Here is a 57671-nt window from a genome sequence, read left to right on the forward strand (position 1 = left end):
TACGGAAATGCTCTGTATTATATCTTCATTTTTGCAGAAATTCACTTAATGCCAAAGCAGAGTGACATGGAACGAAGGATGAGCCTACAAAATACTTGCTTCAACGTGTTTTCCCCGTAGCGTAGCAGAACGGACTTAATTAGAAAATATTATTTTTCAATTTTGTCATCCCCAACTTATGGTGATGAACCTATTTTTAATTTATTTGCGAAATAACGGAAATTCATTCCTCTATTTATCTCAGATGATGAACCAAGTCTCCCTACTTACAAATGATACCATTTATTTTTGCAACTTTTAGCTTTTAGTCTGAAATTATCATAAGACCAAAAAGAGCAATTGCACGGTGCAACTGCTCTTTGCGTAAAATTATAATTCCTGGTCTGAGTATGCCTGGATTACTCTTGCTACTAATGGGTGCCTCACTACGTCACCCTGCTCTAAAATTTGGAAATGGATGTCTTTTACGTATTTTAATGTCCGTTCTGCGATTATGAGACCTGATTCGGTGTTTTTCGGTAAATCAATTTGCGTTTTATCTCCGGTAATTACCATTTTAGATCCAAAACCTAAACGTGTTAAGAACATTTTCATTTGCTGGTGTGTTGTATTTTGGGCTTCATCCAAAATTACAAATGCATCATCTAATGTACGACCGCGCATATAGGCTAATGGCGCAATTTCGATGGTTCCGCGTTCAATTAGACGCTGAGTCTGTTCCTGCCCGTAAATGTCATGTAGAGCATCATATAGAGGGCGTAAATAAGGATCGACCTTTTCCTTTAAGTCACCCGGTAAAAAACCTAATGATTCTCCCGCTTCAACTGCAGGTCGGGTTAAAATAATGCGTTTTACATGTCCATTCTTTAAAGCCTGTGTGGCCATAACGACAGCCAAATAAGTTTTACCTGTACCGGCTGGACCAATACCGAAAATTAAGTCTTTATGGCGGATTGCCCGAATGTATTCACGCTGCCCAATTGTTTTGGCACGAATCGGCTTTCCTTTTGTATTGCGTGCTATTTCTTCATCATATAGTTCTGCATAATATTCAATCGTGCCTTTACTTTCCATTTCAATCGCTGTTGTCACATCACGCTGATCGATATTAATATTTTTCCGTATTACTTTAAGCAATGCTTCTAATACTGAATATGCTTGTTTTTTCTTTGCTGTATCATCTCCAGCAATCTGAATTACCTCGCCACGCGTAATAATTTGGACATTATAAGTTTCTTCAATCAATGTTATATTTGCATCAGACATTCCCAAAAGCATGACTGCTTCATTTGGATTGTCGATTTGGAGCTCAACATATTTTTCTGACATACTCATTCTCCTTGGTGAATTAGATGTGGTTTTGCGATATTTTCATTTACTAAATACAAGACTTTCCCTTTAACTGTATCATCATCAGCGGACACGTGCAAAAGTTTTTCTGCCTTAATTGCCGATTCAAGCGGTAATGAATAAATCATCTTTTCATGCAATAACGGTAAAATTACTGATTCAATATCCTTCTCACTTATCTTCTCCGTTTTTTTATGGAACATTCTATACGATTCATATGTCACAATGGACTTTAAAGGTTTAAATGATTTCTGCTCAATTGAAGCCCCAATTTGGTTCCAATTTATTTGATAGTTCCAACCGTAATCATCCAATACTTCCATTTCAATTGTTTTAGGAATGGTAAAAGAAGTTTCAAGCCAATAGTCGACAAACACTTTACCTTCCGCTCCGATTAAAATTGATTTTTCTCCGTATTCCATAATTCCTGACACGAGAACATCCCCACGATAAACCGTCGTATTTGGTTCTACTTTGCGAATCCCTTTTTCGATTTGAAAATGTGTAACGACTCCATTGTTTCCGGCAACTAAATATTGATTCGTACTTGAGTTTTGGGGCGGTTCTATTTTTGGTGCTAACTGTGGGCTAATTGTCACTTTACTGCCGTTTTTCATAATATGTACCCAAGAAAACTCCCTGAACTGCCTCATCATCGTTTGACGAATTTCATTATCGGAAATAAATGCATTTTTTCGTACAGGAAATTCTATTCCAACTTCCTTCTGTAAATAATCCATTACTTCATCCTCAATTTCGACCGTTTGCGCTTCTACATCCACTTGCCAAATAAACCGTGATAATAATAATGGGACAATGAGCAGCAAAATTAAACCTATCCCCGTCTTCAAATCCTTTTGTAAAATAATTTCCGGTTCACTATAGCGAATCTCTATTCTAACTTTTGCCTGTTTTCTCAGCTTTCGAATTAAAGACATATCCTTGTGTGCTAGTTGGAAAGTGATTTCCTTTCCGGGGAAACGCAATTGGGTAATGCGAATATTATTTTTTTTCAGGAGCGTAATAAATGTATTGGCCTCTGTTGATTGCTTCATTTTAATGGTGATAAGCTTTTTATAAGGTTTTTTCATTTTTTTATTCGCTCAATCGTTAATTTTTCAAGCTTGCTGCAATGAATTAAAAAACCCTCCTCAAACAGATGCATAACTTCCAGCTCACCGGCACGAATATGCATAGTAAAATCCTTCGTACGACAGTTATATTCAGTTGGAGATACATCTCCTACCGTATAGTACCCGTCATACCGGATATCCATAAAAGAGGTGATTTGTAATTTATTATTTACAGGAAATAATTTTCTCAATAAAAAGCCTCCTTTTTACGTCACTATATGCTACGGAAAAAGAAGGCATGTGTAGTTATTTAATTGGAATTTCCCAATTTGATGAGTCTCCAAGTGCATCACCGGAGCTTTCACTGTCCGGCTCTTTAAACACTGCCGGAGCTTGTAAATTTAAAGATTCATTTTTATTGTATTGTTCCTCAGGAATTAAATAAACAACGGTAAAATTCGTTTTCATTTGCGGATTCACTAAAATCTGTCCATCGCCAACAGTAGATGAAATCTGCTCAATTTTCACATTTTCCGGAGTTTCTATATCGAAATGAGGTGTATAATAAACCATTTGCTCAAAGTCGTTGTGGATCTCCCCGCTTACTTCAAGAAGATAATCACCAGATTGCAAATTGGTAGATTGTTCTAGCATTTCACTATTAGTTACCTTTTGAATTTGATAGTCTAATGAAACTGTTACCCCTTCCAGATTATGCGAAATTATCTCATCATTTTCGTAAACAACATTTGTTTCGTCTGCATCTGTAAGGCTCTCATCACTAGTATTCCCGCAAGCTGCTAAAAATAACACACTCATTATCATGACGTTAAACCATACACTTTTCATTTATATTCCCCCTCTCATCATCTATATACCCACTTCTTATGACATTCAATAGTAATTATATTCCGCCCGTTACTTGTTTAACTCAAAAAAGACTACCTATTTCTACGTAATTTCCGCAGTAATAGGTAGTCTTATAATTATCTTCTTCTTGACTTCGGTGGACCCAAAACTTCTGTCATAATGACCGCTTGCATTAAGTCACGCTGACTAGTCGGCACTACCTGGAATGCTTCAGCCTCTTTTTTTGCCAATGCAACGATTGGACGTTCCTTTAATGAACGCGCACTATTTGGATTGTCTATACGTGCATCAGTTATAACTCGCTTAGCCTCTATAACAGGCTTTTCTATTTGAGGAAGCTCTTGAGTCACTTTTTGTGCAACTGGCTTTGCCTTTTCATTAAGCTGACCAAATACCTCATTTGCAAAGTCCTCTAAAGATTTCGGACGTCTTTGCTCGGTTCTTTGTTCTACTTCCTGTTTTCGAGGAGCAGGTTGACTGCTAAATGGCGGCATCTGATTTGATTCTTTCTTTTGCTGTTCTTTTCCTTTACCTAACAAGGAACTGACAACAAATATAATAATCATTATGATAAGTCCTTCCATCTAGTGCTCACTCCCTTCCTCGATTATTTATTCTTTGGATCCTGGTTTTCGTTATTTGAAACTTTTGAAATAGAATCACGCATAGATGTGTCTGCCTGAACATTTTTATAGTTCATATAATCCATGATACCAAAGTTACCCGAACGAAGCGCTTCTGCTAGAGCCATAGGAACTTCTGCCTCTGCTTCTACTACTTTCGCTTTCATCTCTTGAACTTTTGCAATCATTTCCTGCTCACTTGCAACGGCCATCGCACGACGTTCTTCCGCTTTTGCTTGTGCAATGTTTTTATCTGCTTGTGCTTGCTCAATTTGAAGCTCGGCACCGATGTTTTTACCGATATCAACGTCTGCAATATCAATCGATAGAATTTCGAAAGCTGTACCAGAGTCTAAACCTTTAGAAAGAACTGTTTGAGAGATTAAATCTGGATTTTCAAGTACTTTTGAATGCGATTCACTAGAACCTAATGTCGATACGATACCTTCACCTACACGGGCAACGATCGTCTCTTCACCAGCACCACCGACTAAGCGGTCTAAGTTAGCACGCACTGTAATACGCGCTTTTGCTTTTACTTCAATACCGTTCATTGCAACACCTGCGATGAATGGTGTTTCAATAACTTTAGGGTTTACCGACATTTGTACTGCTTCTAAAACGTCACGTCCAGCTAAATCAATCGCTGCTGCACGTTCGAAAGTTAACTCAATATTTGCACGGTGTGCCGCGATTAATGCATTTACTACGCGGTCAACATTACCACCTGCTAAATAGTGGGATTCCAGTTGGTTAATTGTTACGTCCAAACCTGCTTTATGTGCTTTAATTAACGGATTCACGATACGTGAAGGGATTACCCGACGTAAACGCATCCCGATTAATGTGAAAATACTTACTCTTACACCTGCTGCAAGTGCACTAATCCATAGTGCGACTGGAACAAATGTGAAAAATACTGCTAGGATGACAAATGCAATAATTAATCCAATAATTAATGTAATGGTTCCTGCATCTTCAAACATACTCATACTTCTTCTCCACCTTTTCCAATAAATTCTCTCACGACAATACGCGAGCCTTCTACTTTGACTATTTCCACTGTTTTACCAGCATCAATATAGCCACCTTGTGTCACGACATCAAGACGATCTTGACCAACCAAAACTGTACCTGATGGACGCAACGGTGTAATAGATTGACCTACCTTGCCTATCAATTCAATTCGGTTCGTATTTGAAACATAGCCTTCTTCCGTCGACGTAGCATCTCTCAGTACGAGACGATTAAACATATGCAACTTTTTCCCGAAGAATTTCATAAGTATCACCATTCCTATACCTGCAATTATCATTGCAATTAAAATCGAATATGCCATATGGGCGAAGCTTTCCCCTGCAAAAAGTAAACTTCCAATAATTAGTGCGCCCCCGATGATACCTAAAATGCCACCTGGTACAAACAGCTCGGCAATGACTAAAATCAGTCCGATGACGAAAATGATCAGTGTTTCATATCCTGCAAATCCTGCAATGAGATGACCAAAGAAAAACATACCTAATGAAGCAAGCCCCATTGACCCGGCAAGACCAAAGCCAGGCGAGTACAACTCTACTACTAATCCAATACTGGCAATCGACAACAGTATAGGAACGATTATCGGATTGGTAATAAAGCGTGCAAGTTTTTCTGCAAATGTTTGCTCAACCTTTACAACTTCACTATCCTGAAGCTGCAGTGTTTTAAGCAGTGCATCAATGGAAGCAACTGTTCCTTCAGAGTAATTCACCTTTTCGGCATCTTCAGCAGTCAATGTAAGAAGCTTTCCTTTCGGGGCTCTCAACTCTGGTAAATCAAAGTCATTTCTGACCATTGCCTGGGCAAATTTCGGATCCCGTCCGGAGTTTTCAGCAGCTGACGTCATTTTTGCAAGCCAATCGCTTTCTGCTTTTTCACCAGCTGTATTTCCAGCAGAATCAATAACCGCCGCTGCTCCCATTGTCGCATTAGGCGTCATATAAATTTTATCCGCATGTAATGCGATGAACGCACCTGCAGACAGCGCATCAGAATTGACAAAGGCAATAATCGGTATATCCATACTATCCATTAGCTTACCGATATCAGAAGCCGCAGTGACAAATCCACCAGGTGTATTCATATTGAGGATAATTGCTTCCGCATTATTGCTTTTCGCCTCATCAAATCCGCGCTTTAAATGCTCGACTAACCCTTTTTCAATTTCATTGTTAACCGATATTTCATATACTTTACCATTCGCAAATGCTGTTAAAGAAGGAAATACTAATACGAATGACATGACCATTAGAAAAATCCAACTAAAGATCTTAGTTCGTTTCATTATTCTCACCTCTCTTTGCTAAATTGTATGTATAGTAGGTATACGGATGAAAAGATAAAAGGTTTCAAAAAAGTTAACTTTTATCTGCGCCTTTTTCAAAATGGCTCCTCACCGATTTATTATACGCTAAATCGAACACAAAATTAATAATTTTCTATAAATTGCAATAAAAACCCTCATTTACGGTTAAAATATTCTCATTCGTAAATAAAAAAAGAACCCGTTTAATTAGATTCTACTAAACAGGCTCATCTTATTCATACATATACTCTTTTTGTTGAATTCGGGATTGTTGGGCTTTCTCTATATTTTGTAATAGTTCTACGCGATATTTTTATTTTTTCGGCGCATCACCATAACATGGGGAAGATTTTCTAATAAAATTTCACTTGAATGATTGGTGGGTTACGGCAAGACAGCGCTAAAGCCACGTGATACGCGTCTTTATCACTGTCTTTATTGCCGTTTGCGAGGCCCACCAATCCCAAAATTTTACCCTCGTTATAAAGTTAAATATAAATATCCAACCAAGCCGCTTGCGCTATCGCGAGGCGGCGGAGAGCGGAAATGCTATGTTTTATATCTTCATTTTTGCGGAAATGTGTTTATGCCAAAGCAGAACGGACTTTATTAAAAAATCTTTTTTTGTAATAAAATAAATAACCCCCAAGCCACATAAGTAGCTTGGGGGTTATATCATTTGTCTGCTCAGTTAAATCTGAAAATTGCGTGTTATGAACGTAGGGTTTTTACAGGGAAAATTACCACTTACGTTTACGTGCAGCTTCTGATTTCTTTTTACGCTTAACGCTAGGTTTTTCGTAGAACTCGCGCTTTCTAACTTCCTGAATTGTACCTGATTTTGATACAGTACGTTTGAAGCGACGAAGAGCATCTTCAAGCGATTCGTTTTTGCGAACGACAGTTTTTGACATCTCTCTTTCCCTCCCTCCGAACACACGTCAATACAATCATCAACATTTAGATAATGTGTACTAAAGTAGTATAGCTTATCATTGAAAAAGAGTCAACAAAAACTATCTATTTAGTAATTTGAATCTGATTTTAAACCATTCATGATAGCAACACCAGATGACGCGCCGATTCGAGTAGCTCCATTATCAATCATATTTTGCATATCTTCAAGGCTGCGAACTCCGCCTGATGCTTTTACACCAAGGTCCGGACCAACTGTTTTACGCATTAAAGCGATATCTTCCGCCGTAGCTCCACCTGTTGAAAAACCAGTAGAAGTTTTCACGAAATCAGCACCTGCTTCAACTGCCAATTCACATGCTTTTACTTTTTCCTCATCTGTTAAAAGACAAGTTTCAATGATAACTTTTACTAACGTACCATTTGCAGCGTCTACTACTGCTTTAATATCGTTACGAACTAAATCGAAGTCTCCATCTTTTAATGCACCGATGTTGATGACCATGTCGATTTCACCGGCACCATTAGCAATCGCGTCTTTTGTTTCAAAAGCTTTTACTGCTGAAGTTGTAGCACCTAATGGGAAACCAATTACTGTACATACTTTAACTTCTGTACCAGCTAATTGATCTGCACTGAACTTCACCCATGTAGGGTTTACACATACTGAAGCAAAACCGTATTCCTTCGCTTCTGCACAAATTTGTTGTACCTGTTTTTTTGTAGATTCAGCTTTTAATAAAGTATGATCGATCATTACCGCATAATTTTGAGTCATTGTATCATTACTCCTTTTAATGTTTCATTAGTTGTCCGTACATCTTCTAGTTTAGCATTTTTTTTATCCGAGTTAAATTGTCAGACAAATCGAATTATTCATCGGAATAGGCAAATTCTGTTCGTATAATCTTCTCTTCCAGTTGTTCGCCTGTGCTCAGTACATATCGTATTTTCAATTCAGGTTGATGACGATTTGCCAATTGATAAGTTAAAATATTTTTTATTAAATGTTCCTGCGCTAATTCAAATGATTCTTGCTTCATAAGGGAATCGTCCGATAATATAATCTCCCAATCTGAATACGTGTCATTTGATGTAATACTAGTTACTCCATCGCCTGAACCTTTTCCGGTAACCTCTTTATATTCTTCAAGAAATTGCTTCGTCTGTTCGGCAATTTCACTAAGCTGCTGCTCATTCATCTGTAAAGAGACAACCCCATCAGGCTGTATCGTCTTTTGAACTTCCGAAGCCTTATACTCAATATTCAATGAACCATATTGCCGCGCCACTTCTGGAGGAATATTTACTTCTACAGTCGGCTGCTCCATTTCAGTATGAACTTCTTTTTGCTCTGTGCAACCATACAAAACAAATAACATAGTAAGCATCCATATCCATTTCATATAAATTGCTTCACCTTCTTTATCTAGATTCCGGATAAAACCGTTGTTCAAATACTAGCTTTGTCTTGTCATCAAGATAATATACTTGAACACCGATAGATTTACGACTATATATTTGAAATTTAATGGCATCTTCTACTATGCTAATTTCCAGCATTTCCGCGAGAATGTCGTGATCAAATAATTCCCGCTTCACTGTAAATTTAAGTTCTGATAAATCATCATTGTACTCAAATGCTTCAAAAGCCTCTACTTCCGGTCTAATTCCCCGCTCGACCTCATTGCGGAAATCTTCAATTGTGCGGGAAAATTCATTGATCGCTTCCAACCTTACTGACTCTTCCATGTAAATTAGTAAACAGTCCTCTTTTAACTCATAGTGCAGAATTCTTGATGGATCGAAATTTTTGAATTGATGTATATTCCCAATAACCCCATCCGGTATTTCCACGATAGATAATTTCGCCAGCTGCTCTTGTCCCATTCCCCATCCTCCGTCCATCATAAATGACCAATACCCTCTTTTATTTAGAATATGCGAATAGCAATAAAACTAAGAAGTCTTTTGGACATGTATTTTATAAAATAATAAAAAAGGGTTGCATAAAAGTTTTAAACTTCTATACAACCCTTTATATTTAATTTAATAATTCTTCTAAAACACGGACAAATTGCCCTTCGTTATATGGGTAGCCTGCTTTTATTATTTTTTGAAAATTAATTGCGCTTTTGTATAAGACTCATAATTGTTAACACTGAGGATAATTGAGTACTTATCCTTTTTCCATTTTCTTGATAAAGATTTGTCTTTAACACTTTCCAAAATGCCCTCTTCAAACTCTTGTATAGCCTTTTCATCTAATTTATCGAATATTTCAGACATTTCATCCCAACTATAATTTACTCTTCTATGTAAAAAATCATAACCAATATATGCTAATTTATCATCAACAAAGTAATATCTCAACAATGAAGTATACCCAAATTTTTCAACCTCATATTCTAAAACAGCATACTTGTCCTTAATTTCTTTTTTTAATTCTGCTGGTTCCATTTCTTTTACTTGACTCACATTCATTGAAAAGTCAATCACTCTTTTCTTACTTTTACTACTAGTTGATGAAATTTGACTCTTTGTTGTTAAATAGGAGTCTTTTACGTACCCTTTCAATCCCCTTTGTTTAACTAGAGACCAACCATTTTCATCAGTTGAATAAACAAATACTTTGGAATCATCTTTTAAAATAGTTACTTTTTCCCCACGAGCATTTGGAGCATCTCTTAATATTAGGCCCCCTTTTACTTTTACATATTTTTCTGAATTAATAACTTTAGCAACTATAGTTGATTCAATTTTTTTTGATGCATGTGTCACCTCAGGATTTACTACTGTTGTAATAAACAAAATCAAACAAAATAAAGCTATTAGTTTCTTTAAAAACATAGCAAACATCTCCTTTTATATTCTATGATATTGTAAATAACAATAAATGTAACTATTATAATATATTTACATTTGAAGGTACATTCTTTTTTTAAAAAATCATCATTTCATTCGGAAAGTAAAAAAGGCAGTTACTAAACCACACATTTAAAAAGCTAAATAGTTAACTTGTCGGTATGACTAACTTCTTGTAATGATGATAACTATCACCTCTACCTAGTGCTCGTAGCTGTAGGAATAGTAAAACTCTTTGACTTACCTGTTTTCTTTCCCATAAGATGTAAAATATTTTGAAGGTAATATTCATATGCTTGTTCAAGTGAAAGCTTCTATTTAGGCTTAGCAACCGTCAATGAGCATCCTTCTTTCACAAATTTTTTTGTTACATAAAAAAATCACTCCTCCTAAGATTTATAGCAATCTCAAGAGAAGTGACATCAAACATTTCCACTCTAATTTGTCAGTTATTTAACTGTACGTTTATACCTGTATTTCCACAACTTGCTCTTCTAAAACACGGACAAATTGCCCTTCGTTATATGGATAGCCTGCTTTTGTAACTTTCACTTTTACAAGCTGACCAATCATATCCTCAGTGCCCTCAAAAATAACTTTTAAATAGTTTGTTGTGTAGCCAACATATAGATTTTCATTATCTCCATCTTTGAAGCGCTCTTCAGGAATCACTTCTAGCACTTCGCCTTCAAAACGAGACGCATATTCTTTTGCCAATTGATCGTTTAATGCAATTAGGCGGTGTACGCGTTCGTTTTTAATTTCCTCATCCACTTGGTCGTCCATTCTCGCAGCAGGTGTGCCTGTACGCTGTGAGTAAGGGAATACGTGAAGTTCAGAAAATTTATGGTCGCGAATGAAATTAAATGTTTCCATAAACTCTTCTTCCGTTTCGCCTGGGAATCCTACGATTACGTCAGAAGTAACAGCTAAATCAGGTAACGCAACTTTCAGCTTCTCAAGACGCTCTGCGAAAAATTCCATCGTGTATTTACGACGCATACGTTTTAATACTGTATCAGAACCTGATTGAATCGGAATGTGTAAATGGTTTACTACAATCTCAGAGTTTTGCAGTACTTCAATTACTTCATCCGTTAATTGCGATGCTTCAATAGAAGAAATACGTAAACGTTTCAAGCCTTTAACTTGAGCTTCCAAGTCACGTAACAGCTGTGCTAAGTTATAGTCTTTGAAGTCTTGTCCGTATCCGCCTGTGTGAATACCTGTTAGGACGATTTCTAAATAACCTGCATCCACTAGCTGCTGTGCCTGGCGAATAACTTCTTCCGGATCACGTGAACGCATTAAGCCGCGCGCCCAAGGAATAATACAGAACGTACAGAAGTTGTTACAGCCTTCCTGAATTTTCAGCGATGCACGTGTACGGTCCGTAAATGCCGGTACATCCAATTCTTCATACACACGATTTTTCATAATATTACGTACAGCATTAATTGGCTGACGTTCATTACGGTATTGCTCGATATAGCCAAGCATTTTATCGCGGTCCTGTGTACCTACGACAATATCAACACCTGGAATGGCCATAATCTCAGCCGGTGATGTTTGTGCATAACAGCCTGTAACACAAATTACCGCATCCGGATTTTGGCGTATTGCACGGCGGATAACTTGGCGGGACTTTTTATCCCCAGTATTCGTTACTGTACATGTATTAATAACATAAACGTCCGCCTGATGATCAAACTCCGTACGCTCATATCCCTGATCTTTAAATAATTGCCAAATGGCTTCTGTTTCATAGTGGTTTACTTTACACCCTAATGTATGTAGAGATACGGTTTTCGTACGTTCGTAACTCATAATTTATATCATCCTTTCAAGGTTACACTTATCAATTTGCCAGTGGCATAGTTTTTAATTAGCTAAATGCAGATAAAATATCAACGTGTTTTATAATAGCACAAAACGCTATGTAAAGCCTATCTTTTTAACCTTCATGTTTTATAATTTGCCCATAGAAAAAGACTTTTAAAACGCGTATTTCATCTTAAAAGTCCTTTTCCATAATAACTACTCTTAAATTACAAGATTGACTACTTTTGTAACCCGGAGCGCTTTAAGCTTCCCCAGTCATTTTTGCCTCTTAAAAAGTACCAGAATCCTTGTAGGCGGAAAATAACCATTAGCGGACGGAACCAGAAAACTTCCGATAAAGAATACAATAATAGTTTCACGGAATCACGGATACGTGGATAAGTGCCCATACTCCATGCTTCCAGTAAAATAGAAAACATTGAAATAACTGTACTGTAAATTAAAAACAGCACAAACAAAGTAAGAGCTGATTCCAAATATATATTCCCTATGACTAATGATAAAATGACATACATATATCCGAGTAGCTCAACAATCGGACCGATTAATTCTATAAATACAAAATAGGGAACAGATATGAGACCGATTTGTTTATATTTTGGATTGAGTAACATCCCGCGGTTCAGCATGAGGCTACTTAACAGTCCCTGATGCCACCGTCTACGCTGTGTTTTTAAATCCTTTAAATTATCGGGTGCTTCTGTCCAGCATACCGGGTCGGGAATAAATTCAATGGATTTTTTTATTTTATTCTTTAATAAATAGTTGTGCAGCCGGACGACCAGTTCCATATCCTCGCCAATCGTATTCTTATTGTAACCGCCGACTTTTATTGTATATTCTTTCGAAAAGACACTAAACGCACCTGAAATAATTAATAATAAATTAAAGCGGCTCAGCGCAATTCTCCCCATATAAAATGCACGTAAATATTCGATAATCTGCATGACGACAATTGGATTATTCGGTACAACCGATTTCAATACACTGCCGTACTCAATTTCTGAACCGTTTGCTATACGCACACTTCCCCCTGCAGCAATGACCTTCCCGTTAGACGAGACAATTGGCTTCATCACTTGCAGCAATGATTTAGATGATAAAATCGAATCTCCATCAATTGAGCAAAAATAAGGAAACCTTGATAAATTAATGCCTGCGTTTAGAGCATCTGCCTTCCCGCCATTTTTCTTGTCTACTAAAACAATATTATAATGGAGCTTTGACTGGTAAATGCCCCTGATTTCCGCTGTCGGTAGCTGAGTTTGTACGGTTCGGAAAACAGGTTCCATCTGAAAGGCGTCAATTACTTTCTGCAATGTCGAATCTTTCGAACCATCATTTACAACGACAATTTCATATTGCGGGTATTCAAGCGTCAATAATGATTGAACCGTACTGATAATGCCGATTTCTTCATTATAAGCAGGAACAATAATTGATACAGGCTTCGAGTAAACGGCATTCAAATTTACCTTACTTTCCAAATGTTTATCCAAATTCCTGTCTTTTCTCAACTGAAAAAAAGCAAAGATCAACATTAATATATAGACCATAATCACTAATAACATATATATAAAGATTAATGAACTGAACACTTCGTTAAACCAATAAAGTATTGTTTCTGAATTCATTCTCATCACCCTAACTTCATAACTTCCCTTGCTATATCCGCCGCATACGAATCTTCTTTACTGTCGATTATTTGCTGCAATATTACTTTTCCCTTTGGCATATTCAATAAAGATAAGGCCGCCTGTTTACGTACTTTCCAGTTTGAATCAGCTATTAATCGCTGGAGATTTTGATAAGATTGCTCTTCTTTTGCAAACCGCAAAATTCTCGCCATCATCAGCCTCTCTTCCCAGCTAGTAGAAGCGACAAAGTGCTCATACCGTTGCAGATCCGTAATCATTCCGAACGAGGCAATTGCTTTTAGAACTCGAATTCTTAACTCCTGATTATCCGATGTTAACAAACGCTCATAAAAAGAGAGCGAATCATTACTTACATTTGTACTTAAACTCAGATAATCAAGAAGAGCAAGTTTCAGCACCATTGGCAAGGTATCAAAATGGTTTGTGAAATAGTCGATATAGCTATCATCAATCGTCGACAACAACAATTTATATTCATAGTCATCAAATGTTAATCTCGGTTGATAAACATGGGCAAAAAACATATTACGATTATGATTTGCGACTACCCGCAACATTAGTAAATATTCTTCCATGTCATAATCGCGTTTATTTCTTAAATGCTGCTCAATGATCGGTACTAAAAAGTCCAGTTCCATCAATAATGTACGTTGTAATACATTCAAACGGACCGATCGATCACGGCTTTTTATTTGCTCTATATAATAGTCCTGCATATTCAAGGAAGCGTATTCGGAAACTTTCGTATGAATCGCCTCGTTGTTGACAGTTGTCAAATATGAAATAAATAAATGATCAATGGCCTTCATTGAAATTTTATTTTCCGGTCGGTGATCAAACGGCTCATTATAAACAAGATATTTATACCATCCAGTTTTATATCGTTCGAAATATGCATTCATCTTTTCATTGATCCGATCTCTTTCCATCCCTTTATAGACTAAATACAAAAATATACAAAAAATAACGATCAGCATCATAATGCCGATAATAACCGCCCCAATTAGAAATTGACGATCAATCATATTAATGCAACCTTCTCAGATGATTTTTGATCCGAATCTCAAGAATTTTCAAGTTAAAGGGACGGACAAAGTAAGCATCAGCACCATTTTCAAGGCAGTAAAGCTGGGCTTCTTCAGAATTACGAGTTGATATAAATAAAATCAAATATTTTTGCTCATTAGGTAAACCGCGCAAATAATGCAATACTTCAAAGCCATTTTTCCTCGGTAAAATATCATTTAGTACAACGATATGAGGATGCTCACTTCGATACCAGTCTGATTCGATAAATTCAAGTCCGTCATTAAACACTCGGACCTCCAAATTCTGTTCTTCGGTTTCTAAATTATGAAACAGATTCGAAAAAATAGATTGGGTAATATGGTCATTTTCTACGATGCTTACTTTCATCTTGATTCGCTCTTTTTCAAGAAAATAAGGAATGGCTACCATTTGGGTATGCGAAAAATCCAGGTCCATCACCTTTGATTCTCCAGCTTCTAGTATTTCTTCAAGTGAATGCGTAGAATTGGCAATTTCCGCAATTACAGCTACTAGCGGCATGTTTAATGGGTTCATCGAAGTTTGAAGCCGGCTTAGAAATGACTTGGATTCCATTTCTTTGCTGATCGACAGTACCAAAATGACATATTGTTTTGACTGATGGGTAAACACAAAATCTGATTTCCGTAAATTCCCTTCTACTAACCGGTAAAATTCTTCGTAACTCACAGCAGATTCCTCTGAATATTTCACGTATACAAATGTAAAATGAATTCCCCTTTTTCTTATATAAGCTAGCTGCAAGTTATAGAGATTCCTTAAATCCTGGTAATTTTCAATCCCCTCACTAAATTTAAATTGATTCTTCGTTACCTTCACCTGTGTTCCCCCCTATTCTTCATGATTTATTGAATATTTGAGAATTTTTCCTGCAAAATATAATACGATTCTTTCAAACGTTCTTTGTATTCCAGAAGAGCCCATTCTTCCCATGTATAGCTTTTCAAGTCTGACTTATTGTCCGGGACACTCAACTTCACTTCTTCATTTTCGACAAGCAACAGTCCCACTTCAATCCCATCTGTAATTTCCGTTGTCATTTCTTCATTCGCATACAAATCAGCCCATACTTCCCGACGACTAGGGTCGGTAAAATTTAGCAATAGCCAAGGAATACGGATTTCCACTATTCCTTCCTCTTCATTGATTTCATAATCGGCAAGTGAATCGTAATCACGGCTCTCTGGGTTACCGTTTCCTTTCCTCAGCTTTCCAGTCTCGTATTTTTCGAATGGATATGTCTCATTGAGTATCGGAACCGTCAGCTGCTTATTCAGTGCATACTCTATCGGATTAAATTGCCCACTGTTTTTTTCTGTTACACCTTCAAAAGGAACTTGCTCCAAACGTTCACCATATAGCTTCTGAAACAGATCATAGTAGGCATCCACTTCGATTCTGCTATTTTCCTCATCTTGTATCGTGAGTACAAAGTCCGCTTCATTTAATAGCGGGTAACCTTTATATAAAGAATTCCCTTGGTATTTTACAGTACTGAAATAAATTAATGGATAATAATCATTTGAAAATTCCACATTTTTTGTATCTAGCCGTAAATATAAATAACGTTCATCAGAATCCATATACATGTTCAGCTGTTCGGTTTCATACATCGGTTTTTTACCTGACCAGTCCGATGTGTCCCCATCCACTTTTATCTTCAATGTATCAAAACTAAGCAGTCCGAATTGCTGCTCATTCGTTTGCGCATTTGACCAAAACGGCCGTTGATCCGGATTATCGAGATCCATCGTATTCCATGTCCGTTTGAACCATTCATCCTGCCAGGAGAATACTAAACCACCAAGCATGCCTTCTTGCAAAATATCTTCATAGAGACTGACTAAATATTCCCCTTGCTGTTGCTCGGTAACAAAGCCCTGATTCCAGCCAAACGGATTTTTATGGGTCAATCCGCGCGAAGCAGGTATCCCAAATTCCGATATTAGAATCGGCAATCTATGGGCTTTCTTCAGATTATTTAAATAAGCAGCATAGTTATTTGGATTACCGCGATGGTCAATATACTGTAAATATTCAGGGGTAAAGTTCATGAAATCCGGGTAATACGGATACACGTGATAATTTGCAAATTGACCAACATGCTGAAGTTCGTTTTTTTCATAAATAACATTCGGGTTTACCGACGCTATATCTTCCTCGTCACTTGGTTCATACGGATGGCCCAGTAAATCCGTTGTGACCCAATTCGTAAAACTAAAAGGACGTATCCAACCGTATTCCTCTATTTCGTACTTGGCGGCATACTCCATTTGTTCAGCAAGCCATATTTCAAATGGTGATGCATCCTTTGTCTCAAAATACTGACCGTCAAACTGAGGCTTACCTTCATATTTTTCATTCACTGAAAGAACGGCACGCGGATACCATTCGATACCGATCATCCATCCGATTACATATGGAGCAACATTGGCAGTATAGTTCCCCGATGCATGACCAGGCTGATGTTCAATTTCTGCATTGCCGTGAAGAATATCGATAATATCTTTCATTTCCTTTTGGAACTTTTCCGTCGGTTCACCATATACATCTAACTGCTCAACTACCGGTTCTTCTTCTAGCCACACACCATGAAACAAGTAAATCGGCTTTTCATGCGACTCATTGTATTCGAGCAATGCTTCATAAAATGCAGGTGGATGAATTGTGTAAATCCGAATAGCGTTGGCATGCATTTCACCAATCGACTTAAACCATCCAGAGTAATCTTCCTTTGTAATGCCAGCTTCACCTGGGAAGATACCTGGTTTTGCCATACCGATATTTACCCCTTTAATCGTCACTTTCTGCCATTTGCCGTTTTGCAACACTTCATATGTATCGGTCAATATACGAGCATTATAGGCAACCCCCTGCTCGTAAACCGGTTCAACCGATGTTCCTGCAATTTGTTTTGAGGTCGTGGAATCCATATTTACATCATCACTTTCTAAAACGGATTTATTATTCATTAAATAGATCACTATCGGAACCGAAATAAGCAGCAGCACTCCGAGGAAAAGCGACTTTTTTCTCATCAACATCACCTACCATTATGCAAAATATATAAAAAGGTAGAGAATCCCTTTATTGTTTCTCTTCCCCTAAAATTCGGACAGAAAACGGAAAATGAGTGATAGAAAAGAAAACACCCATTTCTATACAAGAAATGAGTGTTTTTATTGTTAATTATTAATATATTTTTCGAAAACATCTCCAAAATCTTTCTTCACAAATGCTTTCTTTTGATCGATGAGCCAGCTGTGTGAAAATGACGTAATTTCTTTAAATGCCTCTGCCGGAGAAACCCCATCAGCACCTGTACGTCCAAGTGAAGAAGCTGCCAAATTCAGGCTCTGTTTTGCTGCATCCATATTGAAGGAATTCGCTTTTTGTTCCATTGATATAGCATGGAGTGCTTTATATAAATCCTTTATTTCAGTTAAATACTTTTTATGAATATCGATGCTCAAAGGATTATTACCGATGACAAATTTAATTTCTACGTCTAAATCAATTGTACCCGCCGTTTCCAGCAATACTTCATCAATAGCGAAATACTCATAGTCATAGCGACGAAGCATACGCTTTTTACTGATTGCATTGGCACCGTCTACGTGGATTAATGCATAGTTTGTAAAGCAATATTCATCCGCTTTCGTCTTAATTAGAAAATAGATTTTTTCATCCATTTCATTAAAAATAAAATCATCTGCATCTGTCTTGTCAAAATCTTCCCTTGAAATAACTACACCAATATCAGATAAGCCTAAAGCATCTGAAGCAAATTTTTTAAACATTTTAGCGCCTCCTTTAATTGCATATATTGTTATACGTATTACACAATTAAAAGTTCCAAAAATACGATTATTAGTTCATATGGATTGCTGCAGGCTGATGCGCGAGATCCTTATCCTTACGTACCGGTTTATAGTGTTCAACTTTCGGTAATGGTTTAACCGGATGAAGCGGCTGCTTATGTTCCTTCAATATTCCATTTGCAGTAATACGCGCAGATTCCAAAATAATCGGCAAGCCACTTCCCGGATGCGTGCCCCCACCTACTAGCCAACAATGGTCAAGCTCTTCAAATTTATTACGCGGACGGAATACAAGCATTTGCGATAATTGGTGCCCTAAATTGAATGTTGCCCCTTTATACACATGAATGTCTCGTTCCCAGTCTTCTGGTGAAATGATACGCTCTTCTTCAATATATTCTCTAATATCTGTAATCCCTAATTTATCCGATACCATATTCAAAATTAAATCTTTGAATGGGGCAGTTATTTGTGACCAGTCAATTCCACTCGTATTGTTCGGTACTGGTACTAAAATATAAAGTGTCGACTTTCCATCTGGTGCTACTGTATCGTCTGTAACAACTGCATTTTGAATATAGATGGAAGGATCTTCAGACAAGAGCTTTGTTTTCGTAATTTCCTCAACATTTTTACGATATTCTTTTGCAAACCAAATTGTATGATGCGGAAGATCAAAACGTTTATTTACACCTAAATACAGCATAAACGTCGAACATGAGTATTGCTTTTTCTCCAATTTTTCAGGCGTATATTTTTTTAATACACCAGGCTCTACTAATTTAGTCATGGCATTGGCAAAATCCCCATTAATAATCACTTCATCCGCTACAATCTCCTGACCATCCTCGAGCAGTAAGCCTGTCACCTTTTTCCCACTTACTTTTAATTTTTTCACACCGCTATTCAGGTGGATTTTCCCACCTAATTCAGTCACGACTTTAGCCATCGCATCCGTTAATTTATTGATACCGCCTTTAATATGATAAACACCGAATGCATGCTCTATATACGATAGGATTGAAAAGGCACCCGGGCTTTCCCACGGAGACATCCCCAAATATTTCGCTTGGAATGTAAAGGCTAGCTGTAAATCTTCATCTTTATAGAACTTCGACAATGTATCTACAAGCGAGTTGCCGATTTCTAATTCCCCAGCAGCTTTTAGCACTTTCGGATTCAATAAATCTGTCATTCGATTCATAGGAGCTTGTAAAACAGGTGCGAGAACTTCCAATTTCTTTTGAGTACGCTCCATATAACGTTCATAGCTGCCTTCATTTCCTGGGAAAAGTTCATCGATTTGACGAATCATTTCGTTTGCATCACGCGTCATATTGATCTTTTTATCATGGAAAATCAATTGATACATTGGATTTAAATCAATTAAATCTACATAATCGTTTATATTCCGTCCCGTTAACTCGAAAATTTCCTCCGCAATGTAAAGCATGTTCAAAAATGTAGGTCCCATATCGAACTTATATTCACCAAGTTTAATTTCACTTGTACGCCCACCTACATAGGCCTGTTTCTCATAAATTGTTACGTCATAGCCTTTATGTGCCATTAACATCGCTACCGCTAATCCACCAGGTCCAGCACCTACTACCGCAATTTTTTTCATCTCTACTGCCTCCTTTTACCCCAAGCATTGGACAATGATTAAAATAAATAATTAAATGTTGTACAACGTTAGCGACTTTCTTCATTGCCCTATTACTTTATTTGAATATTAATCGTTAAAATAACGACTTATAGCATGATATTTCACGTTAGACTGTTATTAATATATCCATCACCTTTAAAAAGGCTACAAATGTTATACAAACATTGTACAATCAATACGTGTGATTATACAAGTAAAAATTTCGAATTTGAGATAAAATTAATCAAATAGGACTAATCCATTCATAAAAAAAGGGATTGATTCGAAAGTTACCTTTCAAATCAATCCCTTCATTTTATTCAAATTCATAGGAAATGGCTGCTAAAGCATAAAATGGCGCTGTTTCTGTTCGCAATATACGAGGACCGAGTGACATTGTTTGGGCACCCGCTTCAATCAGTACCTTTGATTCATTGCGGGAAATTCCACCTTCCGGACCAAAAATACATAGAATGCGCAATTCCTTATTTGTATTAAGTGATTGAAGCTTTTGTTTAAAGCTCGTCCGGTTTTCCAATTTAGCATCTTCTTCATCTGCAATAAAAATCACATCATAGTTAACGAACTTTTGTATAAGCTGTTTAAAACTTATCGGCTCTTCCACTTGCGGTATATGTGTACGGTGTGATTGCTCCGCAGCCTCCTGCGCAATTTTCTGCAGGCGTTCTTGGTTTTTTTTCGCTTTTTTCGCATCCCATTTTACAATAGAGCGCTCTGCCGCAAACGGAATCATTCCATACATCCCTAATTCCGTCGCTTTTTGTGCGATAAGCTCCAGTTTATCCCCTTTTGGCAACCCACATGCGATATCCACCTTTATAGGCATTTCCGGTGATGGAATCGTTTGTCCGGTCTTTTTGACACGTACATCCTGGTCAATCTCCACAATTTCACAGATATTCGCTACATTTTCATGGACAATGATGATTTCTTCCCCGACTGCCATCCTCATGACTTTACTAATGTGACGTGCATTTTCACCTGTTACGACAAATTCATTTTCATTATTTCCGGCTGATTCAATAAAATACCGTTGCATCGTGTTCACTCCTTGTTATACAAAAACAACAGCTGCACAAAACAGCTGTTGTTCTCTGAAATTCAATTAAGGACGGCGCGAAATAATCGCTACCCAGTCTTCCATCATTAGAACTTCTTCAATTTCGAAGCCGGATTTTTCCAACGCTTCTTTTACTTCATCTTTTTTTGCACCAATGATTCCTGAAGTAACATAAAGTCCACCAGGTTTCACAATTGAAAATGCGTCATCAGTAAATGACATAATGATTTCCGCTAAAATATTCGCCACTACAATATCGGCAGGCTCCTTAACGGTATCCAATAAGTTGCCGTGGAATACTTCAACAATAGCATCCATTTTATTTAATTCCACATTTTCACGTGCTGCTCTAACAGCTACTTCATCCAAATCCAGTGCATGCACTTTTTCCGCTCCAAGCATCGCAGCACCGATCGATAGGACACCTGATCCTGTACCAACATCGATAACTGTATGGCCTTGCTGTACAACTTTTTCAAGCGCTTGCAGACACATAACAGTAGTTGGGTGCGTCCCTGTACCAAACGCCATGCCAGGATCTAGTTCAATGATTAATTCGTCCGTTGATACTGGTTTGTAGTCTTCCCAAGTCGGTACGATTGTAAAGCGCTCAGAAATTTTTACGGGATGGTAATATTGTTTCCATGCCGTTGACCAATCTTCCTCATCTACTTCACAAAGCGTTAAAATATTTTCACCAATATTTATATCAAAGTTTACAAGGTTTGCAATTGCAAGCTTAATTTCTTCGATTGTCTCCGCCAAGAAGCTTGAAGCTGATAAATAGGCTTTTACAATGACACCTGTTTTTGGGAAGTCTTCTGGATTCAGCGCATAAATCTCACCAAATTTATCGATTCTTTCCTTATCTAGTTCTTTTGAATCTTCAATTACTACACCACTTGCACCAGCTTCATGCAAAATGTTCGTCACTGCATCAACGGCCTCATGCGTCGTTAAAATCGAAAGTTCTGTCCATTTCACTTGCAATACACTCCTTAGTCGCCTTTAATTTTTTTCTTAATCTTATCGAATAGTGAACTACCTTGTTCTTCCGGAATGTCACCACTGATTTCAGCAAATTCTCGTAATAACTGCTTTTGTTTTTCTGTTAATTTAGTAGGTGTGACAACTTTTACGATGACATATTGGTTACCCATGCCATAGCCGTGTACATTTTTTACACCTTTGTCTTTTAGACGGAATTGCGCTCCTGATTGAGTACCAGCCGGAATTTTCAGCTTCACTTTACCATGGATTGTCGGTACTTCTATTTCATCCCCTAATGATGCTTGAGGGAATGTTAAGTTTAGTTCATATAAAATATCGTCGCCATCACGTTCAAAATGTTCGTGCTTACGTACAGCAAAGATAATGTATAAATCTCCCGCCGGACCGTTGTTGTAGCCTTCTTCACCTTGACCTGCCACTCGTAGTTGTTGACCATCATCAACACCTGCAGGGATTGTAATTTTGATTTTTTTCTTTTTCGTGATGCTACCTGTACCTCGACATGGTGTACATTTATCCACGATAATTTTCCCTTGACCACGGCAACTTGGACATGAGCGTTTGTTTACCATACGGCCAAATGGTGTATCAACCGCTTGATTAATTTGACCTGCACCATTACATTGTGAACATGTTTGAGGCTGTGTACCTGGTTTTGCACCTGAACCGTGACATGTATCGCACGTTTCTTCTTTTGGAATTTCGATTTCTGTTTCCTTACCGAATACTGCCTCTTCAAATGTAATATTCATACGGAATTGCAGATCGTCACCTTTACGTGGTGCATTCGGATCTTGGCGTCGGCCGCCTCCAAAGAATGAACTGAAAATATCCTCGAAGCCGCCAAATCCGCCGCCTCCGCTGAAGCCACCGCCGCCAAAGCCAGCATTCGGATCTTCATGACCAAACTGATCGTAGCGGGCACGCTTTTGATCATCAGATAGCACTTCATATGCTTCAGCTACTTCTTTGAACTTTACGTCTGCCCCCTCTTCTTTGTTTAAATCAGGGTGATACTGTTTTGATAATTTTCGGTATGCTTTTTTTATTTCATCTTTACTTGCACCTTTACTTAGGCCAAGCACTTCATAGTAATCACGCTTACTCATTGTTCACTCTCCGCTCTTTTTACATAACGTCTATTTTAGCATGTTGAAAAAATGATGTATACCTTTTGCTATCTTACTTTTTATATATAGTGGGTGTTATTTAATATGACCAATACTTTCACGGGGCACGGCTTGAGTGGATCGAGTATTCTCAAGCGTACTTTCCTACTTCAAATGAGATTGGCGAAATAAGGGAAGGTTTTTCCGTTATTTGTTGAAGGCTTTTATTTTAAGCGGAAATAGCGGTAATTTTTTCCGTTATTCATAAAAAAAGCCGTTATTAACTTACTTTTTAGCTTAATAACGGTAATTCGTTCCGTTATTTATGGCTTTTTTAATACCCCTCTATTTAAATTCCGCGCTTTCCATTTACATGGTGGCATGGGGGGCTCACTCGAAATAAGCGGAGGATTTCCGCTTATTTAACTGATGACCTTCATTTTAAGTGTAAATAAAGGGAAGTTTTCCGCTTATTCATTAAAAAAACCAGGTATTTTCATGCTTTTTACTTTAATAGACGGAATTTCTCCGCTTATTTTTGCCAATTTTCATGATTTTTTTAAAATAACCGGAATTTCTCCGTCTATTTTTAACTTTCAATTTCAAAACGGTTTAGCACCCATCCATTTCCGCTAGCTCATCAACAAACTTAAAAGCCAAAGCCGCGAGCGGTCTTTGGCTTTTAAGTTTAATCAATTTCGCTTTAGCGAAACTATATCCGTTCTAACGATTATTTATTGTCTTTATCGTCTTTTACTTCTTCAAAGTCAGCATCTACTACGCCGTCATCTTTTTTGCCTGCATCTGCAGCGCCATCAAAGCCTTCAGCTCCGCCTTGTGCTTGTGCAGCTGCTGCCGCTTGCTCATATACTTTCATTACTAAAGGTTGTAATACGCCTTCTAATTTTTCTTTAGAAGCTTTAATACCATCGATTTCGCCTTTTTCTAAAGCAGCTTTTAGCTCATCGCGTGCATCTTCTACAGATTTCTTTTCATCTTCTGTAATTTGTTCACCTAAGTCTGTGATTGTTTTATCAACTTGGAACACTAATTGGTCTGCTTCGTTGCGAAGATCTGCTTCTTCTTTACGTTTCGCATCAGCTTCAGCGTTTGCTTCAGCATCTTTAACCATACGCTCGATTTCTTCTTCTGATAAACCTGAATCAGATTGGATCACGATTGTTTGTTCTTTTTGTGTACCTAAGTCTTTTGCTTTTACAGATACGATACCGTTTGCATCAATATCGAATGTTACTTCGATTTGTGGAATACCACGTGGTGCTGGTGGAATATCAGATAATTGGAAGCGACCTAATGTTTTGTTGTCTGCAGCCATTGAACGCTCACCTTGTAATACGTGAATGTCTACTGCTGGTTGGTTGTCTGCAGCTGTTGAGAACACTTGAGATTTAGATGTTGGGATTGTCGTGTTACGATCGATTAATTTCGTCATAACGCCACCCATTGTTTCGATACCTAATGATAATGGTGTTACGTCTAATAATAATACGCCTTGTACGTCACCAGCTAATACGCCACCTTGTACAGCAGCACCCATTGCTACTACTTCGTCAGGGTTTACGCCTTTGTGTGGCTCATGACCTGTTGCTTTTTTAATTGCTTCTACTACTGCAGGAATACGTGTAGAACCACCAACTAAAATTACTTTATCTAATTCAGAAGCAGAAAGACCTGCATCTGATAATGCTTGACGAGTAGGAACGATTGTACGCTCTACTAAATCTTTAGTTAAATCATCGAATTTTGCACGTGATAACGATACTTCTAAGTGAAGTGGACCATCAGCACCTGCAGTAATGAATGGTAATGAAATTTGAGTAGAAGTTACACCTGATAAGTCTTTTTTCGCTTTTTCAGCTGCATCTTTTAAACGTTGCATTGCCATTTTGTCTTTTGATAAGTCTACTGCATTTTCTTTTTTGAACTCTTCAACTAAATAAGCGATGATTTTGTCGTCGAAGTCGTCACCACCAAGTTTGTTGTCACCTGCTGTTGCTAATACTTCGAATACGCCGTCCGCTAATTCAAGGATAGAAACGTCAAATGTACCGCCACCTAAGTCGAATACTAGGATTTTTTGGTCAACATCTTGTTGATCTAAACCGTAAGCTAATGCTGCAGCCGTTGGTTCGTTGATAATACGCTCTACTTCTAAACCAGCGATTTTACCAGCGTCTTTAGTTGCTTGACGTTGAGCGTCGTTGAAGTAAGCTGGAACTGTGATAACAGCTTTCGTTACTTTTTCACCTAAGTAGTCTTCAGCATAACCTTTTAAGTATTGTAAAATCATTGCAGATACTTCTTGTGGAGTATACTCTGTATCATCTACTTTTACTTTTTCGTTTGTACCCATTTTAGATTTAATAGAAATGATTGTATTCGGATTTGTTACCGCTTGACGCTTAGCAACTTCACCCACTTGTTTTTCACCGTTTTTAAATGCTACTACAGATGGAGATGTACGGTTACCTTCTGGATTTGGAATTACTTTTGGCTCGCCGCCTTCTAATACAGATACACAAGAGTTTGTTGTTCCTAAGTCAATACCGATAATTTTGCTCATAATTTAATTTTCCTCCTAATATTAAAAAACAGAATGTATGTGTAGATAGTTTAACAAATACTGTCCAACCAACCTTCATTTACAGAAGGATGAAATTTTGACAGCCATATTATATAACTAGCACTAAAAAGTACTGAATTATTCGTTTACAGATACCATTGAAGGTCGTAGGACACGATCTTTTAATTTATATCCCTTTTGTAACTCGCGTAAAATGATGCCTGATTCTTTTTCACTATCCTGCTCTTGCATCACCGCTTGATGGAAATTCGGATCAAAAGTTTCACCTTCAGCAGGGATAACCACTAAGCCTTCTTTTTCGGTTGCAGCTAATAATTGCTGATACACCATTTCCACACCTTTATATAATGAAGCTGCTTCTTCTGATGTTACTTCGACTTTAAGTGCGCGATCTAAATTATCCAATGCAGGCAATAATTCTGTTAACAGGCTTTGCGCACGGTATTTCTCCGCAGATTCACGATCCAGGCGAGTACGGCGTGTTAAATTATCATAATCTGCACGCAAACGTAAGTAACGTGCATCTTCTTCTGCTAATTTTGCTTCTAATTCAGCAATTTTCTGTTCTTTTTCATCTAATACTGTTTCTTCAGTTTCAGCTGTTTCCACTACCTCTTCTTGCTCAGCAGTTTCTTCTTGCTGCAATTCTTCATTTGTTTTTGTAGTTTCAGACACTTCTTTTCCTCCTCGAGTATCAATCATTTATTTTAATTCAGCGGTGTATAAAAACACTCGCTGACGCAATAACACCGGGGCGTTATTGTTTCTTATCGAAAAACGCTTGGGACAGACTGTTCGTCATAACATCCAACAATGTCACAACCCGTCTATAGTCCATACGCGTTGGACCGATAATTGCGATAGCCCCTTGCTGTTCTTCACCGACTAAAAAAGAAGCGGTAATTACACTGCAATTTTCCATCGCTAAATGATTGTTTTCAGAACCTATTCGAATTTGAATACCATGATTGCCCTGATTAAATAGCGTTTGAACTTGATTTTCCTTATCAAATAAATCCATCAGCATTCTCATTTTGGCTAAGTCATGGAATTCAGGCTGGTTTAACATATTCGATTTCCCACCATAATAAACTTTACTCTCATTCTGGTGTGAAGTAATGGACAATAATGACCGAACAATTGATTCCGATGCGTTAATATGAGATTTCAATACTGATAATGCCTCTGTTTGAAGCTTTGTTGGAAGATCATATAATGGTACACCTACTAATCGGTCATTCAGAATATTTACCATTTTTTCTATATCATGCGGGCTAAAACCCGTTGGTAACGTTAAAGTACGATTTTCTACATGACCGTTATCCGTTACAATAATAGCCACTGCCGTTTCCTCTGTTAAAGGAACGATCTGGAATTTCTTTACACGGTGCTTCTGCACATCCGGACCGAGCAATATCGTCGTATACGTCGTTAACTCCGACAAGATATTCGCCGATTCTTTAATAATTTGCTCTGCCTCAACAATTTGTTTTTCAAAGAGCGAATGAATTTGTGCTACTTCGCCAGTCGAAATGACTTGAGGCTTAAGTAAATGGTCAACATAAAAGCGATAACCTTTTTCGGATGGCACTCTCCCTGAAGAAGTATGCGTTTTTTCTAAATAGCCTAATTCCTCTAAATCAGCCATCTCATTACGTATCGTAGCTGCACTGTACGTAATACCTTCTTTTTTCGATAGTTGACGCGAACCAACAGGCTGAGCAGACATCACAAAGTCATCTACGATTGCTTGCAATATTTGTAACTGCCGATTTGTTAACATCTCTTCACCTCTGTTAGCACTCGATTAAGAGGAGTGCTAATATATTATATAAATTAGCAAATCTCTAAAATGATGTCAATGAATTCGTCCGAAATTTTTAATATTCTTTTTGTGTCCATTTTACGCGCAGTAGGATTTACATCGAATTTGGATTTTACTCCCCTACTAAAAAGCGTTGAAAAACTTCATTGCCTATAAATCGGCCTTTTCTAGTTAAGCGAATGCCTTTTGTATCAAACTCAATCAATTGTTCCTCCAGCAAACGTGAAATTGTTTCCTTATAAAGGTCTTCCATTGATTGATTAAATTTCATTTCAAATTCTTCATGTGTGACACCAGCCGTTTTTCTAAGCCCTAAAAACATTTGCTCTTCCAGCTTTTCTTCAACTGTCACTTCATGCTCATGCAATAGCGGAAGCTTTCCTTCCATAACGATTTCAATATATTTTTTTATCGGTGCGACATTTGAATAGCGAATACCGTTTAAATAACCGTGAGCGCCTGCACCAAAACCTGCATACTCATCATTATCCCAATAAATTTTATTATGTGTAGATGTATAGCCTTCATGCGCAAAATTACTAATTTCATACTGATGCAGTCCATGCGCTTCCATCGTATCCATTAAAACACCGTACATACTAGCTTCAAGATCCTCGGTCGGCAAAACCAATTTCCCTTTTGCATATTGAATGTAGAAAATCGTTTTCGGCTCGACGATTAACGAATAGGCTGAATAATGGGGAAGCTTTAATGCCAATGCTTTTTCCAATGTATCTTGCCACTGTTCCATCGTTTGCCCTGGCAAGCCATACATTAAATCAATGCTAATATTCTCAAAGCCGACGTTTTTTGCGTTTTGAATTGTTTCATATACATGGTCATTGGAATGCGTACGACCAATCTTTGTTAGTAATGATTGATCAAACGACTGTACCCCCATGCTTAAGCGATTTACGCCACCATTGTAGAGCGCCTGTAATTTCTCAATAGTGAGTTCATCCGGATTTGCTTCACTACTAAATTCTTTTACGGATGACATCGGAATATGTTTCGTTATTAGCTGTAATAATTTCTCAATTTGCTGTGCGGATAATGCAGTAGGTGTGCCCCCACCGAGAAAAATTGTTTCTATATTAGTAAAAGCTTCAGGAGTTTTGGCAACCGTCATTGCCATTTCACGTCCTAGTGCTTCAATATACTCATCAACTGGCTGATTTTTAAAAAATACTTTATTAAAATCACAGTAGTTACAAATCTGATGACAGAAAGGAATGTGAATATATACACCTCTAGCCATTTAAATCACTTCCTTAATATTGTTATTCTCCTTTATTGTAGCCTTTCTACATTAAAATACAAATAGAGGCACTCAGAAAGGAACGACAAAAAAAGCTTTGTTAAATGAGATCTCATCCAACAAAGCTTTATAATCTATTACATGGAAAGCACAGGCTCTTCTTTATTCATAAGCATAATCAAATCAATGGCATTTAATTCCGGCAGCTTTGAACAAAATAATTCTGCCTCTTCTACTGTTTTAAATTGGAATGATTCAAGTTCCTTTGCCAATTCATATTGATCTTCAACTAAACGAATTGTGTAAAGACGTACAATTGGATTGCACTGCTTGGAAGCATCGAAGTTTTCTCCCGCAATCACAATACCCGATGTGCCGGAAGCTTTACTAATGATTGTATCCACAATATGCAGCTCATCTTGGACAAACCACTCAGGTACCATAAGTTGAATTTGACTGTTCATAAAATCCATCCCCCTAAAATGTATTATTCTAGCTGTGTTTTATCTATTTTTTACAGCAGTTTCCCCAATTATTAAAATAGCGTTATTTTTACTGAAGTTGATTGTTTTCTACTACAGTAACACAAGCATAAAAACCCAATATTTTTACATCTTTTATAAAATAATTATTGCTATTGTACTATAATGGGCAGCTTAATAATAGAAGTTATCCCAAAAATTTTTAATATAAATTACCAAATATTAGGTAATTTAACATATGGGATAATTTAACATATCACTCAGTAATATATCTTATTGATTAAATATAACAGGTATTTTGTTGAATTTCACTACTTTTCTGAAAATAATTAATAAAAATCATAATTTTATGTTTTTTTGCTGAATATCAAAAAAGTAGCATGTTATAAATAAAAAAACATACTATTTAAAATTATAAATCACTTTATAGGAGTGTTTAGAAAAATATTCGTATATAAATAATTAGAAATTCCCACTAAAAAATATTGTGGGGAAGTTTATTGGACAATGTTGATATGTACTATTCGCCACTACGGATTACTTATTCGCCACCTACAACCAGATAATCGTCAAGTCGCTCAACTTATTCGCCACTCAACCACAATTATTCGTCACCCTCTCACCACTCCAAAATAAAAAGAGCTATACAAGCTGTAATTTCAGCCTGTATAGCTCTAAATTTTTATTTACATGAATTCTTTAATTAGTTGATCGAATTGATCTTCCGATAAGCTAATATCGATATCAGTTAATGGTAGCTCTGAATAGCCTTTAATTTTATCTTGATAAGAAGTTGTTTCTGTATCCTGATAAATAATGCCTGTTACAAGACCTTCATGGCGCATTACTGTTTGCATCGCCATTTCGCGGTTAGAAGAATCATAGCCTTCGATGTCCGCAAGCTTTGTTAAGTTTTCTTTGAACCAGTCGTATGTGTTCACTTTGTTGTACGTTACACATGGCGAGAATACATTAATGAATGAAAAGCCTTTATGGTTTAAGCCAGCTTCAATCATTGCTGTTAGTTCTTTAATATCTGTTGAGAAGCCTTGTGCCACAAATGTTGCACCTGCTGTTAAAGCTACTTCCAACGGCTTTAATGAAGGCTCGATTGCCCCACCTGGTGTTGATTTCGTAATGAAACCAGCAGCAGAACGTGGAGAAGTTTGCCCTTTTGTTAATCCGTAAATTTGGTTGTCCATTACTACATACGTAATGTCGATATTACGACGGATTGCATGGATTGTGTGACCCATACCGATCGCGAAGCCATCACCGTCACCGCCTGAAGCGATTACTTTTAAATCTTTGTTGGCCATTTTCAAACCTTGTGCAATCGGTAAAGCACGACCATGAATACCGTGGAAGCCATATGAATTAATATAGCCTGAAATACGACCTGAACAGCCGATTCCTGAAATGACTGCCGTTTCGTTCGGTTCATAGCCTACGTTTGCTGCTGCACGCTGAATCGCCGCTTGTACGGAGAAGTCACCACAGCCTGGACACCAGTTAGGTTTTACGGAATTTCGGAAATCTTTAAATGTTGCCATGATTAAATTTCCTCCTTCACTAAGTTTGTTAATTCACGTGGTAAGAAAGGTGTACCATCATATTTTAAAATCGACTTCGTCTTCGCGTGACCACCGATATTCATTTTCATCACATTTGCAAGCTGTCCTGTCGCATTGTTTTCCACGACAATCACTTTTTTCGCTTTATCCATTAATGCGCTCATCTCTTCTACAGGGAACGGATGGATTAGCTTAATATGGGCGTGGTTTACTTTCATACCTTCAGAGTTCAGCTTTTCCTGTACTTCTTCAATTGCTCCGCGCGTTGAGTTGAAGCCTACAAGTAAAACGTCCGCATCTTCATGAGGCGCGTTCACGTATACCGGATTTTCAAAACGGACATGCTGTAATTTACGCATACGCTTATCCATTTGCGTGCGGCGGTTACCAGTCGCTTCAGATGGCTTACCAGTTTCATCATGCTCAACACCTGTTACGTGGTGAATACCGCCTTTTAAACCTGGTAATACACGTGGTGAAACGCCGTCTTCTGTATTTTCATAACGCTTGAAGTAATCTTTCGTTTCTTCATCTTCAACCGCTTCCACAATTTTACCGCGGCGAATTTCAATTTTGCTGTAATCAAATGGATCAACTGACTGTTTCCCTAATGACAACTGCAAGTCTGTCATTACGATTACCGGCAATTGTAGTTCTTCGGCAATGTTAAATGCCTGGATCGTATCGTAAAACGCTTCTTCCATTGTAGAAGGCGCAATGACTACTTTCGGAATTTCACCGTGTGTACCGTAAAGCATTGCCATTAAGTCAGACTGTTCTTGCTTTGTTGGTAAACCTGTAGATGGACCACCACGCTGTGTATCGAAAATAACAAGCGGTTGTTCCGTCATACCTGAAAGACCGATCGCTTCCATCATTAATGAAAGACCAGGACCTGCTGATGCTGTAAATGCACGCACACCACCATAGTTCGCACCAATCGCCATTGTTGCTGCTGCAATTTCGTCCTCTGTTTGAATAACCGCTCCACCTACTAATGGAAGCTTTTTAATCATGTATTCCATAATTTCAGATGCCGGTGTAATTGGGTAAGCTGCCATAAAACGAGAGCCAGCTGCTAATGCACCTAATGCCGCTGCATCGTTACCGATCATGAACATACGGCGTTTCCCGTCAGCAGGAGCAATCTCCCAAGTACCTACACGGTCACCAATTTGCTCTGAAATCGCCTGACGTCCGCGTTCAATCGCTTCGATATTCTTCGCAACGACTTCTTCACCTTTACGTCCGAAAATTTCATTTACAACACTTTGGAAAACTGATTCATCCAAGTTTAAAAGTGCTGCAGATGCACCAATTGCCACCATGTTTTTCATTAAAGACGTACCAAGCTCAGCCGCAATTTCCGTAAATGGCACAGCATATAATGGTGCGACACAATCTTCCGGATTTGTTGGATTGAATTTCGCATCGGCTAAAATGATACTGCCTGGAGTTAATTCTTTATAGTTCACGTCGATTGTTTCCTGGTCAAACGCCACTAGTATATCTAAATCGTCCGCAATTGCGCGTACTTCTGTTGGACGAACTGTAATTTTATTATTCGTATGGCCACCTTTAATTCGAGAAGAGAAATGACGGTAACCGTATAGGAAATACCCTAGACGATTCATTGCCATTGAGAAAATTTCACCTGTACTCTCAATCCCTTCACCTTGCTGCCCACCGACTTTCCATGAAAGCTGATGTAACATATCAACATCTCCTTAAAATTTCTGTATTATATAATGGTTAGAGCGAATGTAGCTAGCATCAAGCTTTGCTACGTATAGATATTTTTCCTACATTAGTTTAACATGAAGTGTAAGTCTCTTCTATTGCAAATGTCATATAGTAGTAAAAATCAGACCTTTGACGGAAAGTTTCTGTACACAATTAGTTTTGCGGGTAAAGTTGATTATTTATGCAGTTATTTAAGAAACGAAATTTTTTACATTTTGTTTCATTATTATGTAATGTATTTATTCTAACAAAATATCTTGAAAACAAAAAACACCCGCTTAGCACTACCTAGGTGCTAAGCGGGTGTAGGACTATTGATTATTAGCTGAACGAGTTCTTTTTTCAACGAGTAATTTTAACGCCGTACGATCTTCTCCTGCAATTGTAATGTCTGCGAAAGCCGGGGCACAAATTAAATCTGTACCACTTGGTGCCACAAACCCTCGAGCGATTGCTACTGCTTTAATTGCTTGATTTAACGCACCTGCACCTACAGCCTGCATTTCTGCAAAACCCTGCTCTCGTATAACCGCCACGAGTGCTCCTGCAACAGAATTAGGATTAGAACGAGATGATACTTTCAATGAATCCACAGCTATTTCCCCCTCATCTAGTACTGCAATATCTTTTTAGACAATTTTTATTGCCTGTACGTCATTGTATGCGCGTTAATTCTAAAATAGACTTCAAAAATCATTGACTCCTAAGAAAAATTAATCTGCTAAACTATAGTTTTCATAATCATAATAATAATGATGGGTTGGTAATTTGTAATTGTTCATTACGACCCCTAAAATTTTCGTTTGCGAAGAATCCAAAATAGATTTGGCCTTTTTAACAGCCCTTTTATCAACATTCCCAGTATTTAAAATTAAAATCGAACCATCACATTTACTCCCCAAAATTTGCGCATCCGAAACAGATAGTAACGGAGGTGAGTCGACAATAATAATGTCATAGTCTTTCTTCACCTCGAGAAGCAAAATGTCCATCGTTCTAGCGGAAAGTAACTCAGACGGATTTGGTGGAATTGGACCACTCGTAATAACATCCAGTCCAACAATAAATGTCTCCTGAACCGCCTCATGCATCGCCGCTTTTCTTGCCAAAATGCTAGAAAGACCTACTTTATTGAACGTTTTAAACGTATGGTGCAAAGTCGGTTTTCTCATATCCCCATCAATTATGAGCACTCTCTTACCTTCCTGGGCAAATACAACGCCCAGATTTGCAGCATTTGTTGATTTCCCTTCCCCCGGTGTTGAAGAAGTAATTAAAATAGTTTGCAACTGCTCATCCGGCATTGAAAACTTAATGTTTGTGCGGATTGTACGGAATTGTTCCAAAACAACGGATTTCGGCTCGGATATCGTGACAAGTTTTCGTGCAACTGGCTGCATACTGTTTTTCTTTTTTTTGCTTCTCAAATTGAACATTTCAACTTCTCCTCGCTTTTCGGGAATATCTTTTTTTCGTTTCTTCATCAAAAAAACCTACTATTCCGATGACAGGCAATTCCAAATACTCCTCCACTTCCCGCTCACTCTTTATCGTCATATCCAAATATTCCAGCAGAAAAACGAATCCAACGCCGATCATAAGACCGATCAATCCCCCAATTGCTATATTCATCAGCTTTTTCGGTTTAACAGGAGATGGATTATCACTATATTCGGCAGCAGATAATATGGAAATATTATCGACCCGCATTAACTGCGGTATTTTTTCTTTAAATACTTCCGCCACTGCATTTGAAATATCGACTGCATATGCCGGATTGGGGTCCTCTACGCGAATATTAACAACTTTAGAGTCATTTTTGCTCGATACAAAAATCTGTTTCATCAATTGTTCCGGCGTCATGTCCAAATCAAGTTGTTCCAAGGCAGGGGTTAGAATGACCGGACTTGTGATGATGACATTATAAGTATTGATTAAACGCAAATCTGTCTCGGTCGTTCGCATCGAGTATAATTCCTCTGGACTAATGTTTTGGTTGACTAAAATCTGCGTTTGGGCCTGATAGATAGGGGTTAGAACAAAAAAACTAATACCTGTACTAATTCCGATCCCAACGACTGTAAAAAAAATGATAAGCCATAAACGTTTTTTAATTATTTTTGCAATTTCCTGTAGACTGATTGTTTCTTCCACTCTATTTCCCCCCTTGAAACAACTATGCTGTCTCTCTATATATTCAATAAATTGCTATATTATACGGTTATTTTTAATAAAAGTGTTGCATACACCAGACACGCTTTAGCTATGCAATCGTTTTTTCCTTTTCTTTAAAAATCCATCTGCCATTAGCAATATCAACGAGCTTTTGTTTCAGTTCCGCCAATTCGCATTCTTTCAGTTCAATGAGTACTGCCATCAAAAGTTGCTCTTTCAAGCCATTTGCTTTGCCGACATGAATTTTCGGATAAATATGTTCCTCCTGAATTTCTTCAGGATTCAATAATTCCTCAAACATTTTTTCTCCTGGGCGGATTCCGGTATATTCAATGCCGATTTCATCTTCAGTAAAGCCTGATAAGCGAATCAGATTTTTGGCTAAATCGACAATTTTCATCGGTTCCCCCATGTCCAGTACAAAGACCTCTCCCCCATGCGCCAGTGCACCTGCCTGCAATACGAGCCTGGAAGCTTCAGGGATTGTCATAAAATAGCGGGTCATTTCGGGGTGTGTAACCGTAACAGGTCCACCGGTTGCAATCTGTGCCTTAAACCTCGGAATGACACTCCCCCGTGATCCAAGAACATTGCCAAAGCGTACTGCCGCAAAATTCGTATCACTGTATAACGCCAAATTTTGAATGATCATTTCAGCAATACGTTTCGTTGCGCCCATTACATTAGGAGGGTTTACCGCTTTATCGGTTGAAATCATGACAAAATTGGACACCCCGAATGTATGGGCAGCGTCTGCTATATTTTTTGTTCCAAATATGTTATTTTTCACTGCTTCCCGAGGATTGCTTTCCATCATAGGTACATGTTTATGGGCAGCGGCGTGGTAAATAACATCTGGATTAAACTGCTGGACTACTTCAAAAATCCGGTCTCTATCTTGCACATCTGCTATAACCGGAGTAAATAGTACGTTTTTATATTCAGTTTTTTCAGATAATTCAAGATGGATTTTATAAATCGAGTTTTCTCCATGCCCGAGTAAAATGATTTGTTTAGGATGGAAATGGGCCGTCTGTCTGCAGATTTCCGAACCAATCGAGCCACCTGCCCCTGTTACGAGGATGACTTTATTCGTAAGGTTATTAGAAAGAGTTAACATATCGAGTTTTACTTCTTCACGGCCAAGCAGGTCCTCGATTTTAATTTCCTGCATATCATTGACCGATACTTTACCTGTCATGACATCCTCAATTTTAGGCATGATCTTAATTGTTGCTTTCGTCTCACCGCAGCGTGCATAAATTTCTTGAATTTCCTTTTTGCTAAGGGAGGGAATCGCCAAAATAATTTCCTGAATGCCCTTTGCTTGGACAATTTTTGGAATGTCTTCTGTAGTTCCGCACACTTTTACATCCATTAAGTTTAAGTGCATTTTGTTCCGGTCATCATCCACAAGGGCTACTGCCTCATATTCAGATGAATTGCGTTTAATACTTCGTAAAAGCATTGTCCCTGCTTCCCCGGCCCCAATAATGAGGACACGTTTGACATCTGCATGATTTGGCTTTTTTGCATTCCAATCATGAGTAAGTCTCAGTAGGAAGCGTGACCCGCCAATTAATAAAATCAATAATAACCACGTAATCACCATTACGCGGAAATAAATATCACTTTTTAGGACCAACTGCATGGCACTTGCTATTAAAACCGATGTCGAAACCGCATAACCGATTGTCAATAATTCTTTTACAGACGCCAGACTCCAGATCCGATTATACAGTTGAAATATGTAGGCCATGATATGATAACTAATTAACAATGTGACTGAACTTATGTTAATAACAGAATCCGAATAAATATTAAATGTCGGATGTAATAAAAAATAACTAATAAAAATGGCTGATAATACAATCAGCGAGTCTAGCATGGAAAAAACCGTGTACCTGGCAGTATAGTTCACTAATTTTCCTCCCTCAAAATACCTACAGAAATAAGAATTTTAAAAGTTTTTTCCATCCCCCCCAAAAAACGTTTAGTTATATTAGCATATTCGCGATAGTGGAAAACTATACCTTACTACCAAAAAAGAGAGTAGACTCTTGTATTCGACAAGAATCTACTCTACATTTTTATTCATATTTCCAAACCTTTTCATCGGCTCTTTTTCACGTGTCTGTTTAGCACGAGGTTTTCTGCCTTTCCCTATAAAACTGATAATAGAGGCAATCGTAATCCCACACGCCGCCCCGGCACAGTCAATTAGGACATCCTTTACTTGCCCGCCTCTTCCATCAACAAATAGCTGATGATATTCATCCGCAACTGCGTACGCCATACATAAAAAGAAAGCAAGTACTATACTGAGAAATCCTTTCATCCCACTCATCTTAAGAGCTGTAAACACAAATATTCCAAGGAAAAAAAAGATAATGAAATGCGCATTTTTCCTTACAACGTGATTAGCCTGTTTGGCATCTTCCCACGGGGTAACGACTTCTACAATTTTATTAACTTGTTCGGTAACATTTTTACTTAGACCATTTGATACATGTGCTGGCTGCTGAGATAAGTAAAAAATAAATAGCATCCAAAAAATAACGATTCCCCAAGAAAGTACTTTTACAATTTTAATATCTATCACCTCAAACCATTGAAAGCTAATATAATTTATACTACCAAAATAATACAGTAAAGTAATTTTGATTACAGCTATGAGCTTTCGCTGTTGCCTATTTATAGTTGTTTATATTTCCATATGTTTTTTTAAATCTTCCTGAAGCTGCTGCAATTCACTTTCATCCGGCAAATAGTAATAAATGCCGTCCAGCTTCGTATTCGTGCCTTTGTTCATATAAACTTGCTCTATCTTTTTTAAACTATCACCATAATTTTTTTGAATACTAAGGAGATCCTCAAATGGGACATTCATTTCTACATTTTTCTCCAAAGTTTTGAAAATCGATTTGTAGTTCCACACTTTTTTTATCGACAAGCTTTCGTCTAAAACGCCTTGAATCACTTGTTTCTGTCGATTTTGTCTGCCGAAATCACCAGTCGGATCGTCATAGCGCATACGTACGTATTTCAAAGACTGCTCACCATTGAGTACTAATTCCCCAATCGGAAAATGCTCGCCCTGAAAATTGAAATTCAAGGTGTTTTTAACCTTTACCCCACCGAGGATATCTATAATATCGACAAAACTTACCATATTCACTTTCACTACATAATCAATTGGAATGCCTAATAATTTCTCCACCGTTTTCATCGACATTTCCATGCCACCAAAGGAATAAGCATGATTGATCTTGTCTTTAAAGTCTTTCCCCACCATCTCGGTATAGGTATCCCGTGGTATACTCAGCATTTTTGTCGTTTGAAGTGTGGGATTGACGGTCAAAACAATCATCGTATCCGAGCGCCCAACATCGCCTTCCCGTTCATCTACCCCTAAAACGAGTGCTGAAAACGGCTCCATTTCTGTTGTAATATTGACTGGCTGCATCCGTATTTCAGATGATTTATCCTCCATCGGTGTATAGATCTCATTTGCAGTACTTTTGATATCTCCATATACATTCAAAATGACAATGAGACTCGTACTGACTAAAACAATTGCGGTGCTAATTATCCATTTCCATGCTTTTTTCATCCTGATTCTCCTCAGACTCTTTTCAACTATAGTAGAGAGCATATGAACTATAATTTCCACCGCAATTGCTAAATATTCACTCACTTTATGCCATTAATATCCTACAAAAAAGGCTCATCACCATAACATGGGGTTGCTTTTCTAATAAAATTTCACTTGATTGATTGGTGGGCTACGGCAAGACAGCGCTAAAGCCACGCGATACGTGTCTTTATCACTGCCTTTATTGCCGTTTGCGAGGCCCACCAATCCCAAAATTTTGCCCTTGTTATAAAGTGAAGTAAAAAACACCCAATCAAGCCGCTTGCGCTATCGCGAGGCGGCAGAGAGCGGAAATGCTATGTTTTATAATCTTCATTTTTGCAGAAATTCACTTTATCCAAAGCAGAGTGACGTGGAGCGAAGGGTGAGCCTCCACAATATTCGCATCAACGAAAAGAGTTGTGCGAAGTGTAGGGGCGGACTCCTTGGCGATTAAGCGTGCGCGGAAAATGGTTGCTCCTGTCGCTGCCGCTTTCGTCGCAAAGCTTTTTGACAAAAGCTTTGGAGCTACGCCGCCCGGAAAGCCTGCCCCGGAACGTAGTACAACGGACGCGAGCTTCAAAAACACTTGCTTCAACGCGTTTTCCCCGTAGCGTAGCAGAACGGACTTAATTAGAAAATATTATTTTTTCAATTTTGTCATCCCCAACTTATGGTGATGAACCACAAAAAACACCTACGCATTGAATAAAAATAGGCAATTGCCAAGTTTTCAATGGTAGGTGTTATATTTCGACTGATATTTACTTTAATTTAAGCTCTAAAAGGATTGTCTTCATTAATAAGTACACGTTCCTGTCTAATCGCTTTTCCTGTTTTATCATCAATTTCGACAAAGAATGCGCTCAATACAGCACGGCCTTTTTTCGGTACTTCATAGCGTGCAGGCATATTTGTCAAAAATTTATAAATGACATTGTCTTTCCCCATACCAAGCACTTCATCATATGGTCCTGTCATACCAACATCCGTAATATATGCAGTACCACCCGGATATATACGATTGTCAGCTGTCTGTACATGCGTATGCGTTCCTACAACAACAGAGGCTTTGCCATCCAAATGCCAGCCTAATGCAATCTTTTCACTTGTCGCCTCTGCATGGAAATCGACAAATACGATTGGCGACGTTTTTTTCGCTTCTTCGACCATTTCTACTGCCATTGCAAATGGATCTTCATGCGGCGGTAAAAAAACACGGCCGTGTAAATTAATGACTGAAATTGTTACACCGTTCTTCGACACCTGCGTCATCCCACGTCCTGGAGCGTCTTTTGAAAAGTTCGCCGGACGGACTAAGTAATCCGCATCATCGATAAAATCAAAAATGTCTTTGTTATCCCACGTATGGTTACCCATCGTAATGACATCGACACCCATTTGCAGCAAATCATTATAGATTGCACGAGTAATACCGCGCCCTGCTGCAGCATTTTCTCCGTTTGCAATAACAACATCCAAATTATATTTTTTCTTTAATCGCGGTAAATACTGCTCAAGAGCATCGCGACCAATCGAACCGACGATATCGCCAATAAATAATACTTTCATTTTATAAAACCACACTTTCTCATGTTAAGCATCCATTTTACCATTGTTTTAAGAATGTACGCAAAAAAACTGCTACAAAATGAATTGTAACAGAATCAGAAGTTGAAATTTTTGATTTGATGTCCATTCCATGTATCTGAAATTAAACGCTGCAAATTTTTCTCTGCATACAAGCCTAATTCTTGCTGTATTTTTTGCAGACTTGCAATAAATACGGGTGTATCTTCTATATGGCTGTCTGACTTTGTAATAGTCTCTTTTTCTTTCGTTTCCTTTACCGAATAATCTTGCCCATTTCCTAAATTATAAATTTTAAATGACCGCTCATTTTTTGCGACCGTTTCCAGTGCCATAGAATAGGCATTCACTAGATCCTCTATTTGTGTACCCGAACCATTTAAATAGCGCAGCACAATACAGTTCATTTTATAAGCCATAGTATAATCCTGTAATATTTGTTCGCTAAAATATTTTGACCTTGCATATGGATTTGTCGTTTCGATATAACTTTGCTCATTCAAAGGCTCATTGGCCGGAGAAGATGTTAAGGCTGTAGACGAGTAGACAATATTTTTAACATGATGTGCCCGCATTACCTTCAACAACACTAACATTGCAGTAACATTATTTTCATAATAAAGTTGCGGATTTTCATTAGATTCAACTTCCACGCTAGCTGCCGCCAAATGCACAACAGTCTTTATTGGGAAAAGAGAAAAAACCTGTGTTAAGCGCTTTTCATCTACCAGCTCGCCTTCTATAAAGATCGCCTGTTCATTTACTGCTTCCCGGCAACCTGTCGATAAATTATCGTACACAACAACTCGTTCTGTTTCGACTAATCGATTTACAACGTGACTACCAATATAACCTGCTCCCCCAATGACTAAAATCATCGTGCATTACCCCTTCCTAAGTGAATAAATCTATTTGTATGGTAATGATGTCATCAATTATGCATCTAGCTGTTTCTATATTAATTGGGTACTTCCCCATAAAGTGGGGTTGATTTCCATTACGGGTCGGACGCTTTCCAAGGGGCAAGAATCAGAGTCAAATGTGTTTGTCTCTGATTCTTTGCGCCGAGGATGGTGGCAATTTATTGCGACCACCGCAGAAGCAACGACTTAAACGCTGGAGTCGCCTCCCCTCCATTCCAATCAACTTCTTTGCTCTTTTGTTTTGGCATCTTCAACTTTTGGTGAAAAGTCTAATTCGCAAAAAATTAACTTTTATGCCTTAACTTTACGTACTAACCGGAAAAATGTTGGATATATTCTCAATTTTACTAACGGCTTCATCATCCGGTGTTTCCACGGCAGCTGGGAGAAATTTTTGCTCTCTCTTATAATTTGCCGTTCAAGGGATTTTAATTGCCTTGTGTTCGAAGTTGTCAATAATACATAATGATAGCGGTGAATATACAGCCGTAAATTTAACGCTTCTATTACATTCCGATATTGTCTTTTATCAAAAAACTGCTTTAGTTGCGCGTACGTTTGTTCATGCGATTGTGCAATGGACGGGTTGTAGATTTTAGTAGGCCTGCCCTCGCTTTGTACATAGTTGTACTGCGGCTCATTGACAATCGCGATTTTTTTCGCAAACGATAAATAACGGGCAACAAATCCTACATCTTCAAAGAAGGTGCGATTTTCAAAATACAGTTGCTCATCGTGAATGATTTTCCGTAAAAACAGCTTATTCCACGCCACAACATATGCTTCATTATGCTTTGCCAAAAAGTAATCTACCGGATTCGTTTTAGACAACAGGGCTTCATTGATTTTATAATGCTTTTTGCGATTCGTTTCCGGCCAATATTTCGTATAGCCGCATAAGACGAAATCTGCATATTTTTGCTCTGCCCGCTGGACCATCTTTTCATACATTGTATATTCAACGAAATCATTTCCGTCAACAAAGGCAATATATTTCCCTTTGGCCTCTTTTATGCCATCATTACGCGCTTCACTTAAACCAAGTTGATCAGATTCAATGAGACGAAAGCGGTCATCCTCTTTTATGAACTCTTCACAAAGACGGGCTGTGTCATCGGTAAAAGCGTGGTTAACAATAAGCACTTCAATCGCTTGCAAAGATTGGTTCTGCAAGCTATGGAGACATGGTTTTAAAGAGCCTTCCATACTATGGGCAGCGACAATTATTGATACAATTGGAATCATGTAAAATCCTCCTTGCAAAATGTAATGAAATAATTTAGAGCATCGTTAAGATTTAGACCGAGCAATTGAAACAGGCTCCTTACGTTTTCCGATATTTAGTTCAAGCCATTGCCCCAGTTCATTGTTCGCCTGCTCGTGAATGTCGATATTTAGGCAGGCATCCGGTGTAAAGTTCAGTTTATTAAAATAAATTTTCTCCTCCACGATATTCAAATCGACACGGACATACGTAAAGGGCTTACTTAGCTTTTTAGCAATTGCCAGTAGATCTTCCAGCTGTTTTGGCTTAGATTCTGAAATCTCATAAGGAAGCTTTTTCTCAATATATCCCGTATCTGCCCAATCGGGTGTCAGCATAACCGATTGCTCATTTCGTGTATTACGTTTTAACGCAAGTTCAATAATTTTAGGTTCTCCATGGAAGCAATGTATTTTGTATGCATTGGAAATGTCGCTTCTTGAAGGCTCTATATATTTCTCAATAATAATTTTCGGTTTAATCTTTAAATAATGAGGTTCTGCATTGATAAGTCCATAGTTCGTCGCCATCATTTCCGCTAACTGTAACCTCGTTTTTTCGTAATTCAATTCTCTTTTATTCTCGCAAACAATTGTAAAACCAGATCCATGCGTACATTTCATAACGAATTTCCTTGGTAACTGTTCAAAAATAATATCCTCTACTTCTTCAAAAATACCGATTATCGGTACTAATAAATGGCTATATCCGAGCGCAATCATATATTCCCGCATCTTCACTTTATCCGTAAATCTCACTTTGAACTCAACGTCCTCAAATAATTTAAGCCACATCAGCTTCTCATTGAAAGTTTGCGGATTGCCCAAATTTAAAGTATGTTTAAACGTTTTCCAGAACAGCAGTTTACTTGCAAAGACCGGAGATAATTTCACAATCTGCGCAAAAGTAAAACGCTTTGCTTTTAAAGTTGTTTGCATTAACTAGCCTCCTCTTTCACATTACTAATAGTCTTCAATGATTATTGGAATGAAAATGAGTGTGAATAATTATGCAGATGTAGTGCAGTTAATTTTATATTGATCGCTTAAAATATTGCTGTTAATAGATTATAAAAATAAATTTTAATGATTACAGAAAATACCATAACATTCTTTTTTAATATTATAGTCACGAGTGATTTAATATATACCTAATATTGTAAGATTTCTCTCTATTAATTATTGAAACGCCAAATAGCCCCCGCCTGTTAGAAGACGGGGGCTACTCTATATTTTTTAGTTGTCGATTTCACTCGAAATACCGTTTCTACTGAAGGTTTTGATAAAAATGGACAGCATTCGTCAGCATGTTATTTTTTATTGGAAATCCAAAAATAATGTAGAATGATGTCATCAACATATTTTAAATGAGTCGTTTTTTGGTAAAAAAATTCACAAAAAATAGAGCATACTACATATAAGTATTATGTAAACTAACATTTTCTATGAGTAATTGTATTTTGCAAGAGAAAAGTGCAGAGAATTGCAACGAAAAATACAGAGTGTTGCCACCCGATAATTTCCCTATTTTCTCGACAATGCATTTGTTAAACGGAAGCTCTGGCCCGTGTAGGAAATAATGTGAGCGTGATGAATCAAACGATCCACCAGAGCTGCCGTTAAACGTGAATCCGAGAAAATGCGGTTCCACTGACTAAATTCTAAATTTGAAGTGATAATTAAGCTCTTTTGTTCATAAAACTCTGAAATAATTTGAAACAGTAATTCTGCTCCTTCTTTGCCGAAAGGCAAATAACCCATTTCATCTAAAATCATTAAATCAACTTTCTCTAATTTACTTCTAAACTGCTTCAATTTCCCCGTATGTAGGGCTTGCTCTAGCTCCTCAACTAAATGCGATACACGATAAAAACGTACTTCAAATCCATGCTCACAAGCCTTTCGGCCAAGGGCAGAAGCTAAATGTGTTTTACCTGTTCCAGGTGCGCCAACTAAAATGACATTCTCTTTTCTTCGAATAAAATCTAGCTGTTCTAACTCATCTTTCGTTAAATGGCTAGGCAAACAAATATCTTTATGCCACTGGTAGCTTTCTAGCGTTTTTGTATCAATGAAACGAGCTTGTTTCAAGTTACGTGCTATTTTTGCTTGTTCTCTGCCAAGCTGCTCTTTTAATAAAACTTGATACAGATATTCTTCCGGCTCAGTAAAAGGCACTTCTTTAATTGCTTCTGCTACATATGCTAATCTCAATTGCTTACAGAGTGTTAAAATATCTTCATTCATGATTTAACACCTCCGTCCCTTTTGGGGATAAGGCATCATATTCTGTCCAATTAACACCGTAAGGATGTTCAGTTTCTTCAGCCTCACGGCCAATATAATTATAAAAATTTTGATCAATATCATTCATATCATGTGTAAGTAAAAGTGTCAGTAATTCATTAATCCGTTGTTTTCTTAACGCAAGTGAAGGAACTGTTAAATACTCTTTAATGCGCGTTGGCAGATAGATTGAGTAACGGGAATGTCCTACAACACGTGGTTTTTTCAACCAATCTTTTAAGATTTCCTTCCATGGAATAAAACGACGTTTTCTCATATAAGGTCGGGCATCAGATAATAAAATTTCTCCGGCATTTGTGATGACTTTATACGAATCCCAGTAGGTCACACAAGAAAGCTGGACGTAGTTCCTTGCTCTTGGCACATGAATTAAATGCCCATCAAGTTTGAATTCATTATATTTATTAAACTTGATTAAAAACTGCTTAAATACCGGATACGGTTTTTCAGGTAATTTGATTAATTGCTTTTGCTCGCGCTGCCACAGCTCATCAATCATTACTTCTTTTTTATAATGAACTCGTTGACGATCCTTGAATAATTGTTGTTCTAATTGATTCGTTAAATCTTCAAGATCCTTTATTACCGGAGGTAGGCTAAAGAAGTTATAACGAACATAACCTACTTTACCTTCCACATGACCTTTTTCGTTTCCTTTTCGTGGGTTACATACTTGCACTTTAAACCCGTAATATTGTTGAAAATGTCGAAAGGCTTCTGTTAGTTGTGCCTCTGAGTCGCCTTTTCTTACCTTTTTCACCGCAGGTGTTAAGTTATCAATTCGAATGCTCAATGGAACACCACCAGCCTGTTTAAATAACACTTGAAGTCCGCCTAAAAAGCATTCTAAATTTTCACTCGGCATCGGTACCGCAAATGCTGTATTACTTGCTGGAAATGACATGACCAATGCGTGAACATCAAGTATTTCGCCATCTTGAACAGCTTCCATAATCCCGAAATCTACTTGAGCTTCTCCTTCTGGATGTTCTAAACGTTCATGACCTTTGCTTATTTCGTCTTCTTGTGCTGCTTTCCATTCTTGAATGAAATTACAAAGTGTTCTATAGGAACCTTTGAAGCCCTTCTTTACTAAATCTTCAAGCATTTTCTTATTTGTACGGCGTAACTTTTTCTTGAGTTTTAAATCCTCTTCTAACCAATCAATTACGATTTCTCCCCATTCTTCGTCGTACATCATGCCCGTTTTCAAATGAGTTTTCTCTTGAGGCAATTGATCTCCATCACCATATTTTTCGGCAGTGCGCCAATTCACTTGCATTGTATTGGCAATTTCGGTAATAGATAGTCCTTTTTCATTTCGTAATGTTTTGATACAATTAACTTCAGACATTGCTAGCATCCTTTCTTACCTCCACTTTTTGGATTCGACACCCAAAAGAGTAGAGGGACTTGGGGTGGCTGGCAAGTCTTTTTTTATGCACAAAAATAGTGCAGGACTCTGTACAAATTCTTTGCACTAGTCTGCACTTTTATTTTGCAATAAACAGTAATGATTAATTATTTAAGAATAATTTTCTTTAACAAATTCCAACCTCATTTCACCCTCATTTCTTCAGCGTAAAAAAACTCTTCCATCGACCTGTTTTAATCCTCTCAACAACGAACCATTTTTGTCCCTTCACATGAGCACAAAAAAGTCCGCTCAAAAAGAATTAATTATTTTTTTAATTATTTTTAAAAAGATATATTGTTGCGTTAAAACGCAACTGCGTGTTTTTTTCTCTGTGCATTTCATAATCGGATCTCCCCAAAAAATTATTTTCAATTTGGATGTCCCTTTTTTTGATTTTGGAAGCCATATATAGGGCAAGACAGAATTCAAAGGATGGAGGTTGCAACATGCAATTATTAGTGAATGGTAGACAGCTATTTTTATCACAGGATTTAGCGGTACGTATCGGTGTTGAGGAGGCGCTATTCCTTCAGCATCTGTATGACCGATTACAAACGCAAGGTGTGGAGAAAGACGGACACATTTGGTACCGCCAAACTTATCAAGGGTGGGCAAAGCAGTGCTTTTATTGGAGCATTACGAAAGTTAAAAGGCTTATAACGAAATTGGAACACTACGAAATTATTATTTCATCCAACAAATTTAACCGGTTCAATACTGACCGTTCGAAGTGGTACCGAATTGATTATGGAAAAATTGACGAGCTGCTTCAGAAAAATTATGCCCAGGAGGAGTTGTTCTTTGAAGAGCCAAACCTACAAGAAAAGGAAAAGTCGAAAACGAATACTGACCAAAGTGACGAGATTACAAACATCATCCGCTACTTAAATGAAAAAGCCAAAAAGCAGTTTAATGAACATTCAAAAACAAATATCCGACTGATCAAAGCCATTTTAAAGGAAGGCTAAAAGGTAGAGGATCGCTTCTTAGTCATTGATGAGGAGGATTAATTTGAACAAATGAAGATAATCGGCCTATCCTATATAACGGAGCTCATAATGTTTGCCAATGCAAAAGAATTTGAGATTATGTCCAACTGTTAAGAGAAATTTGATGGGAGCGACTGAAGGAGATTGTGCGATTCCTCAAATTATGAACGGTTTGGTAAGGCACAGCTAGAAGGTAGCCACATTGATTAATTGTAGATGGCGTTAAAAGACCTTTATATGCGTTTATTATGATTTATATAAACACATTCAGTTATTTTAACGGTGATCCCGCAGCATCTACCGAAGCTCCGTCGACAAGCAGAGCTTGACGGTTACACATTCGGCGATGAGGTACTAGTAACAGCAATATTAGATTGCCTGTTGCATCAATCGGTTACTTTAATATTAAAGTCGACTCGTACCGTATGGAGGAAAAGAAAAAAGCTGGGATTATCCCAGCTGCACCCTCTGTAGAAAGCGAAAAGTGAGGAATTTTATTCTGGCGTTTATAGGAAATTCTAGCCCGATGTTGACAAAAATGAATGCCCTCACATACGATAACGGTACAATTGAAGCATTTTGGGGAACCTTAAAAGTAAAGAAGTATTGTTTATTTAAGTTCGAGAATTTCAGAGCATTAAAGTTCGCCATTGATAACTATATCATTTTTCTAACAATGAACGTTATCAAGAAACACTAAACGGCTTAAGCCCTCTACAATACAGAGCTTAAGCCTCTTAAATCATTTTTTATTATTTCCCTGTCTACTTGACGGGAAGCAGTCCAAAATATCGAACTCATGCCCAAGAAGCTACCTAAAAAACATGTCTAACTTTTAAGGGTGACTTCATTCCTAAGTCATTTTATACCTGAGAATTAAGTTCACTTTTTATCTTAGTAGTAGAAATTTCAGGTGTTCTTTCAAGGTATATTACATCACAAAAGTCTTTTAAATAATCAAATTCTCCTTTCCAATCATCACCTATTACAAAGCAATCTACATCATATTTAGAGACATCAGATACTTTTTGTTCCCAATTATCTTCCAAAATCACTAAATCTACATATCTTATTGCTTCTAAGAGCATTTTTCTTTCATTGAAAGAAAAATAACTTTTTTTCCCTTTTATATCATTGAATTCATCCGAAGATAATCCCACTATTAAATAATCACCTTGCTCTTTTGCTTTTTTCAATAAATTTATATGACCATAGTGCAATAAATCAAATGTTCCATATGTAATTACTCTTCTCATAAATTTCTAAATTCCTTTCCCTTTGCGTGAATTTCGTTATATCAAAATAGCGGTTAAAATTACAATTTTTTTAGAAGTTTCCATCCTTATACTTATTAATTTCATTATCACCTGTATTATTACTATCAATATTTTTGGACATCTCTTATTTAGCTATTTTTACTAGACAAATCGGGCCTTGGAAGGGCTAATGAGTTATCAAGAAATTAGAGAAAAATTGTTATGTTAAATAATACATAAACAAGCAGGCATTTTATATTATCGTACTTAAATAATATATTTGCTTTCTAAATAATGTATCAATCTTTCAGAAGATTCATTATCCGTATAATAATTAAACTTTTCAATTTGTTTTTCAATATTACTATCATAAACTAAATTTTCTACGTAAAATTTTAATTCATTAAAATTATTTACGTAAAAACCTTTAATTTCTTCATAATAATTTTCAAAAACAAACCCCAAATTTTCACTATATTCATTTAAATCATCTACTGTAAGTGCAATGGGTTTTTTTAATAGAGAATAATCATAATAAACTGAAGAATAATCTGTGATTAACCCTTTTGATTTCCCCAAAAATTCATATAATTGAATTTTTTGATTGAAAAGGTATGTATCATCAATTATTTTTATATTAGAGCATTCAATTTTGGACCAATTACTTAAATCGCTTGCAAAATGTGGCTTTATATATAAAATTCTATTATTTTTAACTAGAATTTTATTTAAATCTAATAATTGATTTTCATTTTCAATAATCGGCATTCCATAAGGAAATTCAACTGAGCTATCTATTCTATCTCTGTTACTGTTTTTTCTAAAAGTAGGCAACCATACTATATATTCTTCTTCTGACTTTTGATTAGACATATTTATTAATAAATCATTTCGTGGATATCCAGTGCAAACTAGTTTATATAAAGGAACATTATATGCTTTAGCTACAATTTCTTTAACATATTCTGATTGATATAATACTAAATCTACATTTTTATCTAAATACATATAACTTTTGGTATTTTTTATTGGTGTACCATGGGTAAGATGTACCCAAAACATTTTTTTATGAATCTTAGGATATATTCGGTTTTCAGTAATCATTAATTTAGAAGAACTGTACTTAATAATAAAAAGAAACTTTTCAATTTTCGTTAAGGGTCTTTTAATAAAAAAAATATTCTCTCTTTCCATACTTTTATATTTCTGCGGGTTATCTACTACCCAATAAAAAGAATACTTTTTATTTAACCCTACTTCCAACATTTTCTTATATAGTGCGAAGGAATTACCACTCACATCTGGAAAACTCTCAAATAAAATATTATTTTTTAACTTTGTTTTTGATATTACATATTCTAAGAATTTCATCAAGTTACGCATTAATTGTAACACTCATCCTTACTTGGTATTTTTTAACACATTAAATATAGCATAAAATAAACTTCGCTCATAATTGTTCATTACAAATTTATAAATATATAATAATGCTACTAAGGAATATAAAGAGACACTCAGTATTAAATTAGACCAGCTATATTCTATTAATAATACTTTTTTTATTGTAAAAAAAACTCCCGAAATTAAACATATTTTTAATGCAATTGGTATAATCTGCATCCAATACTTTGGGATATCTAATTGAACTTTTTTATAATAATAAAAATTCATAATTGTTACTTGTCCTAATGAAGTTGCTATAGCTACACTAATTGCGGGACCTATTTCTAACCAAAATATTGATAAATAATAACTTAGACCAACACTCATTAAAGCTATTATTAGATAAACTAGAACTCTAAACTTTAATTGATTTCTTGCTTGTAATATTACTATCCCCATATTTTGTGAGAGTGGAATTAATGATGGTATCATTATTATTAAAGCAATTGTATAACTATTAACATAATCTAGACCTGCCCATATTATGATAAATTCTTTTCCAAATAAAATAAAGCCACTCAATACGAATGCTAATAAAATAAATTGTATTCTTCCTACTTTTATAAAAATATTTGAAATTTCTTTAAAACTACCTTTTACGACCAATTGAGTGATTTTAGGTAAAAAAACACTGTTTATAGAAGTTGAAAGCATTGTGAAATAAGTGGTAAAAAGAATTCCAATTGCATATATTGCTACTGCTGCTGTACCAGTAGTAACACCTAATATATATTGACTTGTCGGTGCATATAGTTTATCAACCAAAATATTCAATAAGATGAAAAATGAGTAAGTACTTATATCTTTAAATATCCCAAAATCCCAACCACTAAATATTATTTTTATTTTTAAATTTTTATAGCAATAGATTGCTGATAATATCAAAGTTACCATACTTAGACTTACATTTACTACTACTAAAGCTATAGATTCGTAGCCATAAATTAATAAAGGCGTCATGATTAATGGCATAAATATTGTTCTAAATAATGATAAAGCTTGCACAATAATAAATTTTTCATATGCCACTAATAACGAATTATAAATGCTCATTAAAAGTGTAAAAGCTAAATTTAATATAAGTATAATAAACATAACTTTAGCCCTTGCAATTTCACTATTTGTTAATGAACTCCCTATAAATAGTTCAAAATCCCGATAAATAAAATAACCAATACATAATGCTATTATTGCCATAACACTATATAAAGTAACAAATAAACCATTTAATTTAGCAATTCCTTGGTTATCCTTTATAGCTCTTAGCTTCGCATTAAAACGTACTATGGAATTTCCAAACCCTAAATCTAATATTGCTAAAAAGCTCATTAAAGCCATAATTAAAGAGTATAAACCATATTCATCCTGACCTAAAGAATTTAATAAGAATGGGGTATAGAGAATGCCGATAGAAACCGTAACAAGTATATTAATATAAGATAAAATTGCTCCTAATTTTCTTTGTTTTGAACTATTAATATTAGTTTCTCCCTCTTTCTATGTTAACAATTTTATTCCTCAAAAATTTCCCAGACTTATACATCAACAATTTTATGCTTATGCTCAGTTTCTTAGGTGTTATCTAACAACTAATCGGTAGATAACACCTAAGAATATTTTATCTAATCAAACAAATAATAACTGAGTTTACGAATCTTCTTTAATCATTCTATCAAAACATCATACTGTTAATTTTTGTTTTTAAATGTCTTATATAAATCTAGATATTCATCATATTTTCTATTCAATTCAAACTTCTTAGCCCACTTTAAAAGATTTTCCTCATCAAATGTAGGATTGCTAATTATAGCATTATAAAAAGCTTCACTTGAATAATCTTTTACAATTAAACCACATTCTTTACTGACCATTTCAGGAACTGCTGTAAAATTTGAAACAATAACTGGTGTACCACAAGCTATTGCTTCTAAAGTAACCAATCCCATAGTTTCTTCTATACTTGGATTTACAAAATAGTCTGCCGCACTATAGATTTCAGCTAATTTGTATTGATCACCAGTTCTTCCTAGCCCAAGAATATTCTTAGGAATACTTTCTAACTGTTCAGAAGTTAAGCCAACTAGCACTATCTTATAACTATCATCCAGACTACTCGCTAAATCTAAAAAAATATCTAACCCCTTTTTTTTCGTCCAGGGATTAGCAACCCCCAGAATTATTTTTTTATCTGATAAATTATAACTTTGTCTGAAATCGCTATATGTTGGTTTAAAAACATCTAGATTAATCCCATTATTTATAACTCTAATGGGATACTCCTTTAAATAAGAAATTTTAACTTTTTCAGCCAACCACGATGAAGGAGTTACAATTACTAAATTTTTAACACCTGTAAATACAGATTTTTTAAATTCATACATTTCTTTGGTTTTATCTACTCTGGTGCTTGGATATTCTCTATATTGAGGACATTCAAAACAGCCAGTTTTCCATTTATTACATTCCACGTAAGTAAAATGAGGACATTGACCTGTAAATGCCCAACAATCGTGCAAAGTCCATACTACAGGTATATTTTTCTCTTTTACATAATTAAACAAAATTTCCAAATTAATATAGCAATTATGTAGATTATGTAGATGGATTACATTCGGCTTAACTTTATCTATTTCCTTCAATAATCGCTTTGTCCCAAAAGTTGAAAATCTACCATTTAGTCCAGTATATGAAGCTAGCTGAATGTGTAAATTTCTTTCTACGATGCCTCCAATTAATATACTATTATCTAATTTTTTATTTTTATTTGTCCTTGATTTTGCATAGGCAACCAACGAATTATGACCATGTTCTTGCAACTTTTTGTCTATGTCAAGCATTATATTACCCGTACTGCCAAAATTTAACGAATTAATTTGAAGTATGGTTAAGGTTTTCTTCATATACTCCCGCTTTCTGTTTTTGCGTACTTTCAAGAATTTCTATTTAAGTAACTAAAATAATCAATCTATCCATTATTAAAAAATAGTAATTGATCGTCATATTGCATTATTACATTAGAATGCGACATCAGGCTTATAGTCATAGGTGTAAAACCAACATTTGAATTCGTTCGTATTTTACCTTTTATGTCGCGAAAAAATACTAAAACAAGTATATATTTTACAAATTTTTACCGACTCATACTGGTTCGGTTTAATATTTTTTCAAAGTCCTTATATGAATGAAAGAATTTTTAAATATAAATTTTGAATTATTACAGTGTAGCTTTAAGAGCTTGAGATTTTATTTATAGATTTTATATCAAAACTATAAAGTAAGAACATTAAATAAAATATATCCCTATTATAATTTTCACTAATAACAATAATTAATAAAAAAATAAAAATAAGTATTTTAAAAAAAACTCCTCCTTTAACTAATTTTGTCCATTGATATACACACATATTTAGCAATAATCCCAATGGAATTCCAAATAGGGCTAACCAATTTACTGGAGTAGCAGTTACCATTTTAAAACCAATATCGAGGGCATTTTGATATAAATTACTAAATCCTACACCAAAAAATGGATTTTCAAAAGCCATAAATAATGGATATTTTATTGAATCAGTTCTTATAGTTGTTGAGGTATAACTAGAATTCTCTATCGCTAAATCTGAATTTAAAATTGCTTCAAGCTTCCCAAATACTTTAAATTTAATTATATCAGGTAAATAATTATAAGATATTATAAAACTTAATACTAATCCTGTTAAAATAATAGCCAATATTTTTTTTCTATTGTCTAATATCATCCTGTTAGAAAAAAAGAAAGCTATTAGTATTATTGCTGCACCTAGATATCCCGTCGTTGAGAATGTGGTAAATACCGTCAATAAATACACTAATATATATTTATATTTTAATTCTCTTAAAATAAACATTTGGAAAAATAGGGCAAGGTTTATAAATGTTTGATATGCTCCAGGCTCCCAAAACAAACCAAAATTCATGGGGAAATAACCTGGATTAATATTTACAACCGAAAAAAGGAGATTATTCACAATTAATCCTGACTTGTTCATCACTGTAGGGAAAATCCTGATTAGACTTGGATAAACAATTGAGATTATAAATGTAATCAAAGAAAACACACATAAAAAATACATTATTTTAACAAAAATTCGTATAAATTCTTCTAATTTTATAGTTGAATAAATTATATATGCGATAAAGAGGTTAATCCAAAAAATTAAGTAGTGGTAGATATCATCAGAATTCACAATAATAGTTAATAAACTACTAATAATTATATAAATAATAAAATATAGTGATTTTATGTTAAATCTCATTCTTTTTAAATTTAACAATATCCAAATAGTACAAATTAATAAAGAAAAACCTATACTGAACACTCCTGGTACAGTTATCATAAAAAAAGAAGAAGTTATGTATATTGAAAAAAAGATGATTATATACTTTAGCATTTCATGTTTATTTTGTTGGATTTCACTGTCATGAATAACGTTCATTTTAATCTCCTTAGATACAAACAAATATTCCCCTTTAATTTTTATCAATTTGTTTAAGCATATTTAATATTTTTTTCACTTGTTTTTCATTATTTTTTTCGTTAAGTACAAATTTTTTTGCTTCTAATCCGAATTTATGTAACTCGTTTGACGGTAAAGATAAAATATAATTTATTGAATTAGTTAAGCCCTCTACTGTTTCTTCATTTATTATATAAATATGATTAAAATACTCTTTTGGCATTCCCGGAAGAGCAGTGGTTAATACTGGTGTACCTGATACCATATATTCCATATTTTTCGATGGAAAAGAATACTTTGTAAATTCTTGATCCGTTGGTCTTGGATTGATTAATAACGTTGCTCTTATTTCTTCATCAACTATTATATTATTAGGGACAAGCCCCATATATTTAATCCTATCATCTTTCCTAGAAAAAGCTTTAATAGTGTCTTCTGAGCCCCCCTTGCCATATAAATGTAGCTCTGAATTTAAATGTATGTTTTTGGAAAAAGCTTCAACTAGCATATTAACCCCATACTTCTCTTCTAATAAACCCGCATATAATAAAACCTTAGATTTATGCTTATTTTCCAATAAATTATCTTTAAATTTCAGATTTTTGTCTACTAAACCTTCAATAATTACATAAGGTTTTTGTTTTCTATTAATAATATCATTCATTTGTTGGGTAAGTATAACATACGAATGGAATCCATTAATAAACAATCTTGTAAATTTCTTATATAATATAATCACTAATCTTTTAATATAATTACTAGTTTTTTTATTTCCAACTGCATTTTCAGGAAGATCTGTTACTATAGCAACAGTATTAACTTTCATTATTTTAGCAGCAACTAACGCACCAAAAGAATGAAAAACTTCATTTACATCACATATAATTACTTTTTTTTCTTTATTTTTTATTGTCCAGTTAATTATAAAAAAGAAAGTATAGAAGAAAGCGAAAATAAATTGTAATACTGGTATAAATAAAACAGGTAAACTATAAAATTTCATCCCAAAGTAATAATTTACATCACTTTTCAAATATTTTCTCTTTGCTAATCTTGATAAATGAGAACATGTTGTTAGATGTTCTACACTACATCCATTATTAACCAACCCATTTATCATTAAGAAGTTAAATTTTTGTGCTTGATGATTTAGAATTTTTTCTTTTAATGAATGTTCTAATATTGATGCCCGTTCAGGAGCATTTAAAGAAGAAATATACAGTATTTTCATGGGTTAACCTCCTATATAATTGCAGATGAAGATCTTCAACACAATCTTGTTCACCTTGATTCATTTCATAAATCATTTCCGTACTTCAACTGTCCACTTGTACGATTACACCTTAACCAAGGACTTCTTTAAAGACAAGCTAAGTATTATTAACTTGTCTTAAACATAAATGATGATTAATGCCTAGTCGAAAAACTTCTTAATTTCAATAGAATTAGAACTATGAATTATCTCATTTAGAAATAAAGTTTATTAATGCAAATTTAAATTCCTCATTATCTTTGATTACAAACTCTAAAAAAGAACTTCTACCAGATAAGTATTGTTCTACATTAAACTCATTTAAGTAATTATATATCCTTTCTTCTAGGTTACTGAAAGAATCAATTGTTAGCCCTAAATTATACATTTCTACTAACTCTGCTAAATAAGTGCCTTTTAATGCCAATAATATTTTCCCTTGGAAAACTGCATTATATAAGCGATTAGGGAGCGCCGTCTTATTATTAATACTATCATTATATCTAAGCACATTTATCACATCGCTATTATAATACAAATCTCCTTCATCTTTTCTATTATATCTACCTGTTAACTGTACATTTTGAATATTATTTTTCACAACATACTTGTGAATATTCTTATTGATAACGCCTTCTCCATGATAAAAAAGAGATATATTTACACTATTTTTTAATGACTCTATAAATTCTAGATTAACTTCTAAATCTCTCAAAGCTCCTATATAAGATATATTTAATTTTTTATCTTTAAAATTAAAATTTAAGTGTTTTAAATTACTTAAATTTTCGATTTGAGTATTATGATTGATAATATATTTATCAGATTTTGGTAACCATTCTTTATACCCGGAAGAAGATAAAGCAACAAATTTAGAATTATTAATTATCTTTTTTATATTAAAATAATGAATTATTTTATTAGAATCTCTAATATCTAGAATATACTGTCCTTTATACTTATTAACTAAATATTTTTTTAAAAAATAAGAAAGTTGTATTCCAAATACCACAACTTTATTATACTTTTCACTATTTAACCTTTTGATAATAAATTTTTTATATTTAAGATAGTCTAAATAACTCCTTTGATGACCAACTTTACCATCCCTATATTTACAATTAATATCAATATCTTCCATCTCAAACCTATCCCAATTAATTACATCAAAATTTACCTTGCTTTTTTCTAATAGACTTACATAATTTTCTACATAGGGCATATATAAAATATTAGCTGGACATATTAATGCAATCCTCATTTCACTTCTCCCAAACAACTCTATTTATATAATCTGTATATCCTAAAATAATCCTTAATACCTTTTCTGCAACATTGGGTATAGAATAATCCTTTACAAGACGCAATGAATTATGTTCCTGTGTTTCTAAAACAGCAAGGCCCTGCATGATTCGCTCTACTCCTAAACCAACCATCATAACTGCTGCCTCTTCCATCGCCTCTGGACGTTCATGTGCTTCACGAATGTTTAATGCATGAAAGCCTAAAATTGAAGATTCTTCACTAATTGTGCCACTATCGCTCAACACCGCTTTTGCCTTTACTTGAAGCTTGTTGTAATCATTAAACCCTAATGGTTTCAACGTTTGTACCAATGGATTGAAAATAATGCCTTTATCCTCAATCATTTTACGTGTACGAGGATGTGTACTTATAATCACTGGATAACCATATTTTTCCGCAATAACATTTAATGATTCTACTAAGTTGAAGAAGTTGCGCTCAGAACTAATATTTTCTTCACGGTGTGCTGAAACTAAGAAATATTTGCCTTCTTCTAGGGTTAAGTGTTCTAACACATTTGAGTTTTGAATATCCTTCATTCGAGAATTCAACACTTCATACATTGGGCTACCCGTTTTAATAATTCGGTCCGCTGGTAAACCTTCACGTAATAAATACTCACGCGCAATGTCACTGTATGTAAGATTTATATCTGCCACATGGTCAACAATTTTTCGGTTTGTTTCTTCTGGCACACGCTGGTCAAAGCAACGGTTTCCAGCTTCCATATGGAAAATAGGAATTTGACGTCGTTTAGCAGCAATTGCACACAAGCAACTATTTGTATCACCTAGCACCAAAAATGCATCTGGTTTTACCTCTTCTAAAATAGGATCTATTTTAATCAAAATATTCCCTA

51 protein-coding genes and 2 pseudogenes (1 of these 53 running past the window's edge) are annotated in these 57671 nt (G+C 35.9%); 3 read left to right on the forward strand and 50 right to left on the reverse strand.

Annotated features, from left to right (window positions below; genetic code table 11):
• Positions 1–369: 369 nt before the first annotated feature.
• The 42 genes from MHH95_RS18350 to istA all read right to left on the reverse strand — a co-directional run bounded on the left by MHH95_RS18350 (position 370) and on the right by istA (position 46020).
• A complete protein-coding gene (locus tag MHH95_RS18350; RefSeq protein ID WP_340728794.1) occupies positions 370–1329 on the reverse strand; it encodes a PhoH family protein in 960 nt (319 codons plus the stop codon).
• 2 nt (positions 1330–1331) lie between these two features.
• Positions 1332–2441 carry a sporulation protein YqfD gene (locus tag MHH95_RS18355; protein WP_340728795.1) on the reverse strand — a complete coding sequence of 370 codons (1110 nt, stop codon included), beginning with the start codon at positions 2439–2441 and terminating at the stop codon, positions 1332–1334.
• A complete protein-coding gene (locus MHH95_RS18360) occupies positions 2438–2674 on the reverse strand; it encodes an RNA methyltransferase (protein ID WP_191698307.1) in 237 nt (78 codons plus the stop codon). Before MHH95_RS18360 ends, MHH95_RS18355 begins: the two co-directional genes overlap by 4 nt.
• 55 nt (positions 2675–2729) lie before the next feature.
• Positions 2730–3272 (reverse strand): hypothetical protein, encoded by a 543-nt coding sequence (locus MHH95_RS18365; RefSeq protein ID WP_340728796.1) that lies wholly within the window; start codon positions 3270–3272, stop codon positions 2730–2732.
• A gap of 137 nt (positions 3273–3409) precedes the next feature.
• On the reverse strand, positions 3410–3859 hold the full coding sequence (locus MHH95_RS18370) for a hypothetical protein (protein WP_340728797.1): 450 nt from the start codon (positions 3857–3859) through the stop codon (positions 3410–3412).
• Positions 3860–3900: 41 nt separating this feature from the next.
• Positions 3901–4908: a flotillin-like protein FloA gene (gene floA, locus MHH95_RS18375; protein WP_191698309.1), complete on the reverse strand. Its 1008-nt coding sequence runs from the start codon at positions 4906–4908 to the stop codon at positions 3901–3903.
• On the reverse strand, positions 4905–6239 hold the full coding sequence (locus MHH95_RS18380) for an NfeD family protein (protein WP_340728798.1): 1335 nt from the start codon (positions 6237–6239) through the stop codon (positions 4905–4907). Before MHH95_RS18380 ends, floA begins: the two co-directional genes overlap by 4 nt.
• A gap of 257 nt (positions 6240–6496) precedes the next feature.
• Positions 6497–6577 (reverse strand): RNA polymerase factor sigma-54, encoded by an 81-nt coding sequence (locus MHH95_RS18670; RefSeq protein WP_445683031.1) that lies wholly within the window; start codon positions 6575–6577, stop codon positions 6497–6499.
• A gap of 423 nt (positions 6578–7000) precedes the next feature.
• A complete protein-coding gene (rpsU, locus tag MHH95_RS18385) occupies positions 7001–7174 on the reverse strand; it encodes a 30S ribosomal protein S21 (RefSeq protein WP_004227078.1) in 174 nt (57 codons plus the stop codon).
• A gap of 110 nt (positions 7175–7284) precedes the next feature.
• Positions 7285–7953, reverse strand: a complete 669-nt coding sequence (gene deoC, locus MHH95_RS18390; RefSeq protein ID WP_340728799.1) for a deoxyribose-phosphate aldolase — start codon at positions 7951–7953, stop codon at positions 7285–7287.
• A 94-nt stretch (positions 7954–8047) separates the two neighbouring features.
• Positions 8048–8581, reverse strand: coding sequence for an adenylate cyclase (locus MHH95_RS18395; RefSeq protein ID WP_340728800.1), 534 nt, complete (start codon positions 8579–8581; stop codon positions 8048–8050).
• Positions 8582–8600: 19 nt separating this feature from the next.
• A complete protein-coding gene (locus tag MHH95_RS18400; protein WP_340728801.1) occupies positions 8601–9065 on the reverse strand; it encodes a hypothetical protein in 465 nt (154 codons plus the stop codon).
• 219 nt (positions 9066–9284) lie between these two features.
• Complete coding sequence (locus MHH95_RS18405; protein WP_340728802.1) at positions 9285–10025, reverse strand: SH3 domain-containing protein; 741 nt, start codon at positions 10023–10025, stop codon at positions 9285–9287.
• 480 nt (positions 10026–10505) lie between these two features.
• Positions 10506–11867, reverse strand: a complete 1362-nt coding sequence (mtaB, locus tag MHH95_RS18410) for a tRNA (N(6)-L-threonylcarbamoyladenosine(37)-C(2))-methylthiotransferase MtaB (RefSeq protein WP_340728803.1) — start codon at positions 11865–11867, stop codon at positions 10506–10508.
• A gap of 233 nt (positions 11868–12100) precedes the next feature.
• On the reverse strand, positions 12101–13516 hold the full coding sequence (locus MHH95_RS18415) for a glycosyltransferase family 2 protein (RefSeq protein ID WP_340728804.1): 1416 nt from the start codon (positions 13514–13516) through the stop codon (positions 12101–12103).
• Between the two features lie 5 nt (positions 13517–13521).
• Complete coding sequence (locus MHH95_RS18420) at positions 13522–14565, reverse strand: HEAT repeat domain-containing protein (RefSeq protein WP_340728805.1); 1044 nt, start codon at positions 14563–14565, stop codon at positions 13522–13524.
• A gap of 1 nt (position 14566) precedes the next feature.
• Complete coding sequence (locus MHH95_RS18425) at positions 14567–15427, reverse strand: response regulator transcription factor (protein WP_340728806.1); 861 nt, start codon at positions 15425–15427, stop codon at positions 14567–14569.
• Between the two features lie 26 nt (positions 15428–15453).
• Positions 15454–17646 (reverse strand): hypothetical protein, encoded by a 2193-nt coding sequence (locus MHH95_RS18430; protein WP_340728807.1) that lies wholly within the window; start codon positions 17644–17646, stop codon positions 15454–15456.
• A gap of 147 nt (positions 17647–17793) precedes the next feature.
• A complete protein-coding gene (locus tag MHH95_RS18435) occupies positions 17794–18408 on the reverse strand; it encodes a PH domain-containing protein (RefSeq protein WP_340728808.1) in 615 nt (204 codons plus the stop codon).
• A 70-nt stretch (positions 18409–18478) separates the two neighbouring features.
• Positions 18479–20056, reverse strand: coding sequence for a phytoene desaturase family protein (locus MHH95_RS18440; RefSeq protein WP_340728809.1), 1578 nt, complete (start codon positions 20054–20056; stop codon positions 18479–18481).
• 337 nt (positions 20057–20393) lie between these two features.
• Positions 20394–21137, reverse strand: a complete 744-nt coding sequence (locus MHH95_RS18445; RefSeq protein ID WP_340728810.1) for a 16S rRNA (uracil(1498)-N(3))-methyltransferase — start codon at positions 21135–21137, stop codon at positions 20394–20396.
• Positions 21138–21203: 66 nt separating this feature from the next.
• The gene (prmA, locus tag MHH95_RS18450) at positions 21204–22142 is read right to left on the reverse strand and encodes a 50S ribosomal protein L11 methyltransferase (RefSeq protein ID WP_191702461.1); all 939 of its coding nucleotides are present in this window, start codon (positions 22140–22142) and stop codon (positions 21204–21206) included.
• Positions 22143–22156: 14 nt separating this feature from the next.
• The gene (gene dnaJ / locus MHH95_RS18455) at positions 22157–23278 is read right to left on the reverse strand and encodes a molecular chaperone DnaJ (protein WP_340728811.1); all 1122 of its coding nucleotides are present in this window, start codon (positions 23276–23278) and stop codon (positions 22157–22159) included.
• 730 nt (positions 23279–24008) lie between these two features.
• Entirely contained in the window at positions 24009–25862 is a 1854-nt protein-coding gene (gene dnaK, locus MHH95_RS18460) for a molecular chaperone DnaK (protein WP_340728812.1), read from the reverse strand.
• Positions 25863–26000: 138 nt separating this feature from the next.
• Entirely contained in the window at positions 26001–26585 is a 585-nt protein-coding gene (grpE, locus tag MHH95_RS18465) for a nucleotide exchange factor GrpE (protein ID WP_445683030.1), read from the reverse strand.
• A 55-nt stretch (positions 26586–26640) separates the two neighbouring features.
• A complete protein-coding gene (gene hrcA, locus MHH95_RS18470) occupies positions 26641–27666 on the reverse strand; it encodes a heat-inducible transcriptional repressor HrcA (RefSeq protein WP_340728815.1) in 1026 nt (341 codons plus the stop codon).
• 154 nt (positions 27667–27820) lie between these two features.
• Entirely contained in the window at positions 27821–28966 is a 1146-nt protein-coding gene (hemW, locus tag MHH95_RS18475) for a radical SAM family heme chaperone HemW (RefSeq protein WP_340728816.1), read from the reverse strand.
• Positions 28967–29103: 137 nt separating this feature from the next.
• Complete coding sequence (locus MHH95_RS18480) at positions 29104–29430, reverse strand: geranylgeranyl pyrophosphate synthase (RefSeq protein ID WP_340728817.1); 327 nt, start codon at positions 29428–29430, stop codon at positions 29104–29106.
• Between the two features lie 704 nt (positions 29431–30134).
• Complete coding sequence (locus MHH95_RS18485) at positions 30135–31001, reverse strand: 2-oxoacid:ferredoxin oxidoreductase subunit beta (protein ID WP_191698327.1); 867 nt, start codon at positions 30999–31001, stop codon at positions 30135–30137.
• Between the two features lie 2 nt (positions 31002–31003).
• Positions 31004–32737: a 2-oxoacid:acceptor oxidoreductase subunit alpha gene (locus MHH95_RS18490; protein ID WP_340728818.1), complete on the reverse strand. Its 1734-nt coding sequence runs from the start codon at positions 32735–32737 to the stop codon at positions 31004–31006.
• 339 nt (positions 32738–33076) lie between these two features.
• Positions 33077–33358, reverse strand: a complete 282-nt coding sequence (locus MHH95_RS18495; protein WP_191698329.1) for a stage V sporulation protein S — start codon at positions 33356–33358, stop codon at positions 33077–33079.
• 120 nt (positions 33359–33478) lie between these two features.
• Entirely contained in the window at positions 33479–34201 is a 723-nt protein-coding gene (locus MHH95_RS18500; protein ID WP_340728842.1) for a CpsD/CapB family tyrosine-protein kinase, read from the reverse strand.
• A 1-nt stretch (position 34202) separates the two neighbouring features.
• Complete coding sequence (locus MHH95_RS18505; protein ID WP_340728819.1) at positions 34203–34919, reverse strand: YveK family protein; 717 nt, start codon at positions 34917–34919, stop codon at positions 34203–34205.
• Positions 34920–35028: 109 nt separating this feature from the next.
• Positions 35029–36828: a polysaccharide biosynthesis protein gene (locus tag MHH95_RS18510; RefSeq protein WP_340728820.1), complete on the reverse strand. Its 1800-nt coding sequence runs from the start codon at positions 36826–36828 to the stop codon at positions 35029–35031.
• Between the two features lie 189 nt (positions 36829–37017).
• Positions 37018–37542: a VanZ family protein gene (locus tag MHH95_RS18515; RefSeq protein ID WP_340728821.1), complete on the reverse strand. Its 525-nt coding sequence runs from the start codon at positions 37540–37542 to the stop codon at positions 37018–37020.
• A 102-nt stretch (positions 37543–37644) separates the two neighbouring features.
• On the reverse strand, positions 37645–38553 hold the full coding sequence (locus MHH95_RS18520; protein ID WP_340728822.1) for an LCP family glycopolymer transferase: 909 nt from the start codon (positions 38551–38553) through the stop codon (positions 37645–37647).
• A gap of 795 nt (positions 38554–39348) precedes the next feature.
• On the reverse strand, positions 39349–40146 hold the full coding sequence (locus MHH95_RS18525; RefSeq protein WP_340728823.1) for a TIGR00282 family metallophosphoesterase: 798 nt from the start codon (positions 40144–40146) through the stop codon (positions 39349–39351).
• Positions 40147–40241: 95 nt separating this feature from the next.
• A complete protein-coding gene (locus MHH95_RS18530; RefSeq protein WP_340728824.1) occupies positions 40242–41042 on the reverse strand; it encodes an NAD-dependent epimerase/dehydratase family protein in 801 nt (266 codons plus the stop codon).
• A 336-nt stretch (positions 41043–41378) separates the two neighbouring features.
• Positions 41379–42332, reverse strand: coding sequence for a glycosyltransferase family 2 protein (locus MHH95_RS18535; RefSeq protein WP_340728825.1), 954 nt, complete (start codon positions 42330–42332; stop codon positions 41379–41381).
• Between the two features lie 45 nt (positions 42333–42377).
• Positions 42378–43289, reverse strand: coding sequence for an ATP-grasp fold amidoligase family protein (locus MHH95_RS18540; RefSeq protein ID WP_340728826.1), 912 nt, complete (start codon positions 43287–43289; stop codon positions 42378–42380).
• A 585-nt stretch (positions 43290–43874) separates the two neighbouring features.
• Positions 43875–44597, reverse strand: a complete 723-nt coding sequence (istB, locus tag MHH95_RS18545; protein WP_340728827.1) for an IS21-like element helper ATPase IstB — start codon at positions 44595–44597, stop codon at positions 43875–43877.
• A complete protein-coding gene (gene istA, locus MHH95_RS18550; RefSeq protein ID WP_340728828.1) occupies positions 44590–46020 on the reverse strand; it encodes an IS21 family transposase in 1431 nt (476 codons plus the stop codon). The genes istB and istA overlap by 8 nt, the downstream gene beginning before the upstream one ends.
• Positions 46021–46520: 500 nt before the next feature.
• On the opposite strand from istA, the gene MHH95_RS18555 reads away from it, so the two are divergent.
• From MHH95_RS18555 to MHH95_RS18680, 3 genes and pseudogenes are all read left to right on the forward strand, one after another.
• Entirely contained in the window at positions 46521–47042 is a 522-nt protein-coding gene (locus MHH95_RS18555) for a conserved phage C-terminal domain-containing protein (protein ID WP_340728829.1), read from the forward strand.
• 351 nt (positions 47043–47393) lie between these two features.
• Positions 47394–47551, forward strand: a pseudogene (locus MHH95_RS18675) (ATP-binding protein); the annotation flags it as partial.
• A gap of 178 nt (positions 47552–47729) precedes the next feature.
• A pseudogene (locus MHH95_RS18680) lies at positions 47730–47795 on the forward strand (IS3 family transposase); the annotation flags it as partial.
• Between the two features lie 131 nt (positions 47796–47926).
• On the opposite strand, the gene tagD reads toward MHH95_RS18680, so the two are convergent.
• The 8 genes from tagD to wecB form a co-directional block, all read right to left on the reverse strand.
• On the reverse strand, positions 47927–48319 hold the full coding sequence (gene tagD / locus MHH95_RS18560) for a glycerol-3-phosphate cytidylyltransferase (RefSeq protein WP_340728830.1): 393 nt from the start codon (positions 48317–48319) through the stop codon (positions 47927–47929).
• A gap of 267 nt (positions 48320–48586) precedes the next feature.
• Positions 48587–49690: a CDP-glycerol glycerophosphotransferase family protein gene (locus MHH95_RS18565; RefSeq protein WP_340728831.1), complete on the reverse strand. Its 1104-nt coding sequence runs from the start codon at positions 49688–49690 to the stop codon at positions 48587–48589.
• 30 nt (positions 49691–49720) lie between these two features.
• Complete coding sequence (locus MHH95_RS18570; protein ID WP_340728843.1) at positions 49721–51241, reverse strand: lipopolysaccharide biosynthesis protein; 1521 nt, start codon at positions 51239–51241, stop codon at positions 49721–49723.
• Between the two features lie 209 nt (positions 51242–51450).
• Complete coding sequence (locus tag MHH95_RS18575) at positions 51451–52695, reverse strand: glycosyltransferase (protein WP_340728832.1); 1245 nt, start codon at positions 52693–52695, stop codon at positions 51451–51453.
• Between the two features lie 294 nt (positions 52696–52989).
• Positions 52990–53787 carry an O-antigen ligase family protein gene (locus MHH95_RS18580; protein ID WP_340728844.1) on the reverse strand — a complete coding sequence of 266 codons (798 nt, stop codon included), beginning with the start codon at positions 53785–53787 and terminating at the stop codon, positions 52990–52992.
• Positions 53788–54268: 481 nt separating this feature from the next.
• On the reverse strand, positions 54269–55486 hold the full coding sequence (locus tag MHH95_RS18585) for a glycosyltransferase (RefSeq protein WP_340728833.1): 1218 nt from the start codon (positions 55484–55486) through the stop codon (positions 54269–54271).
• Between the two features lie 232 nt (positions 55487–55718).
• Positions 55719–56768, reverse strand: a complete 1050-nt coding sequence (locus MHH95_RS18590) for a hypothetical protein (RefSeq protein WP_340728834.1) — start codon at positions 56766–56768, stop codon at positions 55719–55721.
• 1 nt (position 56769) lies between these two features.
• Positions 56770–57671 carry the 3' portion of a non-hydrolyzing UDP-N-acetylglucosamine 2-epimerase gene (gene wecB / locus MHH95_RS18595; RefSeq protein ID WP_340728835.1) on the reverse strand. The gene runs 223 nt beyond the window's last position, so only the last 902 of its 1125 coding nucleotides appear in the window; its start codon lies beyond the right edge, outside the window — the gene reads right to left on this strand; it ends in the stop codon at positions 56770–56772.

This window comes from Solibacillus sp. FSL K6-4121, from assembly GCF_038002585.1.
In the GTDB taxonomy this organism is placed as follows: domain Bacteria; phylum Bacillota; class Bacilli; order Bacillales_A; family Planococcaceae; genus Solibacillus; species Solibacillus faecavium.

Bases quoted from the DNA above. Each gene is read 5' to 3' on its own strand.
- MHH95_RS18525 (WP_340728823.1), bottom strand. From the start codon at position 40,146: ATGAAAGTATTATTTATTGGCGATATCGTCGGTTCGATTGGTCGCGAT.
- dnaJ (WP_340728811.1), bottom strand. From the start codon at position 23,278: ATGAGTAAGCGTGATTACTATGAAGTGCTTGGCCTAAGTAAAGGTGCA.
- MHH95_RS18520 (WP_340728822.1), bottom strand. From the start codon at position 38,553: ATGAAAAAAGCATGGAAATGGATAATTAGCACCGCAATTGTTTTAGTC.
- MHH95_RS18490 (WP_340728818.1), bottom strand. From the start codon at position 32,737: ATGTTACATCAGCTTTCATGGAAAGTCGGTGGGCAGCAAGGTGAAGGG.
- istB (WP_340728827.1), bottom strand. From the start codon at position 44,597: ATGAATGAAGATATTTTAACACTCTGTAAGCAATTGAGATTAGCATAT.
- hemW (WP_340728816.1), bottom strand. From the start codon at position 28,966: ATGGCTAGAGGTGTATATATTCACATTCCTTTCTGTCATCAGATTTGT.
- deoC (WP_340728799.1), bottom strand. From the start codon at position 7,953: ATGACTCAAAATTATGCGGTAATGATCGATCATACTTTATTAAAAGCT.
- MHH95_RS18405 (WP_340728802.1), bottom strand. From the start codon at position 10,025: ATGTTTTTAAAGAAACTAATAGCTTTATTTTGTTTGATTTTGTTTATT.
- tagD (WP_340728830.1), bottom strand. From the start codon at position 48,319: ATGAGAAGAGTAATTACATATGGAACATTTGATTTATTGCACTATGGT.
- MHH95_RS18435 (WP_340728808.1), bottom strand. From the start codon at position 18,408: ATGTTTAAAAAATTTGCTTCAGATGCTTTAGGCTTATCTGATATTGGT.
- MHH95_RS18380 (WP_340728798.1), bottom strand. From the start codon at position 6,239: ATGAAACGAACTAAGATCTTTAGTTGGATTTTTCTAATGGTCATGTCA.
- MHH95_RS18485 (WP_191698327.1), bottom strand. From the start codon at position 31,001: ATGGCAACATTTAAAGATTTCCGAAATTCCGTAAAACCTAACTGGTGT.
- MHH95_RS18585 (WP_340728833.1), bottom strand. From the start codon at position 55,486: ATGAAAATACTGTATATTTCTTCTTTAAATGCTCCTGAACGGGCATCA.
- istA (WP_340728828.1), bottom strand. From the start codon at position 46,020: ATGCTAGCAATGTCTGAAGTTAATTGTATCAAAACATTACGAAATGAA.
- rpsU (WP_004227078.1), bottom strand. From the start codon at position 7,174: ATGTCAAAAACTGTCGTTCGCAAAAACGAATCGCTTGAAGATGCTCTT.
- grpE (WP_445683030.1), bottom strand. From the start codon at position 26,585: ATGATTGATACTCGAGGAGGAAAAGAAGTGTCTGAAACTACAAAAACA.
- dnaK (WP_340728812.1), bottom strand. From the start codon at position 25,862: ATGAGCAAAATTATCGGTATTGACTTAGGAACAACAAACTCTTGTGTA.
- MHH95_RS18415 (WP_340728804.1), bottom strand. From the start codon at position 13,516: ATGAATTCAGAAACAATACTTTATTGGTTTAACGAAGTGTTCAGTTCA.
- MHH95_RS18535 (WP_340728825.1), bottom strand. From the start codon at position 42,332: ATGATTCCAATTGTATCAATAATTGTCGCTGCCCATAGTATGGAAGGC.
- MHH95_RS18510 (WP_340728820.1), bottom strand. From the start codon at position 36,828: ATGCTAGACTCGCTGATTGTATTATCAGCCATTTTTATTAGTTATTTT.
- MHH95_RS18400 (WP_340728801.1), bottom strand. From the start codon at position 9,065: ATGGGACAAGAGCAGCTGGCGAAATTATCTATCGTGGAAATACCGGAT.
- MHH95_RS18530 (WP_340728824.1), bottom strand. From the start codon at position 41,042: ATGATTTTAGTCATTGGGGGAGCAGGTTATATTGGTAGTCACGTTGTA.
- MHH95_RS18445 (WP_340728810.1), bottom strand. From the start codon at position 21,137: ATGCAACGGTATTTTATTGAATCAGCCGGAAATAATGAAAATGAATTT.
- MHH95_RS18420 (WP_340728805.1), bottom strand. From the start codon at position 14,565: ATGATTGATCGTCAATTTCTAATTGGGGCGGTTATTATCGGCATTATG.
- MHH95_RS18365 (WP_340728796.1), bottom strand. From the start codon at position 3,272: ATGAAAAGTGTATGGTTTAACGTCATGATAATGAGTGTGTTATTTTTA.
- MHH95_RS18580 (WP_340728844.1), bottom strand. From the start codon at position 53,787: ATGAACAAGTCAGGATTAATTGTGAATAATCTCCTTTTTTCGGTTGTA.
- MHH95_RS18370 (WP_340728797.1), bottom strand. From the start codon at position 3,859: ATGATTATTATATTTGTTGTCAGTTCCTTGTTAGGTAAAGGAAAAGAA.
- mtaB (WP_340728803.1), bottom strand. From the start codon at position 11,867: ATGAGTTACGAACGTACGAAAACCGTATCTCTACATACATTAGGGTGT.
- MHH95_RS18565 (WP_340728831.1), bottom strand. From the start codon at position 49,690: ATGAAATTCTTAGAATATGTAATATCAAAAACAAAGTTAAAAAATAAT.
- MHH95_RS18395 (WP_340728800.1), bottom strand. From the start codon at position 8,581: ATGAAATGGATATGGATGCTTACTATGTTATTTGTTTTGTATGGTTGC.
- floA (WP_191698309.1), bottom strand. From the start codon at position 4,908: ATGAGTATGTTTGAAGATGCAGGAACCATTACATTAATTATTGGATTA.
- MHH95_RS18555 (WP_340728829.1), top strand. From the start codon at position 46,521: ATGCAATTATTAGTGAATGGTAGACAGCTATTTTTATCACAGGATTTA.
- MHH95_RS18480 (WP_340728817.1), bottom strand. From the start codon at position 29,430: ATGAACAGTCAAATTCAACTTATGGTACCTGAGTGGTTTGTCCAAGAT.
- MHH95_RS18540 (WP_340728826.1), bottom strand. From the start codon at position 43,289: ATGCAAACAACTTTAAAAGCAAAGCGTTTTACTTTTGCGCAGATTGTG.
- MHH95_RS18590 (WP_340728834.1), bottom strand. From the start codon at position 56,768: ATGAGGATTGCATTAATATGTCCAGCTAATATTTTATATATGCCCTAT.
- MHH95_RS18500 (WP_340728842.1), bottom strand. From the start codon at position 34,201: ATGTTCAATTTGAGAAGCAAAAAAAAGAAAAACAGTATGCAGCCAGTT.
- MHH95_RS18355 (WP_340728795.1), bottom strand. From the start codon at position 2,441: ATGAAAAAACCTTATAAAAAGCTTATCACCATTAAAATGAAGCAATCA.
- MHH95_RS18430 (WP_340728807.1), bottom strand. From the start codon at position 17,646: ATGAGAAAAAAGTCGCTTTTCCTCGGAGTGCTGCTGCTTATTTCGGTT.
- MHH95_RS18440 (WP_340728809.1), bottom strand. From the start codon at position 20,056: ATGAAAAAAATTGCGGTAGTAGGTGCTGGACCTGGTGGATTAGCGGTA.
- MHH95_RS18350 (WP_340728794.1), bottom strand. From the start codon at position 1,329: ATGTCAGAAAAATATGTTGAGCTCCAAATCGACAATCCAAATGAAGCA.
- hrcA (WP_340728815.1), bottom strand. From the start codon at position 27,666: ATGTTAACAAATCGGCAGTTACAAATATTGCAAGCAATCGTAGATGAC.